The sequence below is a fragment of the Chryseobacterium sp. MEBOG06 genome, from assembly GCF_021869765.1.
In the GTDB taxonomy this organism is placed as follows: Bacteria; Bacteroidota; Bacteroidia; order Flavobacteriales; family Weeksellaceae; genus Chryseobacterium.
In genome coordinates this window covers 1,903,162-1,960,832 of sequence record NZ_CP084580.1, presented here as the reverse complement: position 1 = coordinate 1,960,832, position 57,671 = coordinate 1,903,162, and the positions used below count along the sequence as shown (strand labels likewise).

The following is a 57,671-nucleotide window of genomic DNA, read 5'->3' as shown; positions in this document are numbered from 1 at the left end:
CTGATTTATTTTCAGGAATTTGCAGGTTAAGTTCATATTTAACAGTGCTTAATGTAGTTTTTCTCAACTGAGCCAATTCGTGTGACACTCCCGTTTCCGGTTTGGTCTGGAATTTTGTCTGTGCAAAATAACCACTGCTGAAAATAACAAAAGATAATGCTAGTACACCTGTTTTCATAGATCAAATATAAGAATTGAAAATGGAAATGGCATGTTTAATGCAAAGAGGAAACTTACATCAGTAATACTATATGGTAAGACCTAAAGATCTTCTTCAAAGAACTTTTCAAACTCGTTATCAAAAGAATTATCCATTTTATTTAATTCTTCAGATTATTTAGTCTTTAAAAGTTTAATTAAAAAGAAAATCCCAACGGTCAGCATATGGATTCCCATGACAAGCAGCAGATAAAACCACCATACAAGACTCATCCCACCTCCACTTTTGAAAAATAAATTATAATACAAAAACGTACTGTACAACAAGAATACAACACTATTAATAACTCCCAAAAGTCTATTGACCTTAAAGGAAACAATAATAAACAGCAGGCAAATTATTGAAACTGCATATACAAACTGATTATCATTCATCGGTTATTAATCTTTTCTTCTAAATAATAAGGCAAGTATACAGACAAATATCATATTTTACAAATATTATTTTACGGTTCAAAAACACCTGTTTTTCGGATGCAAAAATAGGAACGAACTGTCTGATATAGCTTTATTAAGCTTATTTGACTTTTAGTAGTTATATTTATTTATATTAGTTCCAAATAATTTAATTTCTTTCTATTTATTTTCATAAATATTTAATACTTTAGCTTAATAATTTAAACGAATGGGAATACTCCTTAAACCTATTGATGTAGTAGATGATATTTCACAAGAAGATTTTCGTGAAAAATATCTAAAGCCATGCAAGCCAGTGGTAATCAAGAATATGGCTAGGAAATGGCCTGCGTACCAAAAATGGACGATGGAGTACATGAAAGAGGTAGTAGGTGATGTTGAAGTGCCTTTATATGACAGTGCCAAAGCAGACCCTGCAGCTCCCATCAATACCCCGACCACCAAAATGAAGTTCGGTGATTATGTAGACCTTATCCAAAGAGAGCCTACAGATCTTAGAATTTTCTTTTTTGATCCTATAAAATTTGCTCCTAAATTATTGGATGAATATGTTCCTCCAAAAAATCTGATGGGAGGATTTTTAGATAAGTATCCAAGTATGTTCTTTGGAGGTAAAGGCTCTGTGACTTTCCTTCATTATGATATTGATATGCCTCATATCTTCCATACTCATTTTAACGGAAGAAAGCATGTTCTTCTTTTTGAATATAAATGGAAAACGCGTCTTTACAAACTTCCTTACGCAACTTATGCATTGGAAGATTATGATATAGCCAATCCTGATTTCGAAAAATTCCCGGCACTTGACGGAATTGAGGGGATTGAATGTTTTCTGGAACATGGGGATACGCTGTTTATGCCAACAGGATGGTGGCACTGGATGAAGTATCTGGACGGTTCTTTCTCTATATCCCTTCGTGCGTGGGACAAAAGCTGGGCTGTAAAGGCACATTCTCTTTGGAATCTTGCCGTTCAGCGTAACTTTGATAACTTCATGAAAGGCCGTTACAAAAAAAGATATATGGACTGGAAGGAAAGAAAAGCCGTTGAGAGAGCCAATATTGCTCTGAAAAAGGGTCTTCCAAAATAAAAAAGAATCGGAAAAAAATATCAGGTGCCTCATCTTAGTAAGATCAGGCACCTTTTTTAATATTCATCAGTTTTATTTTACAGGCAATCTAAATTTTATTTAAATTGCATCATGAACACATTCTCTTAATACCCCGGTATCTATGTTCGAAAAATTAATTGACAGCTTTGAGAAGCTCTGCCTGCAGATTATTATAGAAATTCTGCTGGTACCTGTTACTATTTTTAAATTGTTTCAGGCCCCCCATCGCTGTTATGAATTTTCGGTACATGAAATGGAAAAAGAGGAAACAGAACGGTTTCAGGATTACCTGTCCCCTATCAAGCTTTCTGTGTATACCTCTGTCATTGTTTCTGTATTGTTAATGGATTATAGCAATGAACAGAACTTTATTTCCAGAATCAAAGGATTGAGCATGGTAGAAAAAGCCCTGTTTATATTTCTTTTTAATAATATCACGGCAGTATTATTCAGTGTAATATTACTGGTCTATAAAAAAGAAAAGGTGAACACTTCTGCCTTCCGGACACTTCTGTTTTCTTTTATTTATACTACCGTGTATACTTCTACTCCATTTTTTATATTAATTATTTCAGCGATGTTTTTAGGGAAAACTATCAATGTACAGTCCTATATTAACCACTTTGCAACTGTGCAGACCTACGGAATCAGAGACTATGCATTCCTCGCAGTTTTCTTTACCTTTATTATCATAGGAATTATAGGGCTCTTCAAGTTGTTTAAGGCGCTTCATTATATCCTGAAAGAAAACTTCCGCTACCATCCTTATGTTGTGTGGTTCTTTACTTTGCTTTTCTTTCTCGTACAGCTTTATTATACAGGAGGATTTATATAAAGTTCTTTCAGTGATGTACCGAATTCATTTTGAAAAATGGATAATTTCAATTCTCAATTATTAGTTCTTAATTTTCAATTAAAAAAATTTCTCTCATTTAGTTGTCACATTTTGCCTGATAACTTTGTCTTAAAAGAAATATTATGAAGGAAAATTACAGCAGGCTCCTGACCTATGCCTATAATATTACCGGTTCCTATGAAGATTCTCAGGATCTGGTACAGGATGTCATAGAAAAATATATTTCTTTAGATAAATCTGAAATTAGAAATGAGATTAATTTTCTGATTAAAAGTACGATTAATCATGCCATTAACTTTAAAAACCGGCATCACAAGAAAATGGTCTATGGAGAATGGCTCCCTGAACCTCTCTCTTTTGAAAATGCAGAAAACAAACTTATTAAGGAACAAACAGTCCGCTATACCCTGCTTGTCCTGTTAGAGAAACTCAATGCAAGGGAGCGTGCCGTCTATATACTCAAAGAAGCTTTTGACTATTCTCATCAGGAAATTTCAGAAATTCTTGCTATTTCAGTAGAAAATTCACGGAAGTTATTAAGCCGTGCTTCTAAGCAATTGCAGGATATAAAGTATAAGCCGGATAATATCGGTACTGCTTCCGAGACAGAGATTCTTCAGAAATACCAACAGGCACTGAGTGAAGGAAATGCGACTGATATCGAGAAACTGCTTATTGATGATATAAAACTTTCAGCAGATGGTGGAAAACGCGTTCGGGTAATCAAGGCTGTAGAAGTTGGAAAATCGGCTGCAGCTCAGCTTTTAGCCTACGTACAGCAGCAATTTCTTGGCAACAAGCCCTATACTTTCCATATCTTTAATCATCAGCCCGCCATTTGCTTCTGGCAGAAAGACCGTATTTATAACTGTCACATTCTGGATATTGATCCAGAAGGTATGATCCGTGAAATCTATTCTATTGTGGATCCTGAAAAATTAAAAAAACTGCAATAAATGTCACATTTTAAAAAAGCAGTGTGTCTTTAAAGAAAAAAATATGAACACACTACTTAGAATCGACAGCAGCCTTAGAACAGAAAAATCTTACTCCCGTACATTAGGAGATTATTTTATTAGGCAATGGAAAAGAAAGAACCCAGTTAATACCATTCTGGAAAGAGATCTTACCAGACAGCCTGTTCCTCATATCACCCAACAGACCGTGAATGCCTTCTTTAGTGAAACGCCTGATATGGAAAGCATTTGTTTCTCTGATGAACTGATCAATGAATTGTATCAGTGTAAAGAACTCCTGATTACCTGCCCGATGTACAACTATGGGATTCCTTCTTCATTAAAAGCCTATTTTGACAGCGTTGTCAGAACGAAGAAAACATTTACAGGTTATAATAGCACCCGCAAAGGATTACTTGAGAATAAAAAGGCATATATCATCTCTTCAATGGGGGGCATTTCTCATAAAGTAAGAAATCCGCTGGAAATTCACATCACACAGCTTTTGAATCATATGGGAGTAACTGACATTTCTTATTTCCCCCTGGATGGTACTGTAGACGAGGCCAGAATAAAAGAAAAAATGATATTGCAACAAACTGAAATTTTAAAACAGCTGACAGCTAATGAGACAAAAGATTACACCGCAATAATGTGACAAATTGATAATCAGCTTTTGAAAAAGAATATTCCGGACCATGATTGTATAAAAACGCAAAGAATGACTGTAAATCCTGCCATGGCAGGATTTATTTTTTTCCTCAGTTTTACGCCTTCATGAAGAATATGAGTTCAGTAACTACGAACTTACTGAAAAATTTGGCCAGGCTTTCAGGGAATTCCAGTCAGCATTCAAACCATAAAGGCAATTGCCATTGCTGAAACCTGCTTTTATTTCGGCTAAATCTACCCTATATTAACAAATATTAAAAAAACCTTAATTTACACTTCAACTGATTATCCAAACAGACGTTTAATTTTGTTCCAATTTAATCTATTATAAGTAAAGTGAAGAAAATTTTTACCTCTGTTTTGTTTTGTGCTTCTCTATTTTTCTATGCACAAACCGGTAGTGTTACCGGAAACATTAATGACGATGCTAAAATAGCCTTACCTGGGGCTAAAATCTCTCTAAGCCCCGGAAATATCTATACTACTTCTGATGAGCATGGAAATTTCGTTTTCCTGAATGTCCCACCCGGAAATTATACGATGAAGATTGACTATCTGGGCTATGGGACTCGTCAGTATAACGTTGTTGTAGAGCCCGAAAAAAACACCAGCCAAAATATTGTTTTTGATAAAAAAGAGACAAGCATTGGAGAAATCGTGGTTTCCGGAGCTACTTTAAAAAACCAGGCCAGAGCTTTAAACAAGCAGAAAAACAATGCCAATATCACCAACGTAATTTCTTCCGACCAGATAGGGCGTTTTCCTGACGCTAATATTGGAGATGCTTTAAAGCGTGTTCCCGGAATCACGATACAAAATGACCAGGGAGAAGCCAGAAACCTTATTATCAGAGGGCTTGCCCCGAACCTCAACTCTGTAACCCTAAATGGTGACAGAATTCCTTCTGCTGAGGGAGATAACCGGAATGTTCAGATGGATCTTATTCCTTCAGACATGATTTCCACTATTGAAGTGAATAAAACATTAACTCCCGACATGGACGCTGATGCCATTGGAGGATCTGTAAACCTGATCACAAGAGCATCTCCTAACGGGCAAAGAATTTCTGCAACATTAGCCGGAGGTTATAATCCCATCCGGGAGAAGGGAAATTATACAGCAGGTCTGGTATATGGAAACCGTTTTTTAAACAAAAAGCTGGGTGCTGTATTCAGTTTTTCTTATAACAACAATAATTTTGGTTCAGACAATATAGAACCTGTATGGAGCCAGGCTAACGATAAGGCGCAGACGGCCTATATAAGTAAAATGGGAGTCCGTCAGTACAATGAACACCGTATCAGACACAGCTTTGATCTTAATATGGATTATGAATTCAACTCCAAAAACAAGATCTACGCTTCGGCAATGTACAATTTCAGGAATGATAAGGAAAACCGTTTTGCGCTTGGATATAAAATAAAGCCAGTCTATAATGCTGATGAATCAGAGATCACAGACTGGAAAGGCAGCATCACAAGGCAAAATAAGGGTGGAAATTCAGACAATGACAATACGCGTCTTGAAAAACAAAAAGTACAGAACTATGCATTAAGAGGTGAACATTTACTGGGGTCTAAAATAGATCTGGACTGGTCCATGAATTATGCCACCGCCAGCGAAGACAAGCCTCACCAGCGTTATATAGAGTTTGAAAACAGCAAGATGAATTTTTCACAGGACCTTAGTGATCCCAGAAAACCTATGATCAATCTTCTTGCTCCGGATAATCCGGGAAGTTATAAGTTAAGTGATCTTTCAGATGCCAACAGCTTTACGCAAGAAAAAGAATTTGGTGCAAAGGTGAATGTACGCTTTCCCTTTTCTGTGATTGACGGCCAAAAAGGAAGAATCCGTGCCGGCTTGCGTATGCGTTTAAAGAATAAGGAAAGGGAGAATGATTACTACACCTTTACACCTGTCACAAATATGGGGAGCTTACTTTCTGTACCTACAGTATATTTCAATGGCAGCAATTTCCAGGCAGGAAACTATGTTCCGGGAACATTTGTGGATCCGTCTTATTTAGGCGGACTGGATCTTTATAATTCAAATTTATTCAATGGCAAACTAAAACCTTCTAAATTCCTATCAAGCAATTATACTGCAAAAGAGCAGATTTATGCGGGATATATCCGCTGGGATCAGGATTTCAACGATAAGCTTTCCATGATTATGGGAGCCCGTATTGAGACGACCCAAATTGATTACACCGGAAATTATGTAATGAACGAAAGTGATCTGGTAGGAAAGATCAACAATACCAACACTTATACCAATGTACTTCCTAACGTCTCTTTCAAGTATGTTCCTGTTCAGGATCTTGTACTTCGTGCAGCATTTACGACAGCTCTGGCCCGTCCTAATTATTACTCACTGGTTCCTTTCCTTAACGTAATTTCAGAAGACGAAGTCATCTCGGCCGGAAATCCGAATTTAAAAGCTACCTATGCCTACAATTTTGATTTTATGGCAGAAAAGTATTTTAAATCTGTAGGGATTCTTTCCGGAGGTATTTTTTATAAAAATCTGAATAATTTTATTTATACCTATTCACGAAGAAATTATACGGCAACCGACTTTTCCAACGACTTCACAGGTCAGTCCAACCCTATTCCCGGAGGAGAAAGCAACTGGAAATTCACTCAGCAGCGTAATGGTGACAATGTAGATATCTATGGTTTTGAAGTCGCTTTACAGAGGCAGATGGATTTTATTCCGGGAGCATTCTGGAAAGGTCTTGGAGTTTATGTCAACTATACCTACACCCATTCAAAGGCAAAAGGAATCACCAATGAAGAAGGGATTGAAAGAACAGATGTAGGATTTCCGGGAGCAGCTCCTCATATGTTCAACGGATCTCTTTCATGGGAGAACAAACGTTTTTCAGCCAGAGTTTCTATGAATTATGCGTCTTATTATATTGATGAATTGGGAGGTAAAGCTTTTGATGACCGCTATTATGACAAGCAGGTTTTTCTGGATGCCAATGCTTCGTATAAAATCACAAGCCAACTGAGAATTTTTGCAGAGGCCAATAATCTGACCAATCAGCCGTTAAGATATTACCAGGGAATTCAAAGCAGAACGGCACAGGCAGAATACTACAGACCGAGATTTACCATGGGTATAAAATTTGATTTTTAAAGAAACATGAAAAAGATAAATTATTATATAGCGGCACTGGCTCTCTTCCCTTTTATTATGAATTGTAAAGGACAGGAACAGTCGGTAGAAAAATTAAAACCAACAGTAATTACAGAAACTGTAGTTCATGATACCGATGATCCGGCAATATGGATCAATCCCACAGATCCTTCCAAAAGTATAATTATCGGTACAGATAAAGATACCAATGGTGGCCTCTATGCTTTTGACCTCAACGGTAAGATCGTTAATAAGGTTTTAGGTCTTAAGCGTCCTAATAATGTTGACATTGAATATGGCTTTGTTTTAAAGGGAAAGAAAACAGACCTTGCTGCTGTTACAGAACGTGAAACCAACAAAGTCAAGCTTTATACTCTTCCTGAACTGAAGGAAGTAGGTGAATTTTCTGTATTCGACGGAGAGGCTGAACGTGGTCCCATGGGAATTTCAATGTACAAAAACAGTAAGACAGGAGATATTTTCGCTGTTGTGGGAAGAAAATCAGGCCCTAAAGATAGTTACCTGTGGCAATATAAACTTTCTGAAAAAAATGGAAGCATCACCGGAGAAGTTGTCCGTAAGTTTGGAAAATACAGCGGGCTGAAAGAGATTGAAAGCATAGCTGTAGATGATGAAATGGGATATATCTATTATTCTGATGAGCAGTTTGGCGTTCATAAGTATTATGCTGATCCGGCAAAAGGGAATGAAGAGCTTCTGGTTTTCGGAAATGGTGATTTTAAATCTGATGTGGAAGGAATTTCAATCTACCCCACTTCTGAAAAAACGGGATATATTCTGGTTTCCAATCAGCAAAATGATACGTTTAATGTGTATTTAAGAGAGAATCCGGCAAAAGGAAGAATTGCAGAAATTCCTGTTTCTACTCTCGAAAGTGATGGTTCTGAAGTGACTTCTGTTAATTTGGGTCCGAAGTTTCCGAAAGGCGTATTTGTTGCGATGAGCAATGGCAGGGTATTTCATTTTTATGACTGGAGAATTATTGAAAAAAAGATTCAATCTGCGGTAAGAGCAGCTAAAAAGTCAAAATAAATTTTATTTAAACCATTAGGAAAGCTAAGAGATATGCTACAGGCATTGCCAATACAAACCGAAGCAATTTCTTACCGGTCTGACTTTTCTTAATGGTTTAATTTTTTGATCCTACCGGATATGTTTTCTCAGAAACTCTGCAGTAAATGATGTTTTATCCTTTAATAATGCTTCCGGGGTTCCTTCAAACAGTACTTCTCCGCCATACTTTCCGGCACCGGGGCCCATATCAATAATCCAGTCGGCCTGTGCAATAATGTCGAGATTATGTTCTATGACAATCAATGTATTATTCTGATCCGCAATAGTATTAAAAAAGGTTAATAATTTCTGCGTATCACTTGGATGAAGCCCGGTACTCGGTTCATCAAGAATAATAGTCTGATGGGTACTTTTCAATTCTTTGGTTAATTTCAGACGCTGTCTTTCACCTCCTGAAAAATGATCCAGCCTCTGCCCCAGGGTCAGATAATCCAACCCCAGCTGAATCAGCAAATCAAAATTTTTGAGAATAGACTGTTCTTTAAAAAAATGACTGGCTTCATAAACGGTCATATCCATAATTTCTACAATTGTTTTTCCGTTGTACAGGTATTTTAATACTTCAGAATTGAATCCCGAACCACCACAAACTTCACAAGGCTGCTCAATATTATCCATAAAAGCAAGATCAATTCTCTCCACTCCCAATCCTTTGCAGTTTTTGCAGGCTCCTTCACTATTTCTGCTAAACAGTTTGTCGGAAGCATGATTACACCGGGCAAAAAGTCTGCGTACAATATCTGATATTCCAAGGTAAGTAAGTAAATTAGAACGGGCACTGGCTGCAGACAATGACTGATCTATTATGGTTACATCAGGATAAAAATCCGGTAAAATGCGATTGATTAAGGTGCTTTTCCCTGATCCTGCCACTCCGGTAACCACTGTCATTACCCCGGTCGGAATATGAACCGTCACATTTTTGAGGTTATAGAGACTGGCATTTTTAATTTCCAGATAGCCTAAAGGGCTTTTAAATTTTTGTTTGATAAATGGCCTCTTGGAAAAATATATTCCCGTCTTACTTCCAGACATTTTTAAGTCTTCAAATGTCCCTTCATATACCACTTCCCCTCCATTCCTTCCAGAACCGGGTCCTATATCAATAACCCAGTCTGCCATTTTAATCAGATCGGGGTCATGTTCCACAATTAAAACAGAATTCCCTTTATCCCTGATTTGCTGAATGATAGACGCAATATTTTCCAGATCTTTTGGATGAAGTCCAATACTGGGTTCATCAAAAATGTATAAGAGATCCACTAAACTATTTCCTAGACTGCGTACCATTTTTATCCGCTGAGATTCACCTCCTGAAAGCGAATTTGTATTTCTGTCAAGGGTCAGGTACTGCAGTCCGATGGTCATAATATTCTGAAGTTTTACCGCAAGCTCGCTGATAATTATGTCATATGGATGTGAATCAAGAGAAGTAATAAACTCCAGTAATTCATCAACGGAAAGCGCTGTACAATCGGCTATACTTTTTCCTTTAATTTTACAGGATAATATTTTTTCATTCAATCGCTTTCCTTTACATATCGGACAGGTTCTGGTAATGACCACATGATTCAGGGCATCTTTTCTTGTTATATTTTCTTTGGAATCTTTTTTCAGAAATGCTTTTTCAATTCTTGGAATAATGCCTTCATACTTTACGGTTTTCCCCCAATCTTTATGAGGATGCTGAGGTTTATGTTCTGCTGCATTTAATAGCATTTCCCATTCTGAAGGGGTAAAATCTTTCAGCTTTTTATCATTATCAAAATAGCCGGATTGGGTGTATCTTGTTAATCTCCAGCCACCAGGTTGAAAGGTAGGAAATAGAACAGCTCCCTCATGTAAAGATTTATTACGGTCAATTAAAGTATTGACATCCAGGGTCTGGATAAAGCCTAATCCTTCACATTCGGGGCACATTCACTGCGGATTATTGAACGAAAAAACATTGGAATATCCTACAAACGGTTCTCCCATTCTTGAAAACAAAAGCCTTAAAGCAGCAGATACATCCACTGCTGTCCCCACGGTAGATCTTACATTTCCGCCCAGCCTTTTCTGATTGATCATAATAGGAACATTAAGATTTTCAATTTTATCTACATCCGGAAGGCCATAATGCTGCAGCCGGTTTCTTATAAAACTATTCTGAGTTTCATTAATTTGCCGTTGAGCTTCTGCCCCGATAGTCTCAAAAACCAAAGAAGATTTTCCTGAACCTGATACTCCTGTAAAAACTACGATCTTATATTTTGGAATTTTTATGGAAATATTTTTGAGATTATTTTGCCTGGCATTTGTAATTTCTATATTTTTCATTTTTTAAATTATTAACTCTGTAAATTATTAACCAAGTTAAGTATAATTATTATGAAATCTATTGAAAAAGAGTTTTTTAACACATTTACTGATTTTCAGTGTCTCATTCTGGCGCATATGAACAGAGGAGATATTAACGGGGTCACAGCAGCTCATTATAATATCATTGAATTTATTTTGCGGAAAGAGGGAGCAACAGGAACAGAAATTTCATTGGCATTCAATATCAGCCAGGCTGCTATTTCAAAACAGCTGAAGTTCCTGATCAATCATGATTTCATCATTCAGAAACAGGATGAAACCGACCGCAGAAAATTCAACCTCTCTGCCACAGAAAAAGGACGGTTTGTTATAGAAAATTCAGAAACATTCAGGAAAAATATTACGAAGCAGACTGCGGAAATACTAAGCTCTGCAGAACTGGAAAATCTTAATAATCTGCTGGGTAAAGTTTTACATCATATCAAATTCTGATTATGCCTATTCTGGAGAGTACGCTACCCAAAGAGGGATCAGTTCTCCCGCAATGTCAGAAATACTATTTATAAGTTCCAAACAGCCTGTCCCAGATGGATGTATAAAAACCAAAGTTTTTAGTCTCATCCAAATGATGCAGGTTGTGAAATCTTGTAGTCCCTACAAAAAAACGGTCAAACTGAGCGGGAAAAAACTCTCTGTTCAGATGACCTATAGTTCCCCAAATCAGATTGATCAGTAAATAGACAGAAATTGCAACAACAGAAAAATCATAGCACATTAATACCACCAGCATCATCAACCCAAAACCGACAGTTTCAAATGGATGAAGAACAAAAAGACTCAAATAATTGGTACTTACATGTTCATGATGCTTTCCGTGCAATAGTCTGTATACAAAAGGTAAATGAGCTGCATAATGAAAGAAATACATTAGAAAATCCATCACAAGCAGCAATGCGATTACTTCAAAAACAATAATACCTGCTGAAAGATTACTTCCAGGTTCAAGCCAGCCATTTTTCCATAGAAAAACACCCAGCAGCATCACCAGACTGTTGCAGGCTACTGTAAAAAGGCTGAGATAAAAATCTGATTTTGAAACAGGGTGATTTTTTTCCTGCAATAAATTTTTACGGCATGTTTTATCAATAAATAAATACAGCCCTATTGAAAAGAGATACAACAGGATATTGATTATAAAGCTAAATATAATCCATTGTGGCCATGAAAACTGCCAAAACAGGTTGATATAATCAGAAAGCTCGGTTGTATTAAAATTCATAATTCCGTTATCAGGCAGGTAATACCCCTTCTTTAAAGTTTAAAATTTTAAAATCTGCGATATCAAAGTCTATTGTTTCATCATTATTGGTAAAAACAACGGTCTTCATTCCTGCTTCTTTGGCCGCCCGTAATCCTGAATGACTGTCCTCAATAGCAATACAATGTTCAGGAGATACCCCCAGCTTTTTTGCTGAAGTAAGATATACAGCAGGATGCGGTTTCCCCTGCGCTTCAGATTCTGATGAATGCACGCTGTCAAAAAGTTCCCGAACCTTTAGTTTGTCCAGGACAGCATCGGCAACCTTCAAAGGGGCATTGGTTGCTAGGCCTACCTTATATTCTTTATTTTTAAGATTTTTAATAAATTCCTGTATACCGTTCATGGTACAGTCTTCAGTTTGTATAAATTCGATCACCCTTGATACTACCTGCTGCTCTACATAAGAGACATTCAGGTTTTCCCATGGAAATTTCTCATACCAGAATTTCGTCACCTCTTCGGTTGTCATATACTTGGTCTGTGCAGCCAGCTCATCTGTAACCTGTACGCCATATGATGAAAATACGTCCAGTTCCGCCTTTGCCCAGAAACCTTCGGAATCTACAAGAACTCCATCCATATCGAATATTACTGCTTTCAATGCCATCTTATTTAAATGAAATAGTATATGTAATGAATTATTGACTGATTTTATACACACAGCGCTGTCCACCGGAAATAATGTGATCTACCCTTTCTACTCTATATTCCTTTCCAATCAGTGATTGGAAATTAGATAATTCTGCACGGCAAAAACCCTGGCATTCTGTGGCAGCAGCACATATCGGGCAATGATTTTCGATAAGAAAATATTCTTCACCCTCCTTTTTCCATTCTGCCATATATCCTTCTTTACTACGTACTTCTGTGAGAACTTCCAGACGCTGTTCAAGAGATTTCGTCCTGGAAAGTGCTTTTTCATACCGCTCATGCGTGTTCTTCTCCCGGTCAGTGATCAGAAGCTCCAGTGCATTTTCTCCTAAAAGTTTTTTTACAGACTTCAGAATTTCAACCGTTACTTCTGCATGAGTATCCGGAAACTGAGCCAGTCCCTTTTCAGTAAGCGTATAATAAGTCGTAGGTCTGCCAACACCCTCGCTCTTCACAGATGGCTGGATGAACCCTTCTTCAGCAAGATTCAGTAAATGTTTTCTCGCACCCTCTTTTGTAATAGACAGTTCTGCAGAAATAAGAAGTGATGTAGCCTCTCCCCTCATCTTCAGAAACATCAGGATGCGGTCTGCTGCGGGCTTCTTCATTTGACAATATTTAGGTTGTTTTATTTTTCAACAACAAATATAATCATTTTCTATAATCTTTAAATTATGAGCGTAAATCAATTATTCACAATGCATTATTTATCATTTCAAACAAACTAATAAAACAACAAATTAGTTGTTTTATCTAAATATAGTGTTATCTTTGCGATACATTAATTAAAAAAATAAATACAATGGAACCATTTACACTTCCCCTTTTACCGTATGCTTATGATGCTTTGGAGCCGTTTATAGATAAAGAAACCATGACTATCCACCATCTGCGTCATCACCAGGCTTATATTGATAACTTAAATGCAGCATTAGCACAAACCAATGAAACGCATCCTGATCTTGATTCATTATTGCAAAGAATAAGTGAATATAGTCCTGCAGTAAGAAATAACGGCGGAGGTCATTTCAATCATTCTTTATTCTGGGAAATTCTTTCTCCGCAGCCAAAATTAAATCCTGAAGGCCCTCTTAATGATGCTATTATCTCAACTTTCGGAAATCTTGAAAACCTTAAGGCAGAGATGAAAAAAATAGGTCTTAGCCAGTTCGGTTCCGGATGGGTATGGTTATTTGTAAAATTCAATGGTTCTCTTGCGGTGAGCTCTACTCCCAACCAGGATAATCCCATGATGGACGTTCTTACGATGAGCAGAGGCTTTCCTATTCTTGGGATCGATGTATGGGAACATGCTTATTATCTTCATTATCAAAATAAAAGAGCAGACTATGTGGATTCATTCTGGTCTGTACTGGACTGGTCTTCTGTTGAAAAGAAATACGAAGAAGCACTCTCTAAAGTAAGATAATTAACTACAGTTATGAATCAGGAAACTTTCATCAATAAAGCAAAGACTTCAGGCATTATTGCACTTGATCTTTTAGACTACAGACCTACTACAGAAATTGTGGAACTGGATATCAAAGATTATCTTTTTATGGGAATGATTGTCAAGGAGAAGGAGTTTAAAGCATCCATTGCAGAAGCAGACTTTTCTGTATACAATGAAAAAGCAGTAGGAATCATTTGTTCTACGGAGGCTATTATTCCGCCGTGGGCTTATATGCTGCTAATGGAGAAACTAACTCCCTATGCCGCCTATGCGGATTTAAACAATGCCGAAAAGATTCTGCTTGATCTCTGGAAGCGCCGTCTCATCTATGCGGATATGAAGCATTTTAAAAATCAGAAAGTAGTTGTAAGAGCGGGCACAAGCTATGATCCTTCGCTTTATCTGCTTGCGGCAGGACTTCTGAAACCTCTGGTCAAAAGTCTGATGTATGGTGAAATAGGCTTACCAAAAGTAATTTTTAAAAGATAAAAAAATGAAAGCAATCATATTTAACGGGTCACTGGAAAGAAGAACCGAATCCACATCCGGGCTTATTTCAGGATATTTTGCAGAGCGCCTCAAAATACTGGGAATTCATTCTGACATTTTTACCCTAGCTGATTCCGGAATTCCTTTATTTGATGTAACCCTTACCAAAACTCCTTTGGCCGTAGAACGCATGACTCAGTTATTCCGGGATGCTGATGTCCATTTCTGGCTGGCTCCTCTTTACCACGGAAGTATTCCGGGGGTTATGAAAAACTGTCTGGACTGGCTTGAAGTGACAGCTAACAGCTACGAGCCTTATCTTACAGACAAAACAATAGGTTTGGTGTGCTGGGCAGATGGTTTACAGGCTATGCAGGGAATCAATACAATGGATTCTGTTGCCAAATCATTACGGGCATGGCCTCTGCCCTTCAGTATACCTATTATTAAAAATTCTTTGCTGGACAGTGATCATATAAAAATATCATCTCTTTACGCTGATAAATTTGACAAACTTATCAATATTGCTACCACTAAGAAAATAGAAAAAATTACCATAAACCACTCTTAAAATGATAGAAACGGACATATTGATTATTGAAGCCGGACTTCTAAAAATACGCTGCTGATCCTATGAAGAATGAAATTACCATCACCGTCACAGATCAGGAAGGAAACACGCACGTCCTGATCTGCCCCACAGATATGGGACTCACCTTAAAGGATATGTGTAAAGCCTATGATCTCCCTATGGAAGCGATGTGCGGAGGAATGGCCATGTGTGCCACCTGCCACTGCTATATTCCTGATGATACAAAAGCACTATCTGAAAAAAATGATATTGAAGAAGCCCTTCTTTCTGAACTTTTCAACACCAACGAAAACAGCAGGTTAGCCTGCCAGATCTATCTTACCGCTCAGATGGATGGACTTTCTGTACAAATTGCTTCAGATTAACAGATAAAAGTAAAAGTTTGCACAGTTTATGATGTATATAAATTGTTGAAAATGCTTTAATTAAGTTGAATAGGGATTTCCGCAACAGAACTTGTTAAAAGAAATTCCTTTTACTGGAATCTTAAAATAAAATAATATAATATGGCTATAAAAATAACAGATGCCTGCATCAACTGTGGAGCCTGTGAACCGGAATGCCCCAATTCAGCTATTTATGAGGGGGCTATCGACTGGCGTTGGCAGGACAAAACAAAACTTTCCGGTCATATCACTTTTCCGGACGGTTCTGAAGCAGATGCCAATGCCTTTAATGAGGCGGTATCGGATGATGTTTATTATATCGTATCAGGAAAATGTACGGAGTGTAAAGGTTTTCATGAAGAGCCACAATGTAAAGCGGTATGTCCTGTAGACTGCTGTGTTGATGATCCTGACCATCGGGAAACGGAAGAGGTGCTGCTGAACCGGAAGAACTTCATGCATAATTCTTAAACTTTTTAGGGTATCCGCCACTTAAAATAATGGTGTAACAAGACCTGAATATTTACTACTAATCGGGAAGCAAAATATCATCAATAATTTTAACACCCTATTATAAATTATGAAACAGATATTATTTTTTCTCACTTTATTACCTGCTTTATTTTCTGCACAGACAGATATCACGGAAATCAAAAAAGAATATATACAGCTTTTGGAAAAGTCCGGTTATGGCAATAATCCGGCAGCCGGCAAGTATTATGAAGTCAATGGTATAAAGATGTATTGTGAAACGTATGGACAGGGGCAGCCTTTACTCCTTATCCATGGAAACGGAGGCTCAATTGTTGATTTTTCTAAACAAATTCCTTTTTTCTCAAAAAATTATAAAGTAATTGTTGCTGACAGCAGAGCACATGGAAAATCAATAGACAGAGGAGATGCTCTTACCTATGAAATGATGGCGGATGATTATGCTGAACTGCTTCAAAAAATGAAGATTGATTCAGCTTTTGTCATTGGCTGGAGTGATGGCGGGATTAATGGTCTGCTGCTAAGCATCAGGCATCCTGAAAAGGTAAAAAAGCTAATTATTACCGGAGCTAATCTGCGTCCGGATTCAACTGCAGTACAGTCAGATGTTTTCAAAAGGGTAAGTTCCAATTATACAAAATTTAAAGATCAGTTTGCTAAAAACAAGAATAAAACTGACCTGGATTATATGGTTCTCAAATACAAAAGGTTATTAAGTGAACAACCTAATATAGACCACAGAGCTTTACACAATATTAAAATTCCGGTTCTGGTAACAGGAGGAGATTATGATGTCATAAAACCGGAACATACGCTGGAAATTTTCAGAAATATTCCCAGAGCCAACCTTTGGATCCTGCCTAATTCCGGCCACAGTACTTTAGTGGTTTATACAGATGAGTTTAATACCAAAGCTGATATCTTCTTTAATACAAAATTCAGAAACATAAGAGACCGTGACCGTGAGTTTTGATCTTAAAAGCATATCAGCGATTGTGGTCGGTAAACCTTTACCATCAGTGAATGCATTTTGCAGCTTTATATTTAAATTTCTATTTATCAATTAAGGCGGGTTAAAACCCGCCTTAATTATATAAGATGATCCACTTGTCTTTACCCAAAATCTATTGTGTTTTGATCTCCAGATATATTTTTCGAGTAAAAGGAGTCTCTATTCCAAGTTCTCTGCCATATTTTAAAATTGCTCCGGCAAATAATTCCAGTTCGTTATCTTTCTTCCCGGAATGAACATCCAGTTGTAAAGAGGTAGGGGTTTCAAAAGGAAACGCAGCGGCCTTTTCAAAAGTTGCTTCAATAATATCCGGATGAAGTTCAATTCCTTTTTTGTCGGTAATCAATTTCATCTCTTTCATAATTTCTGTTGCTTCCTGCTTTTGCAGATTGTCAGTACAAACAGTTCCAATGGATGAATTATGCTTTGCAGTTACCAGACCAAAACTTGCAATAAAGAAAAATTTGGTCCAGATATCTGTCAGAGAATTATCTTTAAAATCAAAATCAATTTTACTCTCCTGAAGTAAATTTATAACCCAGTCCACATCAGCGGAAAAATGCTCAGGATCTCTCCCTGCAATCACTTTTCCTGCTTTTCCTTTATGTTCTACTATTCCTCTTTCTTTAATATGGGAAGCCACATAAAGACAGGTTGGTAATATTGTATGATCAGAAATTATTTTACGGATTCTGTCATAGATATCGGCTCCGTTCATCATAGGAAGCAATATTGTGTCATCCTGAATCACCTCTGCGAGCTGTCTGCAGACGTTCTCCAAATCATATTCCTTCACGCAGATAAGTACCAGATCCGGATTGCTAACGTCACTGATATTCTTTTCTAAAGCATTGGGGTAAGTATGATCTACGGAATGTTCCGGAGATAAAAGAACCAGTCCGTTTTCTTTTACTTTATCATAAGTTTCTCCCCTGGCCACGAAAGTAACTTTATATTTCCCGGAAGTTTCATTGATCTGATTTATTTTAAAGCCGAAATATCCGCCTACACCACCCAATCCAACAACCACAATATGTTTTTTATTCATTACATTATTTTTAACAAAGATGGAGGAGAAATTTTAAACTATCACTTGACAAATGAAAAGAAATTATATTTTCTTAATCTCTCTTCTGATGCGGCTCAGCGAACTGTCTTTTATTCCCAGATAAGACGCAATGACTTTCAGAGGAACGTAGCGGAAAATATCCGGATCCTTCTTCATCAGGTTAGAATATCTTGTGGAAGCTTTCTGACTGGCCATTTCAATCAGTCTGTCATGAATATTATGATAATTGAGCACAAAAAGAAGCCTGCTGAACTCTCTGAATTCCGGAACAGTATGGAAATTATTCTGAACATTCTCAAGACCCGTTTCCCAGAACGTACAATCTGTAACCGTTTGGTAGATTTCTTTGGTAGGCTGCTGTCTGAAAAAGGATAAAAAATCATTTACAAAACACGGTGCAGCATAAATATTGGTGGTGATCTCCTCATTATCTTCATTGAGGATGTATGAACGTACATATCCTTTTTCCAGAAAGAACGTTCTTGTACTGATAGTATTTTTATCCAGCAAAACAGCATTTGCTTTGAGTTCAAAACAATTGAATGTCTGTGTAATCTGCTCTACAACCTCATCCCTGATACTAAATAACGAATGAAAATAATTGTTTATTGATGATTTATCCATTGTATTGTATGGTTCAGTCTAATTTCACAGCCGTGGATGCTATAAAAGTTGGCAAATATTTATCAATTAAGAATCTGAAATGAGACCATTCATTCGGTTCCAGTGCCTGCTTGTTCCAGGCAGATTCATTATGGTGTAAAAAATCTATTGTTTCTTTTTTCATATTATTCTTTTTCATTCGGCATTATAAAACATTCTACAATGCATTACTTCATTCAAATATAGGTACTTTAAAGCTGACTAACACAGGGATTTTGTATTTTTGGGCATAAACTATAAAAAACAAAATCCTTTAAAATCTATATTTCAAAGGGTTTTAAAAATGTATTTCAATTAAAATATCTTAATCTTCAGTCATTAATTATTAATAGATAACCAGATCTGCGACCTCCTGATATTCTTCTTATTCAGCTTCAGGCTGTTTATCTTTATGAAAAGACTCTTTTTTAAATTTTGATGATGTTCTGATTATATTGACGATTAATAAAAGCAAGGGTTTAGAAATACGGAAAATTTCAGCTATTTTTTCAGTGTGTCTAAGTCACTATTTTTAACATTCAAAAGTAGAGACAAAAACTTGAACGCCTTCATAAAAACCAAATCAAAATACTGATAAACAAAATAATACAATTTAAACACATAAAATATCATTCATTTTTCATTTTATTTCAAACAACATATTTCATCCCGATTTTGAACATTTTTAAAAGGATTTTGGTAAGAACCGGGATTGGTAAAAGGTCTAAATTTGTACTACTGATGAAGAAGTCTTTTCACATATCAATTATTTTTCTGCTAATCCTGTTTTCTACTGCAAAAATGGGATTCACCAGGAATAGCAAAGATCATATCAATGCGTCTTCTTCTGAAAACCAAATAGGTCTGAAATCATCCGAATCTGTTCAGCAGCACGATATACTGTTCATGGCTTCTCTTGCAGAAAATGATTTTGATATTGATAAGACCTTTTTCGATCTCCCTTTTACTCTTTTTGAAAAAGATACACTTTCATGGAGATCAAAATTCAATTCTAATCCGGTAATAAGTTCTGCTTCAGAATTTATACACCATTACCATCTTCCCAGATATCTTTTATTCCACAATTTAAAAATCAGGATTTCTGATTTCAACTTTTCTCTGTAAGCTCCATGTAATGGATTATTTGCAGCCAAATTCTTATTAAGGTTATCTGAAAAATTCCGGATAATCAGTTTCACCTATAAAAATATAAGCTATGCATGAATTAAGTATAGTGAAGGATATTTTTGACACTTTGGAAGAACATTATGACGCTAAAGCAGAAGATATTCAGAAGGTTCAGGTTACGGCAGGACTTTTATCTAACGTACAACCTGTCCTGATCCAGAATGCATTTGATGCATTTATTACCGATCATCCCCACTATCAGGAAATGGAACTCGAAGTTCTCGTCAACGAAATTATTGCACACTGTGACCGGTGTGAAAAAGACTTCCAAGTCAGGTACCACAGGTTTGTGTGTGATGACTGCGGAACGGCCTCTGCCAATATTGTTCAGGGTAATGAACTCTTTATTTCAAAAGTAATTTTTAAACAAAAAAATCATTAAAATATGTCAACAGCTAACCCAAAAAGTTTAGGAAACCGTGTAGGATCGGTTCAATGTGATAATACTACACTTCATTTATTAAAGGCTAATGATTTTGTAGCCAAAGCCATAAGAGAACGTTTGAAGAATATTTGTGTCATTAATGTTTGTTCATCTCCCGGATCCGGAAAAACAACACTGATGCAGGAGACAGGAAAGCGTCTTGCCCAGGATCTCAACATATCAGTTCTTGTAGGTGACCCTGAAACAGAACGTGATGCCATTAGAATGCGTGAAGTTGGAATAGATGCACTTCAGATCGTAACAGGAGGAATGTGCCATATTGAAGCACAAATGATCTTACAGGCCCTGGATCATATCAATCTGGACGGAGTAGATCTGTTATTTATAGAAAATGTAGGAAACCTTCTTTGTCCTTCTGCATTTGATCTTGGAGAAGATTACCGGGTAACACTTCTTGCTTCTACTGAAGGAGATGATAAGCCTAAAAAATATCCGCGTATGTTTTTAACCAGCGAGCTGATGCTTGTTTCTAAAGCTGACCTGCTGCCTTATGTCCCATTCTCTGTGGAAGCGGTAACAAAAGATGCCCACGAAGTGAATCCTAACCTTGAAGTGATCACTATAAGCACCTTAAACGGAGACGGAATAGACGAATGGTGCAGCTGGCTGAAAGAAAAAGTAAGATTAAAAAAAGAAAATGCTGTCCAGGAAGCTTAATATATGAATACAATACAGCCAATCGTAATAGATGATGTGAAAACAGGAGAAAATCCGAATGATTCTTATCCTGATATTCTGGAACTCGAATGGTTTGAAAATAAAAAGCAAAAATTAACCCGGATTACCAGATCCGGGATAGTTTTAGAGCTGAGATTAGGCAACCTTAAGGAATGGCAGCAGGGAGATCATTTATATTGTAATGGGAAACTAGCCGCTGTAATTACGATCAAACCCTGTCTTACCATATGTTTTTCTGCAAAAAATGATACTGAAGCTGCAGACTTCTGCTACTTTATCGGCAATCAGCATCTTCCTGTATTTTTAACCTCAAACCAGCAATTTGCAGTTCCTTATGACGGACGTCTGTATGAACAGCTATCGTTCAGGTATGGTGAACGCATTGAGCTTACAGACACACAGCTGCTATCTAATCAGTCACTTCGATATCTGGTAAAAAATAAAACACATGAAAATTAAAAATCTTTTTATTACAAGCTTTTCTGCGGTTATATTAATGCTGCAGAGCTGTAATAACCAAAAAAATTCGGGTAATAAAGAAACCTCAGCCAATACCGAAGTCACCGCAACAGACAGCAGAGGAAAAACAATAATCCTTCCCCACGAAGCAAAGCGCGTTGTAGTTTTATACAATGCCCTTGTAGATGATGTTTATATGCTTCAGGCAGGTGAAAAAATTGTAGGAATTCCTCAGCAGATTTATGAAATGGAAGACACTTACAACTTTCTGTCCAAGCTGGATGACCGGATTAAAAATAAAAGCATTCCCACACCCACTTTCGGAGGACAATCCAGCAATGCAGAAAGTATTGTTGGGCTCCAACCTGATTTGGTACTCACATTCAATACAGATCAGGATAATATTACCCAAATTGAAAATCTGGGAATTCCTGTATTTACTTTTTCTTCTTTAAACGATGAAAAAATTCTTGATGAGCTGAAAAATGTAGGGAAGCTGCTTGGAAAGCAAAAACGCGCAGAGGAAATTACGAGATACGTTTCTGAAGAAGTAAAAAAAATGAGAGCCTCCAGAGAAACTTCTCCGAAAAAAATTTATTATGCCTGGTCAAAAGGACGTATTATGTCTACTTCAGGAAAAGGAAGCCTGATTGATATGGCTATTACATTATCAGGAGCCCAAAATGTATGTCCGGTTCCCGTAGAAGCACCTAATATCAGCGCAGAAACCATGTATAAATGGAACCCTGATCTGATTGTTCTATGGAATTCCAAACTGTCGGACGTTTACAGCCTGAAGGAGCTGGCAGCTCTCCCAGCCGTAAAAAATAAGCAGGTCTTCGTAATGTCACCATCATTCCCATATGATCCGCATACTGTGAAGTTTATGCTGTTTGCCAAACAGCTTCGCCACTGGTGTATGCCGGAGTATACACAGGAACAGCTGGATCAGGATGTAAAAAAAGCTTTTGAAGTGATCTATGGAAAAAAAGGGTTGATCTGATGATAAAGAACGTTAAAAAAGGAGCTTTACTGATCCTATTACCTATTATCCTGTTATGTATCTCACTGATCATAGGCTCCAGCCAGAATATCGGTTTTGGAGAACTATTTCATCATATCGCTCTGGAATTAGGTATTTCTAAAGACGATCTTGTCCTACAGGGAAGTCTGCCTACAATCCTGTGGCAGGTCCGTCTACCCCGGATTATCCTAACTTTTCTGGTGGGGGCTTCTCTGGCTTCTTCCGGAGGAGTATTGCAGGCTGTTTTCAGAAATCCTATTGTTGACCCGTTCACTCTTGGAATTTCTTCAGGCTCCGCATTTGGCGCGGCATTAGCGATGTTATTCCCTGTTATGGCAGTTAATACTTCGGCGTTTATTTTTGGAGTCATCGCTGTGGCAATTACCTACCTTGTGTCTTATGCCGGAGCCAAAACCTCCATTGTAAGTATGGTTCTTGCAGGAATGATTGTGTCAGGAGTGTTTACTGCTTTACTGACGGTGTTACAATACCTGAGTGATCCTTATAAATTACAGGCTATTATACAGTGGACCATGGGAAACCTGCACACAGCTTCATGGCAGAAAGTACATACTGCAATATTTCCTGTTCTTATTGGTCTTTTTATTATCATTATTCTTCGCTGGAAGCTCAACCTTTTAGCTTTGGGAGATCAGGAGGCAATGGCTGTTGGAGTTAATCCGACAGTGTTGAAACTGATCCTGATGGCAGCAGCAACCATGATTACAGCATCATCAGTAGCGGCCGTAGGAGTGATCAGCCTCTTTGGGTTAATTGTCCCTCACATCAGCAGAATGATTTTCGGGCCAAACAATTCCATTACAGTTTGGGCCAATATAAGTATCGGAGGAACTTTTTTACTGTTAATTGATGATTTTTCACGTACAGCGATGCCCTTTGAAATTCCGATCGGAGTGTTTACTATGATTATAGGAGCTCCTGTTTTTATTTATTTAATGCGTCGAAACGCCATAAACTGGAACTCATGAACAATATTATTTCTATAGAACAGCTTTCTTTCGGTTATGGAAAAGATGAAGTCCTGAAGAATGTAAATGCTCAATTTCAAAAGGGTAAACTTTCTGTCATTCTTGGAAGAAACGGAAGTGGTAAATCTACTTTATTCAAGATCATTGCCGGGCTGGAAAAGCGCTATCGGGGCAATATCCGGATCGGAGATAAGGAGCGTCGAAAAATTAAAATAGGAACTTCAAAACCGATCCGTCTGGGATTTTTAAACCAAATCCATCAAACTACTTTTCCATTCACTGTTTTTGATGTGATATTAACCGGCAGGGCCACTTTTTCAAGATTTTCTCCCCAAAAACAGGACTATAAAGAAGTTGAGAATATCCTGCAGAAATTTAATTTAATCCATTTAAAGGATAAACCCTATACCTCTCTTTCCGGTGGAGAGCGTCAGCTGGTACTTTTATGCCGGGTAATGGTTCAGAAACCTGATGTTCTGATGCTTGATGAACCTACCAATCATCTGGATCTGCATTATCAGGTAGCCGTTCTGGAGGCAATCCGCCAGCTGGTGAATGAGGGAACTACAGTTTTGTGTGTAATGCATGATCCTAATCTCGCTTTTCTTTTTGGAGATGATTTTTTTGTAATGCACCACCATGAACTGACCCCTGTTCAATCACTGGAAAAAGACTTGCTGAAAAAGCTTCTGGAAGATACCTATCAGGTTCCTTTATCCGTAGCCGACAATCAGGGAACCCCAATATTTACACCTCAATTAAAATAAAATATATGAAAAATCATGAAGAAATAATTATTTCATCAGTAGAAGACTACCATGTTTTTGAAGTCCTTCCATATGTGATGGAATTCAGACGTCAGCTGTATCCGTTACTTGATCCTCTGATTGTTCCAAAAGATCTGGTCAACTTTGAGCAAAACTATATTCAGTCTCCTACCGGAGCTTTTTTACAAGCCAGAACAGCATCCGGAAAGCTGATTGGTGTTATCGGAATGATGCCCTATGACTACCGTTTTTCCCATCTGAACATTGATGAAGAAACGACAGTAGAAGTAGCAAGGCTGTTCGTTAACCCGGAATACAGAAGAACAGGAATTGCGTCCCGATTATTTCAGGAACTGGTAAAAACAGCACAACAGAAACATATAAAACGTTTATACCTCCACACTCATCCCTTCCTGCAGGGAGCCTATGATTATTGGCTGAAACAGGAATTTAAATTACTGAAATCCTGCTATGAAGGCACCTACCCTACATTGCATATGGAATTAATGATTACAACAAAATAATAAACACTACGGCAGCGTAGAAAGATACAATGAAGCACATCACCAAAAAGGTATTATACATCAATGGTATAATGCTCTTACTTCCTTTTGCCTTATCAGCACAGGAAACCCATACTATTTTCGGAACGGTACTGAATCAGGAGGGTAAAATAATTTCCAATGCGACGGTTTCCATCAACCAGGGAACATCGGCCATTACGAATAAAGATGGAAAATTTCAATTTGGCAATCCGGTTCAGTATCCGGCTCAGTTGATGATTAATGCAAAAGGGTATTCAGGATCGAATATTACTCTGGATTCCCTTTCTTATGATGATAAAAACGGAATAACAATCCGCATGGCTGAAAATCAAACAGATATTCAGGAAATTTTGGTCACAGCCCGCAGAAATAATTCTTATCTCACCAATACTTTGGAACTGGGTGGAAAATTTTCCGGTAATCTTAAAGATCTTCCCCAGTCTGTATCTATTGTAAGCAGCGAATTTATGGAGGACAAACAGGCTTATACCACCCGTGAAATAGCACAGGATCTGGCAGGTGTCACCACAGCTTCGTCTTATGATGACCTCATTATCCGTGGTTTTAAAAGCGGCTATGAAACCGGTATCCGCCTTGTCAACGGATTGCGGTCAGGCTATAGTTATGGAAACAGCTATTACCGGTCACCGCTAACGATCAATCTGGAAAGTGTTTCTGTTTTAAAAGGTCCGGGAGCGTCATTATTCGGGGATATTACTCCCGGAGGAACCATCAATATGGTAACTAAAAAGCCTTTGGACAAACAAAAAGGATCTGTTAATTTCTCAGTCGGCAGTTTTCAGACAATCCGGACGAGTATTGACCTTACAGGACCTCTGGATAAAGACAAGAAAATTCTATACCGTCTGAATGCCGGATATGAAGACAGCAAAACATTCAGAAATGTCAATCAGCAAAAAAACTTTATGATTGCTCCGTCATTTACTTTTAAACCTCTTGATGGAACTCAGCTGGATATAGACCTGGTATATGATCAGTTCCATGGGTATCTGGACCGTGGAATGGGTTTAAGGAATAACGATTTTTATGCCCTACCCCGCTCATTTACATTAAGCCAGCCTTCAGACTTTTACAACACCAGAACTTTATCCTTAAGCGCAAGGTTCAGCCAGCGGCTTACCCATAATCTGTCATTAAACGCCAGCTATATGAAGTCGGTTTACCAGGAAGACGTTAATGAACACCGTACACTGAACACCTATGCTGATGCTCCCAACAATACAATTATGAACATGCGTTTCTTTGACCGTCACGGAAAAGATTACACAGATAATTCTGTAGTATACCTGAAATGGGATCTTACAGGAAGTAAAATACAGCATCATCTGATAGCCGGAGTAGATTATGCGCAATATGAAGGAGACAGCAATAATCAGCAGCGGGAGGCCCGGCAGCAGAAAGTAGACGGAAAAGTAGTTCCTCTGACCTTTGATCTTAATAATCCGACCTATACAACGCATGATCTTACCAATTATGTATGGCTGCCACAAGGAAGCTATCCTTTTTTAAGCCCGTATAAGACCACAGGAATCTATGTACAGGATCAGATATCTTTTGCTGAAAGGCTGAAACTTATTCTGGGACTCCGCCACGAACATTATTATTCGGAAACGATCAGTTCTGCCAACCGTTACAGCGCTACACAAAATGCATGGCTGCCCCGAATTGGATTAACATATCAAATCAATGATCAGATCAACTATTTTGCAAGCTACTCACAAGGTTTCGCTCCTATAGGAGCAAATTTCATCCAAAATTATCAGGATTACGGTGCCGATAAGGCATTTAGTGCTGAACATAGCTTCCAGATTGAGACCGGGCTTAAGACCGGATTTTTCAAGAACCAGCTACAAATGGATCTTTCTCTTTTCCAGATTGAGCGCAGAAATATGCTCATTGCTACGGGAGAGATCAGTACCACCGGATTTCCGGTATACAGACAGTCTGGAAAAGCCCTTTCCAAAGGGGTGGAACTGGACATCCGAGGACAGCTCACCAGAGAGTTTCAGATTATGGGAAATTATACCTATAACTACACGGAGGTAAAATCTTCATCCATAGCTTCTGAAGTTGGGCAGGCATTACCGGGAGCTCCTAAGAATATGGCCAGTATGTGGATGAAATATGTCTTTTCTACTACCGCTTTGAAAGGGCTTGGTTTCGGTGCCGGAGTCTATTATGTAGACACCAGACGTATGGATAACAGCATTGGCAAAGACAGCGGAGGAAATGCACTTTGGGGACAGTGGCCATCTTATACTACAGTAAATGCAGCAGTCTATTATCACATCGGAAAAATGAAAATGGCAGTGAATGTCAATAATATCTTTGATAAATATTATTTCCTGGGCGGGTTTGATTATACACGAGGATTCCCGGGAGCTCCAAGAAATGTAATGGTTTCTGTAGGGTATTCTTTTTAATTTTTTTTAATCTTGATAGAACCTGGGCTGTATTTTACAGTTCGGGTTTTTTATTTTTTTGAATCATTAAAACCGTCAATAAATACTCTATAAGTTTAAAGTATCGAGTATTTATAGATAAAAAATGCTTATTTCCATCCTCCTCCTAAAGCTGCATACAGGTTGACTACCGCCTGAAGCTGCTGCAATTTATCTGTAACAGCACTCTGCCTTGCACTTAAAAGACTCTGCTCTGAAGTAAGAACATCCGTATAATTGGTTGCGCTGGTATATTTTAAAAGTTCTTTTGTGAAGTAAACGGCTTTTTCAAGATTTTCAATCTGTTCTTTACGGGAAGAAAACTTCTCATCCACCATCTGATATTGATATAAAGCATTGGATACTTCCTGTCCTGCGGTCAATAAAACCTTGCTGTAATTGTATTCTGCTGCTTCATAATTAGCCTGTGCTACTTTCAGCTTTTGCTTATTAAGCCCGTTATTAAAGATCGGCTGCGCCAACCCTCCAATAATATTGGCAAAAAAAGCTCCGGCATTAAAAAATGAATTGAGCTGTGTTGCATATAAACCTGCTTGCCCTGTTATTGTTAAGGCAGGATAGAAAGCCGTTCTGGCTACATTGATCTGTTCAAAATTACTTCTGAGCTGTAGCTCGGCTTCCTTTACATCAGGTCTGTTGGCTAATAACTGAGCGGGAACTCCCACTGACAATTCACTATATACCTGCTCATTAAAAATGGCATCCCTTTTTACAGGCCCCGGTGTCCGGCCAAGTAGTAAAGCCATCGTGTTTTCGCTCTGCCGAATATTGTTTTTAATATCAGGCACAGTAGATTTTACAGCATAATAGTTGGCTGCACTTTGTACTACAGCAGCACCAGTTACCACATTACTGTTTTTTAAGATCTTCATGGTTTCTGTATCTTTAGAATACACATCAAGAGACTGCTGTACAATATTCAATTGCTCATCATAAGCCAATAATTGATAGTAAGTTACAGCAATATTCGCTATCAGTTGCGTTTGCACAGCCTGTCGATACGCTTCGCTCGCCAGATAAGTGGCATACATTGATCTTTTGGTACTTTTGAGTTTACCCCAAATATCTACCTGCCATGATGAAAGGGCATAAAGCTGATAGATCTGTGAAGCAGAGGCCTGCGAACTGGATGGATCATATGCTCCTGCAGAAGCATTTCCTGAAAGTGAAGGCAGAAATGCCTGTTTACTCTGTACAAAATTAGCCTCGGCTGCCTTAAGGTTTGCCGCTGCCGTTTTCAAATCCAGATTATTAGCAATTCCTTCAGAAATAAGGTCCTGCAATAAGGGATCTTTAAAGATTTCCTTCCACGAAAGTACAGCCATGTTCTTACTGGAATCTGCCCCGGTTTCTCCGTACAAACTATCCGGAACAGTCTGACTTGTTGTATAAGGCCTGGCAACATCGCAGCTGAAAAGCACAATTGAAAAGGCCGAAACCTGTATAAAAAGATTATATTGTTTGTTCCAATGTATCATACTTTTACCGGAGGGTTATTTTTTATTTTCAACAATCAGTTCGTCATTTTCGTCATATTTACTGCTTACTGCTTTTTCCTGCAGCCCCTGGAAAATTACATACAGCCCGGGGATAACGAAAATTCCCAATAAGGTCCCAAACAGCATTCCACCAATAGACCCTATCCCAATGGATTTATTTCCGTTGGCTCCCACACCAGTAGAGAACATTAAAGGCATTAATCCAAAAATAAAAGCCAGGGAAGTCATCAGAATAGGTCTTATTCTGATTTTCGCTCCTGCCAGAGCACTGTCCAGCAGACTCATCCCCTCATGTCTCTTTTCAAGTGAGAATTCTACCATTAAAATAGCATTTTTGGCCAAGAGCCCTATCAGCATTACCATACAGATCTGCACATAAATATTATTATCTATTCCAAATAACTTGGCAAAAACGAAAATACCACTCAGTCCTACCGGCAGCGAAAGAATAACTGCCAACGGGAGAATATAACTTTCATATAATGCACTTAAAAGCAAATAAACAAAACATAGGCTCAAAAGGAATATAATTCCCGCCTGAGAGCCGGAGCTCTGCTCTTCTTTACTGATTCCACTGTATTCAAAACTGTATCCGGGAGGAAGAGTCTGATCTGCCACTTCATTGATTGCCTGCATTGCCTGCCCTGTACTGTAGCTTGCATTGGGAGATCCACTTACCGAGATCGCATTATACATATTAAATCTTGAAACAGAAGAAGGTCCATATACCTTTTTCATGGTAATATATTCTGAAATAGGGCTCATCGTTCCGCTTTGGGTTCTGATTTTAATATTATTCATCTGCTCTACAGTTCCCCGATAAGGATTGTCTGCCTGAAGAATAATTTGATATTGCTGTCCAAATTCTGTAAAGTTGCTGATGTATGAACTTCCGTAGTACACATTCATAAGGTTTAAGATATCAGAAGGCTGTATTCCGTTATCTTCACATTTTGCGACATTTACGTCTACTTCATATTGCGGAAAATTAGGATTGAATGCTGTTGCTGCATATTGAATTTCACTTCTTTTATTAAGTGCTGAAAGAAAATTCTGGGCAACGTTATAAAAATCACCAATGCTATGCCCTCCTCTGTCTTCTATTTGAAAAGTAAATCCGCCACTTGTTCCGAAACCACTAATGGTAGGCTGCTGCATAAAATTAATAGAAGCTCCCTGTATATGTTTTGTTTTTTCTGTAAGCTGTTGTATGACATCTTTATCTGTAACTCCGGGCCGCTGGCTCCATGGAGTAAGCCTTAAAATAAGCATCCCATATGAACTCCCGCTTCCTCCAAGCTGGTTTTGCCCCAACGTAGTCATAGAAGCCTGTACTTCAGGGATTGTATGTGCAATATGGTCGATCTGGGTATTGACTGCCTGTACTCTTTCTTTACTGGCGGCTACCGGAAGAGTTACGTTAACGAATATAGTCCCCATATCCTCTGAAGGAACGAAACTGGAGGCTACACTTTTAATAGTCACATAAAACAATCCGCCAAAAATAATTACCAACACCACTGTCAGCCATGTTCTTCTTATAAGAAAGCTTACTGTATCTGTATATTTATTAATCAGTTTTTCATAATTGGAATTAAAACCTGATTTCATCTTTTGTAATAAACCTTTTTTCTTTGCTTCTTCTTCGTGATTCGGCGGCCTTAGAAACATGGCGGCCAATGCTGGGCTTAAGGTAAGAGCGTTCACTGCGGAGATCATGATTGCTACTGCCAGAGTGATTCCAAACTGTTTGTAAAAAACTCCTGCAGAACCTCCCAGAAAAGTTACCGGAAGAAACACAGAAGCCATTACAAGGGTGATCGAAATAATAGCCGGAGCAATTTCTCCCATTGCATCAATTGCAGCCTTACGGGGAGAAGTATAACCGTGTTCCAGTTTACTGTGAACAGCTTCTACTACCACTACCGCGTCATCCACTACAATACCGATGGCCAGTACGAGAGCGAATAAAGTAAGCAGGTTAAGACTGTATCCGAATAAATACAGGAAAAAAAATGTTCCTATAATAGATACCGGAACCGAAACACCATGAATAATAGTAGACCGTACATCCTGTAAAAAGATAAGAATAACCAGGAATACCAGTAAAAAACATTCCACTAAGGTATGGAGTACTTTGGAAATACTTTCGCTGAGGAAGTTATTGATATTCACCAGTTCCATCATTTTAATGCCTGAAGGAAAACTTTTTGAGGCATCAGCCATTACTTTTTGTGCCCCTGTAATCACCTGTTGGGCATTGGAGCCCGGTGTCTGGCTGATCGCCACTGCAACAGCAGGCTTTCCGTTGATTGCTGTAGCACTGGTATAAGTTTGTGTTCCAAGATCAATCCGTGCAACATCTTTTAAATAAAGATACTGTCCGTTACCAATAGATTTGACAATTACATTCTGAAACTGTTCTAATGAAACCAATGTTCCAGAATAGGTAATATCATATTGGAAAGCCTGATCTAGATTATCACCAATTTTTCCGGGAGCCGCATTAAAGTTCTGCGCATTCAAAACTGCGGTTACATCAGCAGGCACCAGTCCGTAAGCTGCCATTTTATCAGGTTGTAGCCAAATCCGCATTGCATAGGTCATTGCTCCCCCAAATATAGTAGCTCCCCCTACTCCTTTTGCTCTCTGCAATTGAGGAACAAGGTTAATAGCAGCATAATTCTGCAAAAACTTCTGATCATATTGAGGACGTTCACTGAATAAACCCACAATCAGGACATTACTGCTCTGCTGTTTTCTTACGGTTACCCCAGCCTGGGTTACGGCCTGTGGCAGCTTAGAAAGAACAGTACTGATCCTGTTCTGAACATCTACCGCAGCCTGATTAGGATCTACGCCCACCGCAAAATAGACGCTGATACTGGCAGAACCCGTGTTACTGGCAGAAGAAGTCATATAGGTCATACCTTCTACCCCGTTGATCTGCTGTTCAAGCGGAAAAACCACACTGTTAATAAGCGTAGTGGTATTAGCTCCGGGATAAGATGCCGAAACCTGAATGGTAGGAGGTGCAATATCAGGATACTGAGCAACGGGTAAACCACTGATTCCTAAAACCCCTAGAACAACAATGATTACAGAAATCACCGTACTTAGCACTGGTCTTCTTATAAATAGTTTCAGCATGGCGATCAGTTGGATTTGGATTTCATGGTACGGTAAATTTCAGCTGCATTGGCAGGTGTTGGCTTAATGACTGTGCTGTCACTAATATTGAGCCCGTTAAGGACCAATTGATCCCCTGCATTAATCCCGCTTTTCAGCACTACAAAATTACCATCATCAGTAGGAGAAGTTGTCACAGCCTCACTCATCACCTGATTTCCTTTCATCATTTTATATACAAATGATTTATCCTGCATTTGATAGACAGCCGTTTGCGGAACCAGCAAAGCATTATTTAAAGTGACAGGAATGCGGATGGTAGCACTTGCTCCATTCTGAATAATTCCCAGTTTATTATCAAATACCACTTTAAAGGTCGCTGTTCCGGTACTGCTGTCAATACCTCCGCTGGCTGTTTCCATCCTGCCTTTTTCCGGATATATAGTACCATCGGCAAGCACCAGACTGATAAGTGGCATATTATTCAGCTTTTCTGCTGTGGTACTGCCTTTCATACTGCTCATGAAACTCAGCAGTTGCTTTTCGCTTAAAGAAAAGTAGGCAAATATATTGGTGGTATTGGAAAGCGTCGTAAGCGGATCTGTTGCTGTACTGCTTACCAACGCTCCAATTTTATAAGGAATAAGACCGATTGTTCCACTCTGAGGACTGCGGATATAAGTATATCCCTGATTGGTCTGAGCATTGGCAAGAGTCGTTTTTGCCTGTGCCAACGCTGCTTCCTGAGACTGTAATGTATATTGAGCAGAGCTCAGTTCATATTTACTGACAATTTCCTGCTGTACCAGAGGCCTTGCCTTTTCTACATTCATCCTTGCTGTATTTACATTGGCTTCAGCAATTTTTATAGCGGCTTTTGCGCTGAGGATATCCTGCTCATACTGAGGATTCTTGATTCTGAATAACAATTGTCCTTTGGTGACAGAAGCTCCTTCTGGCACATAAATATCCTGAAGATATCCTGAGACCATCGGCTTAATTTCTACCACATTCTGACCTTGTATCGATGCAGGGAAATCATTATAAACAGTAACTTCTCTGGGTGCTAATGTCAGTACCTGATAGTTTTGTATATCTGGTGCTTTCTGTTGCTTTTTTTTAGCACAGGAAAATAATATAACCAGCAAGAAAGGAATATATGCGCCTTTTTTCATATCAATGTGAGTGTCTAGAATAAAAACAGGAGGGATTCCATTTTTTTATTTCATTCATATAAAAATAAGATATTAATAGATTATTTTTCAAATAAATATTTAAAATTTTATTTGAAAATGTATATTTCCAATAAAAAAGTAACGTTTTAAAATTAAAAAACCTTATTCACATTGCATTCTTAAAGGCAATGTGAATAAAAAAAATATTATTCATTGTCTATTTTTTCTTTTGGTTTGTGTACATCATTAGATGATCAAATTATTTGTTTTAGTTTAACTATTTTTTGTAATTTTCTTTATCAAAACCTGTATATATCCCTTACTAGTATGGACAATGACTTTTATTACAATTTTGTCGAACCCGATGAAGCAATTGCTTACTTTGTGGAAAATATAGGAACATTTCATAATCTATCCGATACCCCCAAAGAAGTGGTTATCATTCCCGACGGAAGAGTTGATCTATTTTTTTCACAATCGCCAACTGAAGTTTTTCATATTACCCTTCTCGGGCTAGAAACCTATCCGGAGCAAAGGCTTATTTCTCCGCATACCACTGCTTTTATTATCAGTTTTAAACCTCTTGCCGTTGAATATATTCTAAAAACCTCCATTGCCGACTTATTAAATACCGGGAAAGATCTTCCCAATGATTTCTGGGACTTCAATTCCGATGATTTACAGGATTTTGACGCTTGCTGTGTAAAAGCTATAAAAAAACTAAAGGAGCTTATTCCCCTAAAAATAGATGCAAGAAAACGTAAGCTTTTTGAACTGATCTATACATCGAAAGGCGAAATGAGTGTAAAGGACCTTTCAGAAAGTACAGGATGGAGCAGCAGGCAGATCAACCGTTATTTCAGAAAGCAACTTGGGCTATCATTAAAGGCCTATTCTACGATATTACGTTTCAGAGCCTCTCTGGAGCATATTGCAAAAGGAAAACTTTTTCCTGAGCTTAACTATACGGATCAAAATCATTTCATCAAAGAGGTGAAAAAATTTTCAGGAGTAGCTCCGAAGGAATTGTCAAAAAACCAAAACGACCGATTTGTACTATTATCTGTGTTGAAGGGAAAGTAATTTTGTCCTGTAAAATTTAAATTAAAAATGCTGACAGACAATAAATCAATAGCAATCGTTGGTGGCGGCCCTGCAGGACTTACACTGGCCAGACTTTTACAGCTGAAAAATGCAAATGTAAAAGTATATGAAAGAGATACGAATAAATATGCCCGCGTACAGGGTTCTCCACTGGATATGCATGAAGACTCCGGATTGGCCGCTATACGTAAAGCTGAGCTGCTGGAAGTCTTCAAAAAAACCTTTCGCCCCGGCGCTGATAAAACACTGATTATGAATGATCAGGGAGAAATCTTTTTCAGTGATCACGGAGCCAAACCTGAAGAAGATTTTGGTGATGAACATTTCCGCCCTGAAATAGACCGGGGTCCTTTAAGAAATATGCTCCTTGAATCTTTACAGCCTGAAACAGTAGTATGGGGCAGCCATTTTGTATCTATGGAACCCCAAAATGAAGGATGGCTGCTCCATTTCAAAAACGGTACATCAGCGTATGCAGATCTTGTGATTGCTTCAGATGGTGCGAATTCTAAAATACGTCCTTATCTGAGCGACCAAAAACCCGTTTATTCCGGAGTGATCATGCTGGAAGGAAATGTATCAAAAGAAAATGCTCCTCATATAGATGCCTTAATTAAAGGCGGGAAAATAATGGCTTTTGGAAACACTAAAAATATATTGATGGGCCAGAAAGGCAATGGTGATCTTGGCTTTTATGCAAGCTTCAAAGCAGATGAGAACTGGCCTGCAGAAAGTGGATTAGATTTTTCTGATAAGACGCAGCTCCTGACTTGGTTTCAGGAAAAATATTCTGAATGGAGTGATCTCTGGCAGGAATTATTTGAGAATGCTTCAACTCCATTTATTCCACGCCTTATTTACTATATGCCTTTAGATCAGACCTGGGAAACAATGTCCAATTTAACGCTGATGGGTGATGCTGCCCATGTAATGCCTCCATTTGCGGGTGAAGGGGCTAATATGGCTATGCTTGACGCACTTGAACTCAGTGAATACCTCGCTGGTAATAATTACAAAACATTAAAAGAAGCTATTGCAGCGTATGAAGTCAACATGCGCAAAAGAGCAGCCAAAGCCACATTGGAATCTCTTGAAAATGGAGAACTGATGCACTCTGAAAATGCTTTAACAGAAATGCTGAATTTCTTTAACGGGCATCATACGGATCAGTAGAGAGATGACACAATGCCAAGACTTTTTATTCTTGTTTCATTTTGATTCTGCTTTGTTAAAAATATTGATAAAAGGCTGTCTCAATATTTGAGGCAGCCTTTTTCATTTTGAAAAAATAAATTCCATTTTAGATCATTTGATCCAGTTTTTTGGAGAAACTTTTAATATGCTTATTTAACAGTTAACTATTTGAATGATTATTCTTAATTCAAGTCATAATAGGAATGCCACTAATCGTCTAACCCACAAATCTATATTTTAAATTCAAAAAAGGATAAAAAAGACCTACTACACCGATACAGCATTAAATCAAACACCTAATTATCAACATGTTAAAAGCCAAATCCAGGACAAATTCTTTTTAATATAAAAATTCAGTTGCATGAAAATAAAATTTTTATCCAAAAGATATTTAGGGAAAATCAAAGTATAAAAGCAATTATGTAAAGAAGTCCTGTCAGAAGCTGATCATTAAAAAAAATCCTGATAGTGGAGAATGGGTTTAAATTCTTACAAAAAGGATACATTTTCTCTATAAAAATACAATCTACTATATATCAAAAAGTTATGATCATCAATTTCACATGTAGTACTTGTGTAGTAGTCGTTTTTTTCTTCCTTTGATAAAAAATATCCAAATTTGAGCACAAGACCACTAAAAATTTGAGTGGTGAAAGGAGAATATTTCGAATACTGTCTGACATGAGAAATCAGGCAGTTTTTTTTGGAATTAATTCAGGTCATCAAAAAACTGATAAGTATCTGTTTCGGTAGGAATATTAAGTCTTTTCCTGATTCTGTATTTTTTCTGCTGTACAGTTCTGTGCTGAACCAAAGTATAGTTTGCTATTTCTTTGGAACTGAAATGAAGTTTTAACATCGCACAAAAAACCAGTTCAGAATTCTCCAGGTTCGGATTGATAGCAAGAAGTTTATTTATAAAATCAGGGTATGCTTCTTTAAAGTGATCAATGAAATCAGGATCATTATTTCTGGCCAGCTCCATGATTTCTTCCTGTGAATTATCATTAATCTGATTTTTCAGATTTTCAGACTCTTTTTTAAGAGCTGCTTTTCGCTTTTTCAGCAAGCTTATCATCCTCCATCCGTATACTCCTAATAATGACAAGCCTGCAAGAGAAAAAAGAACCACCCACTGTATATTATTCTTGTGTTTTTCTGAATCTTTTCTTGATTCTTTGATAAAGGATTCCATATCCAGATTTATTGTTGCCAGTAGTGCTGTATTAGTCTTATCTCTAGCCTCTGTATAGGCATTCAGATAAAAATAAGCTTTCTTTTTATCCCCCAGATGCTCATATACCATTCTGAGATCATTATAAATATACTTCCCATAGTAGGCATAGATCCGTTTTGTTTTTGCATCTATTTTCAGTGCCTGTTTAAGAACTTCTTCTGCTTTGTCATACTGCTTATCCGCAATATAATATTCTCCCATAATGGTATTGGCATACAAAGCGATTCCATCTTCTTTTCCTCTGTCCCGAGCTTTATTATAGGCAATCGTTACATATTTGAACGCGGAATCTCTGTTTTTAGACATATATACATAATCACTTATAGCGCAGTCTGTAAGTCCTGTATTATCAAGCTTTTTTGCCTTATGAAAATATTCCAGTGCCTGCTTAGTCTGCTTTTTTCCAACAAGGTAAAGCGCGCGTCTGAAATAAATATTAAAAGTCAGATAATTCTTCAATTCAGATTTCCCGCTTTTCTGCAGGCAGTCCATCGCCTTACTATTATATTCGAAAGCTTTATCAAATCTTCTGAGTTCAAGATTAAAGCGTCCGTACACATTATAAAACCTTGCCTTATGAATATTATTTTCTGAATCTTTCATAATTTCTTTTGCATTATCAAAAAGGATCTGTGATTTCTGATAGTTTTCAAGGGAAATATTCAGTTCTGCCAAATTGATATAACACAGCGCTTTTCCATCCTCATAGTTTATTTTATCAGCCAGTTTATAATATCTTTTATTAAGATTAACAAGGGAATCATATTCACCCGAAAGCCGATACTTTTCATTTTGATTCAGCAAGGGAGCGTCAAAATTTTTCTCATATTCTTCCTGAGAATGAGAATGGCACGAAACCAAAATAATAAGCAAAGCAGAAAGAAAAATACGTATCATGAGTTTTCTGTACTTGAACTAAATTCTATCTATAAGTTATGATAAACAAACACCTGAAATTAAAGGAATTAAAAATCCTCTGATGAAAAAACACCGTTTTACTTTTTAGGATTTTATATTTTCAAAAAAATCATAAATATCAACATCGGCAGGAATGGTAAGTCTTTTTCTTATCCTGTATTTTTTCTGTTGTACAGATCTGTGTTGTACAAAAGTATAATCTGCAATTTCCTTGGATGAAAAACGCAGCTTCAGCATGGCGCAGAAAGAAAGCTCTGAATTCTCCAGATCAGGATTGATCTTTAGAAGTTCACTCACAAAATCAGGATATAGTTCTTTAAATTTCAGCAAAAAAGACGAATCATTCTTCCTGGCGAGTTCAATAACTTCTTCCAGCTGCCTTGTATATACATGGGTTTTCAGCTCTTCAGTTTCCATTTTCAGGGCACTCTTATTCACCTTCATTACCGTGATTACCTTTCTCAGATATCCCCCCAGGATAGTGAGAACAGCAATTGACAGGGCAATGAACAGCGGCAGATCATTTTTATGCCAGTCTGATTCTTTCTTTATTTCAGAAATGAAATTCTCAGTAGCCTTATTCATGGTAGACAGCCGTGCAACATCGAGCCTGTTTTCCTCTTCCATATATTTCTTTAAATAATAATATGCTCTACCTCCGTCGTTCTTTTTTTTGTAAAGCTCTGCTAATGCCTTATAAACACCATTGATATGAGAGGAATAGGTACGTCTGGTTTTTATATTGATTTCGAGGGCTTTTTTCAGTGCCTGTTCTGCTTTTTCATTATTATTAACCTCATTATAATAATATCCCATTGTATAGTAAACCCAAAGAGATTCCACATCACTTGTTTTCTGACTCAGCATCAGGTTATCTGCTTTAGCAACATATACTCCCGCAGCCTCAGGCTCTTGGTTAAATAAATAGTACTGAGCAACCATACTATTGGTATACGCTGAATTTTCAAGTTCGTTTCCTTTGATAAAAGATTTCAGGGATGTTCCCCGCCATCCTTTCCATGCAAAATAGATTCCTCTGTTCACATAAAGCCTTGGAATAAGCTTATTTTTGAGATCTGAATCTTTAGCTTTTATTGCATATTCAAATGCTTTATTATTACAGTCTATAGCCTTATCATATGATTTCAAATGAGAAAAATACAGACTGTAATCGTTGTAAAACGTTGCCTGGTGATAATAATTTTCTGAATGCTCGAGATTTTTTTCTGCTTTATTAAAGAAAAACTGCGCTTTTTCATAGTTTCCCGCAGAGACGTTCACCCCTGCTATATTGAGATAACAAAGTGCCTTCCCTTCCGGATAATTCATTCTAACCGCTTTTTTCAGATAGTTTATATTTAATCTGATAAGCGCTTCATATTCACCGGAAAGCTGCAGTTCCGAATTTTCGTTGATTAATGATACATCAAAAGCCTCCCTTCTTTTATCCGGAGAGTTCTTATTACATGAAATTATAACCAGTAATAAGCCTATACAAAACGCATAGGTTACGATTTTAACCATGACCGCTGCATATTTCTTATTGTTTTTAACATGTACCAAAACCTGATATTATTACTCCAGCCTTCTTTTCTATACCCCCGAGTAGGTATACTATTTTCAATCTAAAAAACCAAAAAACACGAACTGAATAACTGCTATTTTGACAATCTACATTATAAATATACATAAATTATTATGCCAATTATTAGAATAAAAATTTATTTTTCCAAGCATAAATTGTAAATTTTTCATCAATATTGCATTATTACCGTAATACAGTAAACTTATGTTCTTTACAAATTTTGAGATAAAAAAAATAAATCAATTATTATTTATTTTTTAATAAATCACGCTGATGATGCATTCACTTTTTTTAACTGATAAGAAACATTTAACTACATTTGTATGACCGAGTTTCGGAAATCACATGCATATTTGCAGCTTGAAATCTCATACAAATTATGATAAACATTACATATCGACCGTTGCAGGCCGCCGAAAGCAAAATCTACCGGGCAATTCGTCTTGAAAGCCTTAAAACATATCCGGAATCATTTGGCGCCAGTTATGAAGAAGCTTTAAAAACCGGAAAGTTCAGAATAGAAAGTGATATTGAAGATCAAACACCGGAAAGGTTCGTTTATGGGGCTTTTGCAGATCTGCATCTTGTTGGTATTTGTGTTTTCGTAAAAGGTGAAAATAACACCGGACATATTTATCAGATGTATGTGAAAAAAGATTTTCAGGGACAAAATATAGGTTTTGGATTAATACAAGCGGTAATTAATGAAGTAAAAAACAGGTTCAATACCATTGAGATATTGCTGGAAGTAACCCCGGGCAATGACAAAGCCTTTTACCTTTACAGAAAAATAGGATTTAAAGAAATAAAAGAAGAAATCAGTGTAAAGGAAAATTCCGGCAATCTTGTAATGAAATATATGGGATAAAAACAAAAAAAAAGAATTACTAAAACAGTAATTCTTTTTCGTTGTGAACCCATTGGTGCAAAACCCGAACTCCCTACTGGAAGAGGTGTGATTAAATCAGCTAAAAGATATTAATCCATTCAGGCATATCTATACAAATAATTGATCAACATATACCTGCCCAACCAAAGCCTCCGGAAAAAATCAGGTAAGCTACAAAGATAAAGACTGATTATTTGTACTCATTATGTGGTGTCGTTTTTATGCTTTAGATCACGGTTTGCTTTTTCTCTGAAAAGTAATATATATAATAATTGCACTAATCGCCATTAAAATGGATGCTAGAAAAAATGGCGCTCCTGAAAATTCAAATGGTGCTTTGTCATGTGTAAAATAATAGAATAAACTGGTCATAATCGGAGGACCTATAATAGACGTAGCACTCACTAAACTTGCTAATGCTCCCTGAAGTTCGCCCTGTTCATTGGAAGGAATATTTTTACTTATTATTGATTGTAGTGCCGGCCCACAGATTCCTCCTAAAGAATAAGGGATAAGGCAAATAAACATCATCCACCCTTGATTAGTAAATGCAAATAGCATTAAACCCAAGGCATAGAATAGCAGCCCAAAATATACACTTTTCTCTTCTCCTAATTTTGGGGTTGTCCACCTTATCAGAACTCCCTGTACCAATCCAATCAATAGACCAAGTAAACCGAGTGATAAGCCTACAGTTCTTTCCGTCCAATTAAATTTATACATGGTAAAGAAATGCCAGTTGCTTTGTACAGCATGAAGAGCAACATAGACCAAAATTAAAGCAACGACAAGGTTTGATATTTTTGATTGTTTTCTAAAAAAATTAAATGTTCCTATAGGATTTGCACGTTTCCAGTTAAATGAGCGACGTTTATCTTTTTCTAAACTTTCTGGTAGTATAAGCAATCCGTAAAAAAAATTTACCATACATAATAGAGCGGCAACATAAAAGGGAACTCTTGCACCATAATGACCAAGTAAACCACCTATTACCGGACCTATAATAAATCCCAATCCAAAAGCAGCACCTATCAAACCGAAATTTTTGGTTCTGTCTTCATCGGTGGATATGTCAGCTATATATGCACTAGCCGTTGAAATAGTGGCCCCAGTAAGCCCGGCAATGATTCTTCCAAAAAACAGCCAACCAATGGATGGTGCAAGTGCTAATAGTAGATAATCAACAGCAAATGCAAAAAGAGAAATTAGAATAATTGAGCGTCTTCCATATTTATCACTGAGATTACCCACTATAGGTGCAAATATAAATTGCGTAATAGCATAAGCGAAACCGAGCCAACCTCCATATTTTGCTGCTTCACTAAGATCACTATGGATAAGTTCTACAATGAGTTTAGGAACCACGGGAAGTATAATTCCCCAACCTGTAATATCAATCAACAACGTGATAAATATAAATCCGATAGCTGCTTTTTTACCTGTTTTTTTCATGCTGTAAAATTAAACAGAGATAAAAAGAAGGAATTGACAGTTTAATGGAGTTTACGTACAATCTGAAAGTTGGTGGGATAGATCGCCGAATATAAATTATTATTCGTTTCTATAAGTTTTTGGCGACACGCCTACTATTCTTCTGAAGTATCTGCAAAAGGTACTTGTCTCTTCAAAATGAAGCTCATTGCTAATTTCCTTAATAGATAAATTAGAAGATTTTAATAATGTTTTAGCGTGCAGAATTGTAATATGATCAATCCACTGTAGTACAGATTTTCCAGTTTTCTGTTTTAGGAAAGCCGACAGATATTGTGGTGTTAAATGTAGCTTTTCTGCATAAAATGCAACACTTCTCTGTTGGTTAGCATACTTTGAGATTAGTCGATAAAAATCATCTATAATCTCATGTGTTCGGTTTTTTACTAAGCTTTTGTTGTTCGGTAAATTAGAATATACTTCAGAAATCATACTAATCAGGACCATAACAAGATTCCGTAGCATTTGTGTCTTATTACAACTCGGCTTTTTATGATAGAAGTTTTGTAAAAGTCTCAATAATTCATTCTGGAGCTTTATATCTTCGGGTTGAAGTCTGATAATGGGCTGCCATCTAATTTGGTTATTCATTACAAACTTACGTAGAAGGGGAAATTCTGTAATAAAATCTAATGAAAGACCAATTGTTAGTATTTCTGCATCTTCGCTCAATGACTTTGTGTCAATCATTAATTGCGGTTGTAAAACAGCAATATCACCCGTGTTTATTTCATACTCTAAAAAATGGATTTGCGATTTCATGGATCCTCGTACCATGAAGCCAAGTAATAAGCCATCAAATAGGCGACTATGCGCTGTATATTTCTTCTTTGGGTCATTTTGTTGACTAAGAATAACTATTCCCTCCGTCTTTTTCGAAGAATCAAGATTATACAGTTGATAGACATTATCTAAAGTTATAAATAGAGCCATGTACAAATATCCAAAAACGAAGCTTAAAAAGTACTAAAATAAATTAAAAAATAGCAGAGATTCTTTGGAGCAGCCCAGTAGATCCCATCGGAATTGGCTCAGCAGTGTCACCCCCTCTGGCCTTCTTGAATTGACCCCTTATTCTCATCCCGAAGGAAAACAAAAAAAGCAACTCTTTTGGAGTTGCTTTTTAGTGACCCGGCTGGGATTCGAACCCAGGACCCATACATTAAAAGTGTATTGCTCTACCAGCTGAGCTACCGAGTCGGCCTTTTTTAATTAAAATTGAATAATTAAAAACTACTCAATTTAATCTTATTTTTTTTATAGTTTCCGCAGATAGAATTTTATCATGCAGTGAATAAAATTACAAATCCAGTAATTTTTATTGTTAGTGACCCGGCTGGGATTCGAACCCAGGACCCATACATTAAAAGTGTATTGCTCTACCAGCTGAGCTACCGAGTCGGCCACTTACTTTTTTCAAGTAAACCCTTTGTTTAAGGGACTGCAAAGATAGAAATTTCCTTTTTAATTCCAAGTTTTTTCAAGCTTTTTTTATTAAAAAAATTCTCTTTAAAGAGGCAAAAGCGAAAGCGGTTATAAATTCAAAACTGAACCGGATCGTACAACTTGCTGAGCAATAATTATTTGAAAAAATGCTACATGAAAATTTTTCACATAGCATCTTTATAAACTTTTCTTTATTTTTCAAAACCGATGTCGCTTCTTTTATAAAAAAAAGACAGCTTATCGTGGAAAGTTACCATAGAATAGGCGCCTTATCTCCTGTTTTATTTTCGGCATAGTAAAGAGATGGAAGAATCTGCGCCAGATAGGTAAACTCACTGTAACAATGCTCCATCAGCCCGAATCCGATTTCATCAGACAGCTGGTGCTCACTGTCTGCTGCTAATGCCCCCAGAAAAAAATGACTTCTCAGTGTACATCCCTGCACCGTATCTCTTACCACATGAAACATATAGCCGTCTACCGGATCTCCGTTTGAATCTACCGGAGTATTTTCCCCAAATCCAATTCTGGCATAAATAACTGCACTTACCTCTCCGCTGCAATAAGCTTCTCTTAAAATTTCCGGACTGAAAATTTCTGCAGGATCATGAAATTTGATTGTCGCCGGTACAGGGGGAATATCTCCCAATGATTCTGTTGCATGAATAGTAGCCCCTATATAATTCTTATGCTTAATCCATTGATGATCCCATCCCCCGTGTTCTATATGATCGTGAGGATGCCATAACTTTAAATCGGCAGTGGTTTCAAAATACTTAAACCACCAGTCCAGCATTTTTCCTTTACAGTTGTGTAAAACATTCCTCATAGCCACATGAAGCATTCCGTTGTCCAATCTTCTGATACCCGCTTCAAGAGATATGGGTTTAGATGATAATAGAGCGTCAATATTCTCAAAGATCTGGCTTTCAATTTCCTTTGTCAATTCCATACTTACTATTTTTTATACTTGTTAAATATTGAGCTGAAAATCCTGTACTCCACTACAAGATCAGCCATGAATAATAAGTCAAAGTTAGATCAGCCCTGTAGAAATGTACTTGCACAATTATCCAATCCATCTGTACAATTTGGAAATAGGTAACCCGGTTGAAAAATTTCAATGATACGGCGCTGAAAAAACCGGAATTCAAAAAGAAAGTTTAGAGCACTGAATTAAGTTTCTTAAAATCTTCGGGAGTATGACCTGTCTGCTTTTTATAAAATCGGGAAAAATAAGCCGGATCATCAAAGTTTAGATCAAATGCAATTTCCTTTATTGTGAGTTCACCTGCTATGAGGCTTCTGCTGGCTTCCAAAATGACTCTTTCATGCAGAAGCTGTGTAAGGGTCTTGTTCATTTTATCCTTAAGAATCTGGTTAATCCTCTTTTCACTGATGCCCATTTTTGACGAATAAAAATCTGCTTTTCTTTCTGTTTTATAATTCTCATCCATCAGCATAATAAACTGATACACCCTTTTCTGATTGACATCCTGATTCAAAAAGTAATTTTGGTTAATGCGGATAAGATTCAGTAAAAAAACCTTTAACAAAGCCTTTAAAGCCAGAAAAGTTCCCATTGGATGACTGTATTCTTTTTCTATCAGTATTTTTAGATATTCAAAGGTTTCCACAACATCCTGATCTAAACGAAAACTGGAATACTGTCCGTGCATATTGAAAAGATTAAAAACATCCAGTGCGTATTCTTTATTATCTTCTTCCAGATATTCTCTTTTGAAAGCAATTAAACAGCCCTCTTTATCGTCAATGCTCATCTCAGCAAGGCGATATGGAGGGATAAGAAAGATTTCGTGTTCCTGATTTTTTTTAAGCCAGATCATTTCAAAGAAATCAGCCCTGTAGGGACTTTGCATATAATTATCCGGACTATGGTGTAATTCAAAAAAAGTAAATTTTAAAGGATCTGTCTGATGAATGAATTTCATATTGGTGCCCAGATTTTTGTTATATACAAATATACAGCAGTGTTTTCAATTAATTCATTGATTGATATAGAGAAACTATCTAAAGTTTTTATACGCTTTCAATCAGCAGTGAGAAACATCTTATATCAAGCACTTTTTATCATTACATCAGTCTGCAGCTTATCCCGATTAGGCACCTTTCAGATAAAAAAAAGAACTACCAAAGGATAGTTCTTTCTGATTGTGACCCGGCTGGGATTCGAACCCAGGACCCATACATTAAAAGTGTATTGCTCTACCAGCTGAGCTACCGAGTCGGCCACGTACTTTTTCAAGTAAATCCCTTTGTTTAAGGGACTGCAAAGATAGAAATTTCCCTTTTAATTCCAAGTTTTTCCAACTATTTTTTTGCTGTTTTTTTCATCATCATCAGCAAGCATCTGTTTATAAATAAATTACGCTGATCTGTTTTTTTATAAAAAATTCGGACTCCCGTTGATTCACTATTGATTTGTAAAAAAACTATTATTACCGACCGTTGTCAATACTTTTTTTCAGGATTATGAAGGTCTCAATGTCAAATTTTACTCCACTATCTTTAGGTTTTGAGGAAAGGGATTTCATTTTTAAAAATAAGTTGCTCAAAATCACATCATTACACTTAAATATTCAAATATTTAAGGAGACTAATCCATTTTTGATAGGTAAAAATGTTTTTTTTCAATACAAAAGAGACTGCCTTTGAAAGACAGCCTCTTACCACTCAACTATAAAAATAAGCTAAAACAGCTACACTCTTCTTAATTTTATTAAAATCTCAGCGTCAATTTTATGCAGGAGACAGCCTGCGGGATTTTAAATACAGGGCGGTACGGTTCAGATAAGGAAAAAGAAAAATCAACAGCATACATGCAGCAAGCATCCACACCATCATCTCATAATAATCCATAGCAAAACGCACATGATCCTGCACATTCATTCTTCCTACCAGCAATTTATTGGCAGCTTTCACAGCGCGGTCTTCAGGCATTCCTTTGGCAATAAGCTTGGCAGTCTGCTGATGAAGAAAATTTTTAACATCAGGATCTACAGCACTTAAATGATCCTGAAAGGCATTATAATGACGGCTTTTTTCAAAAAGTTCAAAAAAATTGATCAATGCAATGCTGATACAAAAACCGAAATAGCGCACCACCAGTGCTGTTGCCGCAGCCGATGGTCCAATAGAAGCCGGAACCGATGATATAATATAAATAATGGTAGGAACCATGATCAACCCTACTCCCAAACCCTGAATGAATAAGGGAATATAATAATTGTGCTCATCGGCCTGTACATCAAAAGAATAATACATCAATGCATGAAACAGCAGCAGCATCAAAAAACCCGGGCCCCAGATGTACTGGATTCTTTTCTTCTGCAATACCATACAGCAGGCGATGATCACTCCAGCAACAAGCCCGGCAAGATTAAAAGCATTAATGTATGAAATATGAAAAGGGTCCAAATGCAGTTCTGCCGCAAAGTAATTATTCGTAATCCCGGAAGCAAAGCGGCAAATATACATGACAAAAAGAATCAGTAAACCCACTTTGAAATTTCGGTATCTGAAGATTCTCAAATCAATATAGGGTCTTTTAATCGTATTCTGGCGGAAAACAGAGATGGCCCCCACGATTATAATTCCGATAACGCTGCCTAAAATTCTGTTATCCTCCAGCCAATAGTATTCCTGCCCGAAAATGGTGATATACCCGATTAATACCAATATGATACTCAAAAGCACAAAGCTTTCCCAATCCAGTTTATAGAGCGGAAATCTTGCATGGCTTCTGTAATTGCTCATGGCAAGGGTCAGGAAAACCAGTCCCGGAAGATAGGAGAATATTGCCGTTTTATAGACAATATTAAAATTATAAGAATCAATAAGATCCGCCGTGATCAGATTGTTGAAAGGCATAGCACAAAGCAGAATCCCAAAGAACACGGAAAAACTGATTTCCCGACCTCTTTCACTGCTCAGTCTTGTGAATATCTGGGTAAGCGATAAGTTGACATTCCCTGCAAACAACATTCCCTGAACAAAACGTACCGGAAACAGAATATACACCTCGCGGGTAAAATAGCAGATCAGGCAGGCCAGTATCTGTAATGTTGTGAATAAAAGAAAATATTCTTTGGCCGCCAGAAAGCTGAAAAATCTTCTTTCCAAGCTGTAAAAGCCAACATATCCGGCATAGAACAGCGCTACAGAAAACTGAATATCGGCAGGCTCACAGCCATAGTATCCTGCCGCAGCATTGACATTGGATAATGGCAGAAAGAATATAATGATTCCAGGTAGGGTCATGGAGAAAAGTATAATTTTCACCAGCCATTCAGGAGCCCATCTTTTGAAAAAAGGTGTTTTTCTTTTAACCATTAGAATGCTTTTTAGCAGCATATACATTCACGTTCATCCCTACTTTAAGGACATCAATTTCGTTTCTTTTACCATCCACTCTGATTCTCACTGGAATTCTCTGTACGATTTTTACGTAATTTCCGGTGGAGTTATCAGGAGGAAGCAATGAAAAACTTGATCCGGTAGCCGGAGAAAGTGATATAATAGTTCCCTGAAAATCTTTATCAGGATAAGAGTCGGCCACAATTTTCACATGATCACCAATATGCATATCTTTAATCTGCGTTTCTTTATAATTGGCTACGACCCATTTGTCGGTTTCATTGTTGACGATAAATGCAAGCGTTTCTCCAGCTTCAATCATTTGGCCCGTTTCAACAGTTCTTCTTCCCATTCTTCCATCATATGGAGCGGTAACAGCTGTATAACTGACATCCAGTTTATGGCGGTCCAGTAAAGCTTCCAGCCTTACAATTTCAGCCTGAACAACTGTTTTTTCAGCCTGAATATCATTGATTTTAGAAACGGATGCTGCATACTTATCCTGGGAAGATTTGTAATCACTTTCATTGATATCCAATGAGGCTTTTGCATCTTCAAGCCTTTGTTTGGTTGCAGATTCTTCATTGTAAAGCTTTTCGTATCTTTTATAGTCAAGCTCCTGTTTCCATACTTTTGCTTTACTGGCCTCTACCTGAGCCTGTGATGCTGCGGCTTCTTTAGCTGTGGTACCTGTATTGCTTGCCAGTACTTTCAATTCTGCATAGGCTTTCTGAAGAGCTGCCTGAGTCTGTTTTTGCTGAAGAACATACTCCCGGTTGTCAATCACCAAAAGAGTATCGCCCTTTTTTACTTCCTGATTTTCTTCAAATTTTACTTCTACAATGAATCCGCCTGCTCTTGAAATAACAGGATTAACGTATTCCTGCACCTGAGCATCATTGGTCTGCTCGTACCGATAATAATTTTTAAGGGTAAAACCTCCCCAGATAATAAGTGCAGCAACGATTAAGACTGAAATCCATCCTGTGATTTTTGTAATCAGCCTGTCGGTAGGGGTATATTTTTTTTTCATTGTATTATAAAGTGCCAGTAATATTTTGTAATAGATAATAATTGTTTTGTGCCATAATCTTCGCTGCTTCCAGTTCAAATTTGGTCTGCAGAAGCTGTATATCTGCATCCAGCAGATCGGTAATAAGGGAAGTCTGGCTGAAATACGTGTTTTTCATAATCCTTGCATTTTCTTTGGCCTGGACAACGTTGGTTTCTGCTACCTTTATCTGTTCAAGGGCTTCCTGATACCGCAGATAGGCTTCTTTTACCTGCTGTCTTATTTTATCTTCCGTATCCTTATGTACCTCTTCTTCTTTTTCAAATTCCAAAGCAGCCGCTTTTACTTTCTGAGTATTATGATACAGTGATGATATGGAAAATGAAGCTTTTAAACCTACAATTCCTAATGAATACCAGTCAGGATTATAAGGATAAAGAAAAATCTGGGGATTGGCGTAATAAAACTCTCCGTACAAACCTATTTTAGGGCTCACATTGGCTTTTACCTGTTTTAGTTTTACTTTGCTCAATTCGGTCTGTTGTTCTGATACGTGATAATCAAAAGAGTGATCCATGGCCAGTTTCAAATACTCATTATATGTCATTTTTTCATCCCATTCACTCAATGGTTCTTCAGGAATAATGATCTGTTCATCGGGAATTCCCAGGATAATATCTAACTTCTGCATTGCAATCAGAATATCATTTTCAATGGTGACCAGGGCCATTTTACGTTTGGACAGTTCAAGATCTATTCTTAAAACATCACTTTTCAGTACGACTCCGTTTTTATAAAGCGTCTGTATTTCTTTAAGCTGTACTTTCTGGTCTTCAATATCTTTTTTGATGAGATTTCTGAAGATCAATGTTTTCTGAAGATCAAGATAAAGGGCTGCCGTCTTGTAATGAATATCAGAAACGGCCTGTTCTTTTTGAATGTTTTTAATTTTCTGAAGCGTCTGAGTTTCTTTAATCTTAAGGTTCAGCTTATTTCCTTCATAAATATTCAGATAAAAATCTGCTCCTGCTCTGTAAAGTGTATGGATCACTTCGTGCTGGGTAGGTTTCGAAAAAATTCCGTTTTCATAAATAGGAATATTGGAAGCTTTTTCAATGGAACCTTTAACTCCAATTTCCGGAAGCCGTTCTCTTTTGGCATCTTTTACTTCTGCTTCGGCAATGTCTGTACTGAGGGTATTGATTTTAATATGACGGCTGTTTTCTTCAGCTCTGTGCCATGCATCTTTTAGGGATAAACGTATGGTATCAATTCTGGAGCTGCCTGCCGATATTGTGTAGGAAGTTCCCAGCATCAGCAGTCCGGTGAGATAAATTTTCATCTGAATTTTTCGAATTATTGCTCTGCAAATTTATTGGCAATCTGGAGATTATTTTTATCTAAAATAGTCAAGTTTTACATGATTCCGGCCAAATGATTATATTTGCATATTCATCATCATTTTAATACTTCAATGGGACTTATTGCAACACTTCCGCATATAGATGAACATGATAAAAGTGTATTCGTCATGCACGAAAAATCTGAAAAGCTGATTCCATTTCACAAGCATACAAAAGGACAGTTGAGCTATGTAGAAGGTGGAATAGCATATATTACGATCAACAACCGGACCTATGTAGTTCCTGCCAGGCATTTCTTCTGGATTCCTCAGGGGATGGAACATATCCTGGAAATAGGCCATACTGCTACGGTTCTGCATTCGCTGTATTTCTATGCTCATGATGATGATTCTGATCCTTTCTATGGAAGACTGGGAATTTATCCGGCTTCAGAACTTTTGATCCAGATGATCAGATATACAGAGATATGGGACGAAAAGCATGTCACAGAAAAAGATGAAAATTTTGAGTTTCTCATTGCCTTAAAAAAAATACTGCCCAAAACGCACAAACAGCCTTTGCCTATCATTCTCCCATCCACTCATAATAAGCAGATGCAGAGAATTACCTCTTATCTTGAATGGAATATCGGTGAGAAACATACACTTGCCAATGTAAGTACCAGATTCGGGTTGAGCGAACGTTCCATATCCCGCTTATTCAAATCCGATATGGATATTTCCTTTCTTCAGTATCTGAAAACTTTAAGGATCATCAAAGCTATTGAACTCCTTCTCAACACAGATAAACCCATCAATGAAATTGCAGATGATGTGGGATACAGCTCAATCAGTGCATTCAGCGACACTTTTCACGAGTTTACGCAATCCAGACCATCAGACTTAAGAAAGAGCAGTAAATCTTTCAGAAATCCTGCCGGATAAAGAGTAGAAGTATGATCTTTAGCAGGCTTAAAAAAATAAAAGAGTTTTTTATCTTCTATTAAAAATAAGTTACTACCTTTGTATTATAAAATTCAGCACAATGTTTTCAAAAACCTGCGAATATGCTTTAAGAGCTTTAATTTACATCGCCCAGCAGTCTAAAGATGGTGGCCGCGTAGGAATTAAAGATATTTCAAAAAGTATTAATTCGCCGGAGCATTTTATCGCAAAGATTTTACAGGATCTGAGCAGAAAAGGATTTGTACAGTCGGCCAAAGGACCGAACGGAGGTTTCTATATGGATCATAAAAACCTGAATACAAGTATTGCCGATATTGTCAAAGAAATTGATGGTGATAAGCTTTTTTCCGGTTGTGGTCTGGGACTCGAACAATGTTCAGAAACGCACCCATGTCCACTTCATGAGCAGTTTAAAAGCATCAGACAGGATCTCCGCATTATGCTTGAAACTTCCAGAATACAAATGTTCGTTGATAATCTTGATTTAAATTTAACCCACCTAAAAGTGTAAAAAAAATTACAATAATAAAAGATAAAAAGATCTTAATATATTAAATAAAAAAATGAAGTTATGCCTTAAAAACCCTTTAGTACTAATGCTGTATTGTCTGATGGCCGGAATGTTTATCACCGTCAGTTTTTTAGAGACTCCTCTGAAATTTCAGGTGCCGGGGATGACGCTCCCGACAGCGTTAGAATTGGGAAAACTCATATTTGGGATTTCAACAAATATACAAGGAGGATTCCTTCTTCTGATTTTCATGTTCATGTTCATCAGCCGTAGAAATTATACAAAATTGGATTTTATAACCATAGGACTTCTGATTTTCATTCTTATTCTTGAAAAATTCTGGATACTTCCGGTTTTGGATTCCCGTGTAGATTTACTTTCATCAGGGAAATTATTACCGCCTACTCCACTCCACGACTTTTTTATTTACGCAGAAACTGCAAAAGCTGTGATACTGACGCTGGCAGTTATCTTATAGTTTAAAAAACATATTATTTAATAACAAATCATCTCTATTATGAAGACACCATTTTTAAATTACGCAATGATATTGATTGTATCTGTACTTATTTTTTCATGTTCCAAACCTGAAACTACTCCCATTCCACAGCCGGAACCTTATTCTTCCGAATCCGCTCCTCAGACTGTTGAGACCCCTCCCGCACCAGTAGTTTCTGCCAAAGTTTCCAATGATGAAGGCTTGAAACTGATTGAAGGAACAGACTGCCTTACCTGCCACAAAGTAGATGCAAAATTAATAGGCCCCTCATATCAGAAAGTTGCAGAGAAATATTCTGAGGCTGATCTCGATATGCTGGCGCAGAAAATTATTGACGGAGGTAAAGGAAACTGGGGCGAAATTCCTATGACCGCTCATACAGGATTAAGTAAAGACAATGCTAAACTGATGGTAAAGTATATTTTATCCCTTAAAAAACAATAAAAAATTTTAAAATAACAAAAGACAAAAAAATATTATATTATGAATACAAGAACAGATTTTATAGGAGACATCGTTGCTGAAGATTTCAGGGCTGCAGCTGTATTTAAAAGATATGGAATTGATTTCTGCTGCAAAGGTGGAAGAACGATAGAAGAAGCCTGCTCTCAAAAGAAACTCAAACCGGAAAAGATCTACGAAGAACTGGAAACCCTTCCTGAAAACGAAGGTGCATCCATAGATTTCAACAGTTGGCCGCTTGACCTCCTGACAGATTATATTGAGAAAAAGCACCACCGTTATGTAGAAGATAAAACATCTGTTCTTCAGGATTTTCTTGACAAACTATGTAAAGTTCACGGTGACAGGCATCCGGAATTATTTGAAATCAGCACTTTATTTAATGACTCCGCTCATGATCTGGCCGCTCATATGAAAAAAGAAGAACTGATTCTGTTTCCTTTTGTACGAAATATGATGAAAGCTAAATTATCCGGAGCTGCCCTGCCACAAACTGTTTTCGGGACTGTAGAAAACCCTGTGCATATCATGCAGCATGAGCATACTGTGGAAGGTGAGCGTTTCAGAAAAATTGCAGAAATCACCGATGAATATCTTCCGCCAGCTGATGCCTGCAACACTTATAAAGTTGCTTTCGCCATGCTCCAGGATTTTGAAAACGATCTGCATAAGCACATCCATCTGGAAAATAACATTCTCTTCCCAAAAGCGATACAATTGGAAAAAGAGTTTGCTAAAGTGTCTTAAAAGATGATAAAAAGCCTTTAAATTTTAAGTTCAAAGGCTTTTTTATTTTAAACAGCTAACTTACATTCTTCATTCTCATTTTTAATTTTAATTTTCACCTCACTGTGTCGCTCTGATCATCGCAGAAGTAATCTGACTCTCCTTCTTTTTAGAATAAGTGGAATCAAAAGGTTCCATCACATTAAACAAATACTGATAAAAAGGAGCAATCTGCTGAACTTTCTCAGATTCTTTCATGGCTTTTTCTTTACCCATTTGCTGAAGACCCTGTATGAAAATACTGAATTTTTTATCAATAGGTTCAACAGATTTTAAAAGATAAGTATGAGCTTTTTCATTCTGTCCTAATGTTCTGTAGGCTTCTGTGACAGCGGAAACTACAAGAGCATATTCCATAGGCTTTGAGCGCATTTGTTTTCTGGCTGCGGCCTGAAATTTTGGAGAGAGATTATGGTAATAGTCATATTCTTCAATTATTCCTTTTTTAAGTACTTCCGCCAGCTGAAGACCTTTCTGTTCCTGTCCGGCAACAATATACCCCGTCACCATTGAACTTAACGAACGTGGATCATTATACTTTTCTACAGGAATTTCTTTTGCGGCAAGATCTAAAAGTTCCAGTGCTTTTTCTTTCTGTCCGTTCACAACCAGTGCTGAAACAGCTCTGCTTACCGACATTCTGTAACCAAATATATTGGAGGTAGCGGTTTCATCATAATAAATACTAAGGTCTTTAAAATTCCCCCATCTGAAATTTTTCACCACATGGTAAAGAGAGATGGCGTCTACCCTTCCTTTATCCCCATCCGGACTTTGAGGGGTACGAATAGGAACGAGCCTGTAGCTGAAACCATCAAACTGCAGATAGTCATCAAGATAAAATATATTTTCACTTTCATACATTCCTCCAGATGAGAAATTCACCGGCCGCTTCCAGTCGAAGTTAGCCAGCATGTCAAGCATCATCAGATTACTTTTGTACATGGTATTGCCCTGATAGCTGATCATGATCTGATCTACAGCGTTGGAAAGATCAGCCTTATTGATAATTCCTGCCCTCACAGCATTTTCTTTATTCACCGGAAGAATAAATTTGTTCACCGGAATAATATTATATTTTTCATATTCATTTTCGCCGAAATACATCTTCAGCAGTTCATCTTTTGCCGGAGATTTCACCTTTAAGAATTTAATGGCCTCCTTCATCGTCATAGAATCCTGAGTCAGATATTTTCTAAACTCCTGAAATTCCGTTTCCGGGGCTCCCTGATCTTTAAGCATGGCAAAAAAGCCTTCCCAGTCCTCTTTTTTCATCAGATAAACCTGATCATTTACTCCGTCTCTGTATTCATCATGCGTTAATTCACCCGGAATCCCTTTTGCATTGTATGTTTTCCTTTTAACCTGATCAATATTCCAGGGAGTGGCCAAAAGAGTAAAGTTAACGGTCTTCACATCATCCCTGAATCTTTCTGTCTCCTGAATGGCCCAGACAGGAAAAGTATCGTTATCACCATAGATGAATATGATATCATCTTCAGGCAAAGACCTGAGGAATGAATACGCATAGTCCCGAGCGGCCGTTTTCCTGCTTCGGTCGTGTGAAGTATAATTCTGAAAGCCCATCATAAAAGGAATTCCCAACAATATTAGCCCAAAGACAATATTAACTCCATTGGATTTTATTTTTGACTGAAGAAACCAAAGAGCAGCTCCGGCTCCCAGACCGATCCAAATGGCAAAGGCATAGAATGATCCTACCATGGCATAATCCCTTTCTCTTACCTCAAACGGTTTTACTCCTGTATAAAAAACAATTCCTACGCTGGTAAGAATAAAGAGTGAAAGAAGGGCATAAAATCTTCCGAAATCCCTGTTCAGCTGGAAAAAGAAGCCGATAAGCCCTAAAATAAGCGGTAAAAAGAAGAATTTCACTGTACTTTCATTCTTAAACTTAGCCGGCATATGATCCTGATCTCCCAATAAAATATCATCGATAAAGGAGAACCCTGAAATCCAGTTCCCTTGAGTGTTTTCCATATGTCCCTGAAGGTCATTCTGTCTTCCCACAAAGTTCCACAGCAGATATCTTACAAAGTAATATCCATTCTGGAAAGAGAAAAAATAATCCATATTTTGGGCAAAGGAAGGACGCTGAACATTAATCAGGTTATAAGGTTTTACCTTCAAATAATCTGAAGCGGTAATAGAATCATTTTCATATTTAGCCCTCAGATCTTCAAAGATCTTCTTGGCCTGCGGATTATCTGCCACATCTTCATTGTCATCATTGAAAGTAAAGTCAGGAGCACCATATAAGGCGATATAATTGGCCATCACATCTTCATCACTGCTGAACATTCTTGGCATAAAGCTGATATGAGATTTATTGAAAACATAATTGAAACGTTCACCCGTTTTCCTGTAAGTACCTGTTTTTTCGTCTTTTTCGTAAATATCTCCTGTGATCTGCCTTTTATAGCTTCCGTCTTCATTTTTTTCTATTCCTTTTTTGTCCAGAAATGCAGTGTAATTCTGTCCGTAAGTCGTTGGCCAGTCACCATACTGCTCTCTGTTGTAATAATCTTTCATCCCGATTGCGGTATCGGGATCGTTGAGGTTCATCGGCGGATTAGCATTTGCTCTGATCGGAATGACCAGCCAGCAGGAAAAACCGATGATCATATAGACCAGAGATAAAACAGTGGTCTGATATATCTTTCTTTTGGTTTTTCCCGAATATTTAATTAAAACATAACTGATTGCAGCCATTAGAACAAACGCTACAATAGTTCCCGAATGAAAAGGAAGCCCCAGTCCGTTGACGAAGAAAATCTCCAGTTTCCCAAACAAAGTCATAATCAGTGGGAAAATAAATTTGAAGACAAATGCCAGAATTCCCAATGTAATCAGGTTTGCAAAAACAAAGGTTTTCCATGAAAATGTATAATTTCTGGCATAGTATAAAAGGCATATTGCAGGGATTGCCAGCATACACATCATATGTACTCCAACCGAAAGTCCTATAATAAAAAATATCAGAATGATCCATCTTTCGCTATCTCCTGCATTATATTCATTTTCCCATTTAGTGGCAAGCCAGACCAGCAATGCAATAAACATAGAAGCCATTGAATAGACTTCTCCTTCTACTGCCGAAAACCAGAATGTATCTGAAAAAGTGAAGCACAAAGCGCCAATCACCCCCGCAAAAAGAATTGAAATCTCCTGACGTTTTGAAATTTCATCAAAATCTTTATTTAAAAGACGTCTGACAAAATGGGTAATTGTCCAGAACAGAAACAAAATGGTAAAAGAACTGAAAATGGCAGACATTGCATTGATAACAATAGAATAGTTTTCGGCATTTCCTAATGCAAAAATACTTGCCACTGCCCCCATGATCTGAAACAGAGCTGCTCCCGGAGCGTGGGTTACTTCAAGTTTCACGGCAGAAGATATGTATTCCCCGCAATCCCAAAAACTCAAAGAATGCTCTATTGTTGAAAGATAAGTAATGAGCGCAACAGCAAAAAGGAACCACCCCAATACGGTGTTCCATTTTTTAAAAGACCAATTTTTCATATAATATTTTCCAATAATTAATAGGACAATTGAGGGAAAGGATTTATTACATGGAAACTGGAGATTTTATTTATAAAATATCATAAAAAACAGAAATTCTTGCTATTATTCATTACGAACCTTTAAGTTTGGATATCCATTTTCAATAGATTCAAAAAGTTTTGTGGCATTATTATATTTATATTCTGAAGTCATTTGGCTTTCCGTTTTATCCTCTATAGTCTTATCACCTAAAGTCAAAATATCATTTTCAAATTCATAGGCACCAAAATAGTGTTTACTTTCTCCATGCCAATACTCATTAAGCATATATGTTTTATCCGCATAAAGTTTCAATTCATAGCCACGTGTTTTTAACTGGGGATCTGGTGAAATGTAGTATTCATGCCAAATTTCCTTATTGGATTGAGTAGTATTCAAATATAGATTAACTCCAAAAAGCAAAATTAATATAGTAAAAACCCAATTGGTTGTTATATGTTTTGATTCAAGGGCATAAATTATTACAAAGTTGATCACTAATAATCCTGCTATCAAGGGAAGAACAAAAATATTTGATTTTGAAGCCGTAAAATCAAAATAGGTATGAGTGTAATTAATGAGAAGGAGAAAAAGTAAAACTACGGTTCCATATTTAATTAAAATTTTCATTTTATTTTAGTAATCAGCTTCTTGTTTAAATGAATTTTCTAATACGTATTATTCAACCCTCCATCCAGCGGAATACTTGTTCCGGTAAGATAAGCTGAATATTCTGAGGCCAGAAAAGCAACCAGATGTCCATATTCTTCCGGTTTTCCGAGCCTTTTCATAGGAATTTTATTTTCCCTCGCTTTTTTGATTTCCTCAGGAGTTTTGCCTGATTGCTGTGCTTCATGATTTACAAGATTTTGGATTCTTTCTGTATCAAAATAACCTGTTAAAACATTATTTATGGTGATATTATGCTGTGCGACTTCATTGGACAGCGTTTTAGCCCATGCAATGACTGCCGAACGGATAGAATTGGAAAGAGCAAGACTCGCAATCGGTTCTTTAACAGAT

General features: G+C 37.3%; 54 protein-coding genes and 3 tRNA genes (2 of these 57 only partly in view). 30 read left to right on the top strand and 27 right to left on the bottom strand.

Translation table 11 applies throughout. The features are described from left to right. On the bottom strand, positions 1–178 hold the 5' portion of the coding sequence (locus LF887_RS09010; protein WP_236858798.1) for a M1 family metallopeptidase. Its footprint begins 2,387 nt before the window's first position; the window shows 178 of its 2,565 coding nt (coding positions 1–178); it begins with the start codon at positions 176–178; its stop codon lies beyond the left edge, outside the window. A gap of 666 nt (positions 179–844) precedes the next feature. Between LF887_RS09010 and LF887_RS09005 the strand changes: the two genes are divergently transcribed. From LF887_RS09005 to LF887_RS08980, 6 genes are all read left to right on the top strand, one after another. After that, positions 845–1,726, top strand: coding sequence for a cupin-like domain-containing protein (locus tag LF887_RS09005; RefSeq protein ID WP_236858797.1), 882 nt, complete (start codon positions 845–847; stop codon positions 1,724–1,726). Positions 1,727–1,868: 142 nt separating this feature from the next. Next, entirely contained in the window at positions 1,869–2,582 is a 714-nt protein-coding gene (locus LF887_RS09000) for a hypothetical protein (RefSeq protein ID WP_236858796.1), read from the top strand. 143 nt (positions 2,583–2,725) lie between these two features. Then, positions 2,726–3,559: a sigma-70 family RNA polymerase sigma factor gene (locus LF887_RS08995; protein ID WP_236858795.1), complete on the top strand. Its 834-nt coding sequence runs from the start codon at positions 2,726–2,728 to the stop codon at positions 3,557–3,559. A gap of 43 nt (positions 3,560–3,602) precedes the next feature. Further along, complete coding sequence (locus LF887_RS08990) at positions 3,603–4,217, top strand: FMN-dependent NADH-azoreductase (protein ID WP_236858794.1); 615 nt, start codon at positions 3,603–3,605, stop codon at positions 4,215–4,217. A gap of 350 nt (positions 4,218–4,567) precedes the next feature. Beyond that, on the top strand, positions 4,568–7,378 hold the full coding sequence (locus LF887_RS08985) for a TonB-dependent receptor (RefSeq protein WP_236858793.1): 2,811 nt from the start codon (positions 4,568–4,570) through the stop codon (positions 7,376–7,378). A gap of 6 nt (positions 7,379–7,384) precedes the next feature. Then, entirely contained in the window at positions 7,385–8,431 is a 1,047-nt protein-coding gene (locus LF887_RS08980) for a phytase (RefSeq protein ID WP_410681120.1), read from the top strand. A 111-nt stretch (positions 8,432–8,542) separates the two neighbouring features. On the opposite strand, the gene LF887_RS08975 is transcribed toward LF887_RS08980, so the two are convergent. After that, positions 8,543–10,393, bottom strand: coding sequence for an ATP-binding cassette domain-containing protein (locus LF887_RS08975; protein WP_236858792.1), 1,851 nt, complete (start codon positions 10,391–10,393; stop codon positions 8,543–8,545). Beyond that, the gene (locus tag LF887_RS08970; RefSeq protein ID WP_236858791.1) at positions 10,394–10,792 is read right to left on the bottom strand and encodes a hypothetical protein; all 399 of its coding nucleotides are present in this window, start codon (positions 10,790–10,792) and stop codon (positions 10,394–10,396) included. Between the two features lie 51 nt (positions 10,793–10,843). Here LF887_RS08970 and LF887_RS08965 point away from each other — a divergent pair, with 51 nt between their 5' ends. After that, positions 10,844–11,266, top strand: a complete 423-nt coding sequence (locus tag LF887_RS08965) for a MarR family winged helix-turn-helix transcriptional regulator (protein ID WP_236858790.1) — start codon at positions 10,844–10,846, stop codon at positions 11,264–11,266. 64 nt (positions 11,267–11,330) lie between these two features. Here LF887_RS08965 and LF887_RS08960 read toward each other — a convergent pair whose 3' ends face one another. Genes LF887_RS08960 through LF887_RS08950 form a run of 3 tightly spaced genes read right to left on the bottom strand, consistent with a single transcriptional unit; the run spans position 11,331 to position 13,354 of the window. Next, the gene (locus LF887_RS08960) at positions 11,331–12,053 is read right to left on the bottom strand and encodes a sterol desaturase family protein (protein WP_236858789.1); all 723 of its coding nucleotides are present in this window, start codon (positions 12,051–12,053) and stop codon (positions 11,331–11,333) included. Between the two features lie 10 nt (positions 12,054–12,063). Continuing rightward, the gene (gene hxpB, locus LF887_RS08955; protein ID WP_236858788.1) at positions 12,064–12,702 is read right to left on the bottom strand and encodes a hexitol phosphatase HxpB; all 639 of its coding nucleotides are present in this window, start codon (positions 12,700–12,702) and stop codon (positions 12,064–12,066) included. 31 nt (positions 12,703–12,733) lie between these two features. Then, positions 12,734–13,354: a helix-turn-helix transcriptional regulator gene (locus LF887_RS08950; RefSeq protein ID WP_236858787.1), complete on the bottom strand. Its 621-nt coding sequence runs from the start codon at positions 13,352–13,354 to the stop codon at positions 12,734–12,736. Between the two features lie 194 nt (positions 13,355–13,548). On the opposite strand from LF887_RS08950, the gene LF887_RS08945 reads away from it, so the two are divergent. From LF887_RS08945 to LF887_RS08920, 6 genes are all read left to right on the top strand, one after another. Further along, entirely contained in the window at positions 13,549–14,175 is a 627-nt protein-coding gene (locus tag LF887_RS08945) for a superoxide dismutase (RefSeq protein WP_236858786.1), read from the top strand. Positions 14,176–14,187: 12 nt separating this feature from the next. Further along, complete coding sequence (locus tag LF887_RS08940; RefSeq protein WP_236858785.1) at positions 14,188–14,688, top strand: DUF2480 family protein; 501 nt, start codon at positions 14,188–14,190, stop codon at positions 14,686–14,688. Between the two features lie 4 nt (positions 14,689–14,692). Beyond that, complete coding sequence (locus LF887_RS08935; RefSeq protein ID WP_236858784.1) at positions 14,693–15,259, top strand: NADPH-dependent FMN reductase; 567 nt, start codon at positions 14,693–14,695, stop codon at positions 15,257–15,259. 62 nt (positions 15,260–15,321) lie between these two features. Continuing rightward, entirely contained in the window at positions 15,322–15,645 is a 324-nt protein-coding gene (locus LF887_RS08930) for a 2Fe-2S iron-sulfur cluster-binding protein (RefSeq protein WP_236858783.1), read from the top strand. A 141-nt stretch (positions 15,646–15,786) separates the two neighbouring features. After that, positions 15,787–16,137 (top strand): 4Fe-4S dicluster domain-containing protein, encoded by a 351-nt coding sequence (locus tag LF887_RS08925; protein WP_236858782.1) that lies wholly within the window; start codon positions 15,787–15,789, stop codon positions 16,135–16,137. Positions 16,138–16,246: 109 nt separating this feature from the next. Then, positions 16,247–17,131 (top strand): alpha/beta fold hydrolase, encoded by an 885-nt coding sequence (locus LF887_RS08920; protein WP_236858781.1) that lies wholly within the window; start codon positions 16,247–16,249, stop codon positions 17,129–17,131. Positions 17,132–17,282: 151 nt separating this feature from the next. On the opposite strand, the gene LF887_RS08915 is transcribed toward LF887_RS08920, so the two are convergent. The 3 genes from LF887_RS08915 to LF887_RS08905 all read right to left on the bottom strand — a co-directional run bounded on the left by LF887_RS08915 (position 17,283) and on the right by LF887_RS08905 (position 19,026). After that, entirely contained in the window at positions 17,283–18,218 is a 936-nt protein-coding gene (locus LF887_RS08915) for a ketopantoate reductase family protein (RefSeq protein ID WP_236858780.1), read from the bottom strand. 63 nt (positions 18,219–18,281) lie between these two features. Continuing rightward, positions 18,282–18,863, bottom strand: a complete 582-nt coding sequence (locus LF887_RS08910; protein ID WP_236858779.1) for a Crp/Fnr family transcriptional regulator — start codon at positions 18,861–18,863, stop codon at positions 18,282–18,284. Positions 18,864–18,876: 13 nt separating this feature from the next. After that, positions 18,877–19,026: a hypothetical protein gene (locus LF887_RS08905; protein ID WP_236858778.1), complete on the bottom strand. Its 150-nt coding sequence runs from the start codon at positions 19,024–19,026 to the stop codon at positions 18,877–18,879. Positions 19,027–19,622: 596 nt separating this feature from the next. Between LF887_RS08905 and LF887_RS08900 the strand changes: the two genes are divergently transcribed. The 9 genes from LF887_RS08900 to LF887_RS08860 all read left to right on the top strand — a co-directional run bounded on the left by LF887_RS08900 (position 19,623) and on the right by LF887_RS08860 (position 27,420). Continuing rightward, the gene (locus LF887_RS08900) at positions 19,623–20,006 is read left to right on the top strand and encodes a hypothetical protein (RefSeq protein ID WP_236858777.1); all 384 of its coding nucleotides are present in this window, start codon (positions 19,623–19,625) and stop codon (positions 20,004–20,006) included. 91 nt (positions 20,007–20,097) lie between these two features. After that, positions 20,098–20,451, top strand: a complete 354-nt coding sequence (locus tag LF887_RS08895; protein ID WP_236858776.1) for a hydrogenase maturation nickel metallochaperone HypA — start codon at positions 20,098–20,100, stop codon at positions 20,449–20,451. Between the two features lie 3 nt (positions 20,452–20,454). Next, positions 20,455–21,171 carry a hydrogenase nickel incorporation protein HypB gene (gene hypB / locus LF887_RS08890; protein WP_236858775.1) on the top strand — a complete coding sequence of 239 codons (717 nt, stop codon included), beginning with the start codon at positions 20,455–20,457 and terminating at the stop codon, positions 21,169–21,171. Positions 21,172–21,174: 3 nt separating this feature from the next. Further along, positions 21,175–21,651, top strand: a complete 477-nt coding sequence (locus LF887_RS08885; protein ID WP_236858774.1) for an urease accessory protein UreE — start codon at positions 21,175–21,177, stop codon at positions 21,649–21,651. Continuing rightward, entirely contained in the window at positions 21,641–22,654 is a 1,014-nt protein-coding gene (locus tag LF887_RS08880) for an ABC transporter substrate-binding protein (protein WP_236858773.1), read from the top strand. Before LF887_RS08885 ends, LF887_RS08880 begins: the two co-directional genes overlap by 11 nt. 2 nt (positions 22,655–22,656) lie before the next feature. After that, complete coding sequence (locus tag LF887_RS08875; protein WP_410681149.1) at positions 22,657–23,664, top strand: FecCD family ABC transporter permease; 1,008 nt, start codon at positions 22,657–22,659, stop codon at positions 23,662–23,664. Next, positions 23,661–24,431 carry an ABC transporter ATP-binding protein gene (locus tag LF887_RS08870; RefSeq protein WP_236858771.1) on the top strand — a complete coding sequence of 257 codons (771 nt, stop codon included), beginning with the start codon at positions 23,661–23,663 and terminating at the stop codon, positions 24,429–24,431. Before LF887_RS08875 ends, LF887_RS08870 begins: the two co-directional genes overlap by 4 nt. A 5-nt stretch (positions 24,432–24,436) precedes the next feature. Then, a complete protein-coding gene (locus LF887_RS08865) occupies positions 24,437–24,955 on the top strand; it encodes a GNAT family N-acetyltransferase (protein WP_236858770.1) in 519 nt (172 codons plus the stop codon). 29 nt (positions 24,956–24,984) lie between these two features. Beyond that, positions 24,985–27,420, top strand: coding sequence for a TonB-dependent receptor (locus LF887_RS08860; protein ID WP_236858769.1), 2,436 nt, complete (start codon positions 24,985–24,987; stop codon positions 27,418–27,420). A gap of 128 nt (positions 27,421–27,548) precedes the next feature. Here LF887_RS08860 and LF887_RS08855 read toward each other — a convergent pair whose 3' ends face one another. The 3 genes from LF887_RS08855 to LF887_RS08845 are packed head-to-tail and all read right to left on the bottom strand — an operon-like array spanning position 27,549 to position 33,262. Then, positions 27,549–28,937 carry an efflux transporter outer membrane subunit gene (locus LF887_RS08855; RefSeq protein ID WP_236858768.1) on the bottom strand — a complete coding sequence of 463 codons (1,389 nt, stop codon included), beginning with the start codon at positions 28,935–28,937 and terminating at the stop codon, positions 27,549–27,551. Positions 28,938–28,952: 15 nt separating this feature from the next. Next, a complete protein-coding gene (locus LF887_RS08850; protein WP_236858767.1) occupies positions 28,953–32,108 on the bottom strand; it encodes an efflux RND transporter permease subunit in 3,156 nt (1,051 codons plus the stop codon). 5 nt (positions 32,109–32,113) lie between these two features. After that, positions 32,114–33,262, bottom strand: a complete 1,149-nt coding sequence (locus tag LF887_RS08845) for an efflux RND transporter periplasmic adaptor subunit (RefSeq protein ID WP_236858766.1) — start codon at positions 33,260–33,262, stop codon at positions 32,114–32,116. Positions 33,263–33,589: 327 nt separating this feature from the next. On the opposite strand from LF887_RS08845, the gene LF887_RS08840 reads away from it, so the two are divergent. Together LF887_RS08840 and LF887_RS08835 are read left to right on the top strand one after the other, a co-directional pair. After that, a complete protein-coding gene (locus LF887_RS08840; RefSeq protein ID WP_236858765.1) occupies positions 33,590–34,345 on the top strand; it encodes a helix-turn-helix domain-containing protein in 756 nt (251 codons plus the stop codon). A 27-nt stretch (positions 34,346–34,372) separates the two neighbouring features. Continuing rightward, positions 34,373–35,539, top strand: coding sequence for an FAD-dependent oxidoreductase (locus tag LF887_RS08835; RefSeq protein WP_236858764.1), 1,167 nt, complete (start codon positions 34,373–34,375; stop codon positions 35,537–35,539). 730 nt (positions 35,540–36,269) lie between these two features. On the opposite strand, the gene LF887_RS08830 is transcribed toward LF887_RS08835, so the two are convergent. Both LF887_RS08830 and LF887_RS08825 read right to left on the bottom strand, forming a co-directional pair. Beyond that, a complete protein-coding gene (locus tag LF887_RS08830; RefSeq protein ID WP_236858763.1) occupies positions 36,270–37,694 on the bottom strand; it encodes a tetratricopeptide repeat protein in 1,425 nt (474 codons plus the stop codon). 105 nt (positions 37,695–37,799) lie between these two features. Next, positions 37,800–39,239: a tetratricopeptide repeat protein gene (locus LF887_RS08825; RefSeq protein ID WP_236858762.1), complete on the bottom strand. Its 1,440-nt coding sequence runs from the start codon at positions 39,237–39,239 to the stop codon at positions 37,800–37,802. 440 nt (positions 39,240–39,679) lie between these two features. On the opposite strand from LF887_RS08825, the gene LF887_RS08820 reads away from it, so the two are divergent. Continuing rightward, positions 39,680–40,168, top strand: a complete 489-nt coding sequence (locus LF887_RS08820; protein WP_236858761.1) for a GNAT family N-acetyltransferase — start codon at positions 39,680–39,682, stop codon at positions 40,166–40,168. A 252-nt stretch (positions 40,169–40,420) separates the two neighbouring features. Here LF887_RS08820 and LF887_RS08815 read toward each other — a convergent pair whose 3' ends face one another. The 10 genes from LF887_RS08815 to LF887_RS08770 form a co-directional block, all read right to left on the bottom strand. Continuing rightward, positions 40,421–41,641: a TCR/Tet family MFS transporter gene (locus tag LF887_RS08815; protein ID WP_236858760.1), complete on the bottom strand. Its 1,221-nt coding sequence runs from the start codon at positions 41,639–41,641 to the stop codon at positions 40,421–40,423. A 99-nt stretch (positions 41,642–41,740) separates the two neighbouring features. Then, entirely contained in the window at positions 41,741–42,613 is an 873-nt protein-coding gene (locus LF887_RS08810; protein ID WP_236858759.1) for a helix-turn-helix domain-containing protein, read from the bottom strand. Positions 42,614–42,807: 194 nt separating this feature from the next. Further along, positions 42,808–42,880, bottom strand: a tRNA-Lys gene (locus LF887_RS08805). A 128-nt stretch (positions 42,881–43,008) separates the two neighbouring features. Continuing rightward, positions 43,009–43,081 (bottom strand) — tRNA-Lys (locus tag LF887_RS08800). A gap of 295 nt (positions 43,082–43,376) precedes the next feature. Beyond that, positions 43,377–44,078 carry a DAPG hydrolase family protein gene (locus LF887_RS08795; protein WP_236858758.1) on the bottom strand — a complete coding sequence of 234 codons (702 nt, stop codon included), beginning with the start codon at positions 44,076–44,078 and terminating at the stop codon, positions 43,377–43,379. A gap of 211 nt (positions 44,079–44,289) precedes the next feature. Then, positions 44,290–45,078 (bottom strand): helix-turn-helix domain-containing protein, encoded by a 789-nt coding sequence (locus LF887_RS08790; protein ID WP_236858757.1) that lies wholly within the window; start codon positions 45,076–45,078, stop codon positions 44,290–44,292. 223 nt (positions 45,079–45,301) lie between these two features. After that, positions 45,302–45,374 (bottom strand) — tRNA-Lys (locus LF887_RS08785). A 512-nt stretch (positions 45,375–45,886) separates the two neighbouring features. Beyond that, complete coding sequence (locus tag LF887_RS08780; RefSeq protein ID WP_236858756.1) at positions 45,887–47,479, bottom strand: beta-carotene 15,15'-monooxygenase; 1,593 nt, start codon at positions 47,477–47,479, stop codon at positions 45,887–45,889. Beyond that, entirely contained in the window at positions 47,472–48,536 is a 1,065-nt protein-coding gene (locus LF887_RS08775; RefSeq protein WP_236858755.1) for an HlyD family secretion protein, read from the bottom strand. The genes LF887_RS08780 and LF887_RS08775 overlap by 8 nt, the downstream gene beginning before the upstream one ends. 4 nt (positions 48,537–48,540) lie before the next feature. After that, the gene (locus tag LF887_RS08770) at positions 48,541–49,857 is read right to left on the bottom strand and encodes a TolC family protein (protein WP_236858754.1); all 1,317 of its coding nucleotides are present in this window, start codon (positions 49,855–49,857) and stop codon (positions 48,541–48,543) included. A gap of 132 nt (positions 49,858–49,989) precedes the next feature. On the opposite strand from LF887_RS08770, the gene LF887_RS08765 reads away from it, so the two are divergent. From LF887_RS08765 to ric, 5 genes are all read left to right on the top strand, one after another. Beyond that, positions 49,990–50,802 carry an AraC family transcriptional regulator gene (locus tag LF887_RS08765; RefSeq protein ID WP_236858753.1) on the top strand — a complete coding sequence of 271 codons (813 nt, stop codon included), beginning with the start codon at positions 49,990–49,992 and terminating at the stop codon, positions 50,800–50,802. Between the two features lie 100 nt (positions 50,803–50,902). Further along, on the top strand, positions 50,903–51,334 hold the full coding sequence (locus LF887_RS08760; RefSeq protein ID WP_236858752.1) for an RrF2 family transcriptional regulator: 432 nt from the start codon (positions 50,903–50,905) through the stop codon (positions 51,332–51,334). A gap of 52 nt (positions 51,335–51,386) precedes the next feature. Beyond that, complete coding sequence (locus LF887_RS08755; RefSeq protein ID WP_236858751.1) at positions 51,387–51,812, top strand: hypothetical protein; 426 nt, start codon at positions 51,387–51,389, stop codon at positions 51,810–51,812. 39 nt (positions 51,813–51,851) lie between these two features. Next, the gene (locus LF887_RS08750) at positions 51,852–52,277 is read left to right on the top strand and encodes a c-type cytochrome (protein WP_236858750.1); all 426 of its coding nucleotides are present in this window, start codon (positions 51,852–51,854) and stop codon (positions 52,275–52,277) included. A 39-nt stretch (positions 52,278–52,316) separates the two neighbouring features. Then, positions 52,317–53,042 (top strand): iron-sulfur cluster repair di-iron protein, encoded by a 726-nt coding sequence (gene ric / locus LF887_RS08745; protein WP_236858749.1) that lies wholly within the window; start codon positions 52,317–52,319, stop codon positions 53,040–53,042. Between the two features lie 99 nt (positions 53,043–53,141). Here the strand turns inward: ric and LF887_RS08740 are convergent, their stop codons facing one another. From LF887_RS08740 to LF887_RS08730, 3 genes are all read right to left on the bottom strand, one after another. After that, a complete protein-coding gene (locus tag LF887_RS08740; RefSeq protein ID WP_236858748.1) occupies positions 53,142–56,627 on the bottom strand; it encodes a DUF2723 domain-containing protein in 3,486 nt (1,161 codons plus the stop codon). A 105-nt stretch (positions 56,628–56,732) separates the two neighbouring features. Next, positions 56,733–57,278, bottom strand: a complete 546-nt coding sequence (locus LF887_RS08735; RefSeq protein WP_236858747.1) for a hypothetical protein — start codon at positions 57,276–57,278, stop codon at positions 56,733–56,735. A 38-nt stretch (positions 57,279–57,316) separates the two neighbouring features. Next, positions 57,317–57,671, bottom strand: partial view of an SDR family oxidoreductase gene (locus LF887_RS08730; RefSeq protein WP_236858746.1) — the end only. 434 nt of this gene lie beyond the right edge of the window; 355 of the gene's 789 nt are visible here — the last part of the coding sequence; the start codon falls outside the window, past its right edge; its stop codon occupies positions 57,317–57,319.

Coding starts and splice junctions, on each gene's coding strand:
- LF887_RS08820 (WP_236858761.1), top strand. CDS start 39,680: ATGATAAACATTACATATCGACCGTTGCAGGCCGCCGAAAGCAAAATC.
- LF887_RS08795 (WP_236858758.1), bottom strand. CDS start 44,078: ATGGAATTGACAAAGGAAATTGAAAGCCAGATCTTTGAGAATATTGAC.
- LF887_RS08780 (WP_236858756.1), bottom strand. CDS start 47,479: ATGGTTAAAAGAAAAACACCTTTTTTCAAAAGATGGGCTCCTGAATGG.
- LF887_RS08935 (WP_236858784.1), top strand. CDS start 14,693: ATGAAAGCAATCATATTTAACGGGTCACTGGAAAGAAGAACCGAATCC.
- LF887_RS08900 (WP_236858777.1), top strand. CDS start 19,623: ATGAAGAAGTCTTTTCACATATCAATTATTTTTCTGCTAATCCTGTTT.
- LF887_RS08980 (WP_410681120.1), top strand. CDS start 7,385: ATGAAAAAGATAAATTATTATATAGCGGCACTGGCTCTCTTCCCTTTT.
- LF887_RS08770 (WP_236858754.1), bottom strand. CDS start 49,857: ATGAAAATTTATCTCACCGGACTGCTGATGCTGGGAACTTCCTACACA.
- LF887_RS08960 (WP_236858789.1), bottom strand. CDS start 12,053: ATGAATTTTAATACAACCGAGCTTTCTGATTATATCAACCTGTTTTGG.
- LF887_RS08740 (WP_236858748.1), bottom strand. CDS start 56,627: ATGAAAAATTGGTCTTTTAAAAAATGGAACACCGTATTGGGGTGGTTC.
- LF887_RS08825 (WP_236858762.1), bottom strand. CDS start 39,239: ATGGTTAAAATCGTAACCTATGCGTTTTGTATAGGCTTATTACTGGTT.
- LF887_RS08850 (WP_236858767.1), bottom strand. CDS start 32,108: ATGCTGAAACTATTTATAAGAAGACCAGTGCTAAGTACGGTGATTTCT.
- LF887_RS09000 (WP_236858796.1), top strand. CDS start 1,869: ATGTTCGAAAAATTAATTGACAGCTTTGAGAAGCTCTGCCTGCAGATT.
- LF887_RS08885 (WP_236858774.1), top strand. CDS start 21,175: ATGAATACAATACAGCCAATCGTAATAGATGATGTGAAAACAGGAGAA.
- LF887_RS08950 (WP_236858787.1), bottom strand. CDS start 13,354: ATGAAGAAGCCCGCAGCAGACCGCATCCTGATGTTTCTGAAGATGAGG.
- hxpB (WP_236858788.1), bottom strand. CDS start 12,702: ATGGCATTGAAAGCAGTAATATTCGATATGGATGGAGTTCTTGTAGAT.
- LF887_RS08840 (WP_236858765.1), top strand. CDS start 33,590: ATGGACAATGACTTTTATTACAATTTTGTCGAACCCGATGAAGCAATT.
- LF887_RS08895 (WP_236858776.1), top strand. CDS start 20,098: ATGCATGAATTAAGTATAGTGAAGGATATTTTTGACACTTTGGAAGAA.
- LF887_RS08860 (WP_236858769.1), top strand. CDS start 24,985: ATGAAGCACATCACCAAAAAGGTATTATACATCAATGGTATAATGCTC.
- LF887_RS08790 (WP_236858757.1), bottom strand. CDS start 45,078: ATGAAATTCATTCATCAGACAGATCCTTTAAAATTTACTTTTTTTGAA.
- LF887_RS08750 (WP_236858750.1), top strand. CDS start 51,852: ATGAAGACACCATTTTTAAATTACGCAATGATATTGATTGTATCTGTA.
- LF887_RS08755 (WP_236858751.1), top strand. CDS start 51,387: ATGAAGTTATGCCTTAAAAACCCTTTAGTACTAATGCTGTATTGTCTG.
- LF887_RS08965 (WP_236858790.1), top strand. CDS start 10,844: ATGAAATCTATTGAAAAAGAGTTTTTTAACACATTTACTGATTTTCAG.
- LF887_RS08915 (WP_236858780.1), bottom strand. CDS start 18,218: ATGAATAAAAAACATATTGTGGTTGTTGGATTGGGTGGTGTAGGCGGA.
- hypB (WP_236858775.1), top strand. CDS start 20,455: ATGTCAACAGCTAACCCAAAAAGTTTAGGAAACCGTGTAGGATCGGTT.
- LF887_RS08835 (WP_236858764.1), top strand. CDS start 34,373: ATGCTGACAGACAATAAATCAATAGCAATCGTTGGTGGCGGCCCTGCA.
- LF887_RS08810 (WP_236858759.1), bottom strand. CDS start 42,613: ATGGCTCTATTTATAACTTTAGATAATGTCTATCAACTGTATAATCTT.
- LF887_RS08945 (WP_236858786.1), top strand. CDS start 13,549: ATGGAACCATTTACACTTCCCCTTTTACCGTATGCTTATGATGCTTTG.
- ric (WP_236858749.1), top strand. CDS start 52,317: ATGAATACAAGAACAGATTTTATAGGAGACATCGTTGCTGAAGATTTC.
- LF887_RS09005 (WP_236858797.1), top strand. CDS start 845: ATGGGAATACTCCTTAAACCTATTGATGTAGTAGATGATATTTCACAA.
- LF887_RS08940 (WP_236858785.1), top strand. CDS start 14,188: ATGAATCAGGAAACTTTCATCAATAAAGCAAAGACTTCAGGCATTATT.
- LF887_RS08920 (WP_236858781.1), top strand. CDS start 16,247: ATGAAACAGATATTATTTTTTCTCACTTTATTACCTGCTTTATTTTCT.
- LF887_RS08990 (WP_236858794.1), top strand. CDS start 3,603: ATGAACACACTACTTAGAATCGACAGCAGCCTTAGAACAGAAAAATCT.
- LF887_RS08975 (WP_236858792.1), bottom strand. CDS start 10,393: ATGTGCCCCGAATGTGAAGGATTAGGCTTTATCCAGACCCTGGATGTC.
- LF887_RS08870 (WP_236858771.1), top strand. CDS start 23,661: ATGAACAATATTATTTCTATAGAACAGCTTTCTTTCGGTTATGGAAAA.
- LF887_RS08970 (WP_236858791.1), bottom strand. CDS start 10,792: ATGAAAAATATAGAAATTACAAATGCCAGGCAAAATAATCTCAAAAAT.
- LF887_RS08760 (WP_236858752.1), top strand. CDS start 50,903: ATGTTTTCAAAAACCTGCGAATATGCTTTAAGAGCTTTAATTTACATC.
- LF887_RS08765 (WP_236858753.1), top strand. CDS start 49,990: ATGGGACTTATTGCAACACTTCCGCATATAGATGAACATGATAAAAGT.
- LF887_RS08880 (WP_236858773.1), top strand. CDS start 21,641: ATGAAAATTAAAAATCTTTTTATTACAAGCTTTTCTGCGGTTATATTA.
- LF887_RS08855 (WP_236858768.1), bottom strand. CDS start 28,937: ATGATACATTGGAACAAACAATATAATCTTTTTATACAGGTTTCGGCC.
- LF887_RS08735 (WP_236858747.1), bottom strand. CDS start 57,278: ATGAAAATTTTAATTAAATATGGAACCGTAGTTTTACTTTTTCTCCTT.
- LF887_RS08815 (WP_236858760.1), bottom strand. CDS start 41,641: ATGAAAAAAACAGGTAAAAAAGCAGCTATCGGATTTATATTTATCACG.
- LF887_RS08845 (WP_236858766.1), bottom strand. CDS start 33,262: ATGAAAAAAGGCGCATATATTCCTTTCTTGCTGGTTATATTATTTTCC.
- LF887_RS08865 (WP_236858770.1), top strand. CDS start 24,437: ATGAAAAATCATGAAGAAATAATTATTTCATCAGTAGAAGACTACCAT.
- LF887_RS08925 (WP_236858782.1), top strand. CDS start 15,787: ATGGCTATAAAAATAACAGATGCCTGCATCAACTGTGGAGCCTGTGAA.
- LF887_RS08930 (WP_236858783.1), top strand. CDS start 15,322: ATGAAGAATGAAATTACCATCACCGTCACAGATCAGGAAGGAAACACG.
- LF887_RS08905 (WP_236858778.1), bottom strand. CDS start 19,026: ATGAAAAAAGAAACAATAGATTTTTTACACCATAATGAATCTGCCTGG.
- LF887_RS08910 (WP_236858779.1), bottom strand. CDS start 18,863: ATGGATAAATCATCAATAAACAATTATTTTCATTCGTTATTTAGTATC.
- LF887_RS08775 (WP_236858755.1), bottom strand. CDS start 48,536: ATGAAAAAAAAATATACCCCTACCGACAGGCTGATTACAAAAATCACA.
- LF887_RS08830 (WP_236858763.1), bottom strand. CDS start 37,694: ATGATACGTATTTTTCTTTCTGCTTTGCTTATTATTTTGGTTTCGTGC.
- LF887_RS08995 (WP_236858795.1), top strand. CDS start 2,726: ATGAAGGAAAATTACAGCAGGCTCCTGACCTATGCCTATAATATTACC.